This is a genomic window from Sphingobacterium spiritivorum ATCC 33861, assembly GCF_000143765.1.
GTDB classification, from domain to species: Bacteria; Bacteroidota; Bacteroidia; order Sphingobacteriales; family Sphingobacteriaceae; genus Sphingobacterium; species Sphingobacterium spiritivorum.
Window position 1 is genome coordinate 115,344 of the sequence record NZ_GL379773.1, and the last position, 57,671, is coordinate 173,014.

The 57,671-nt window shown below is 39.3% G+C and carries 39 protein-coding genes and 1 riboswitch (2 of these 40 cut by a window edge); of the genes, 12 read left to right on the forward strand and 27 right to left on the reverse strand.

The annotated features are described in order from the left end of the window. Positions 1-1,402 carry the 5' portion of a helicase HerA-like domain-containing protein gene (locus HMPREF0766_RS16775; protein ID WP_002999780.1) on the reverse strand. Its footprint begins 140 nt before the window's first position, so the window shows 1,402 of its 1,542 coding nt (coding positions 1-1,402); the start codon lies at positions 1,400-1,402; the stop codon falls past the left edge of the window. A 218-nt stretch (positions 1,403-1,620) separates the two neighbouring features. On the opposite strand from HMPREF0766_RS16775, the gene HMPREF0766_RS16780 reads away from it, so the two are divergent. From HMPREF0766_RS16780 to HMPREF0766_RS16790, 3 genes are all read left to right on the forward strand, one after another. Beyond that, on the forward strand, positions 1,621-1,959 hold the full coding sequence (locus HMPREF0766_RS16780; RefSeq protein WP_236590599.1) for a hypothetical protein: 339 nt from the start codon (positions 1,621-1,623) through the stop codon (positions 1,957-1,959). Between the two features lie 88 nt (positions 1,960-2,047). Next, positions 2,048-3,583 carry a SulP family inorganic anion transporter gene (locus tag HMPREF0766_RS16785; RefSeq protein ID WP_002999784.1) on the forward strand — a complete coding sequence of 512 codons (1,536 nt, stop codon included), beginning with the start codon at positions 2,048-2,050 and terminating at the stop codon, positions 3,581-3,583. A gap of 70 nt (positions 3,584-3,653) precedes the next feature. After that, positions 3,654-4,301, forward strand: coding sequence for a carbonic anhydrase (locus HMPREF0766_RS16790; RefSeq protein ID WP_002999786.1), 648 nt, complete (start codon positions 3,654-3,656; stop codon positions 4,299-4,301). Between the two features lie 39 nt (positions 4,302-4,340). Here HMPREF0766_RS16790 and HMPREF0766_RS16795 read toward each other — a convergent pair whose 3' ends face one another. Further along, positions 4,341-5,609, reverse strand: a complete 1,269-nt coding sequence (locus tag HMPREF0766_RS16795; protein WP_002999789.1) for a hypothetical protein — start codon at positions 5,607-5,609, stop codon at positions 4,341-4,343. 111 nt (positions 5,610-5,720) lie between these two features. Here HMPREF0766_RS16795 and HMPREF0766_RS16800 point away from each other — a divergent pair, with 111 nt between their 5' ends. Continuing rightward, positions 5,721-7,391: a glutamine--tRNA ligase/YqeY domain fusion protein gene (locus HMPREF0766_RS16800; RefSeq protein WP_002999792.1), complete on the forward strand. Its 1,671-nt coding sequence runs from the start codon at positions 5,721-5,723 to the stop codon at positions 7,389-7,391. A gap of 200 nt (positions 7,392-7,591) precedes the next feature. Then, positions 7,592-8,179 (forward strand): outer membrane beta-barrel protein, encoded by a 588-nt coding sequence (locus HMPREF0766_RS16805; RefSeq protein ID WP_236590600.1) that lies wholly within the window; start codon positions 7,592-7,594, stop codon positions 8,177-8,179. A gap of 77 nt (positions 8,180-8,256) precedes the next feature. Here the strand turns inward: HMPREF0766_RS16805 and HMPREF0766_RS16810 are convergent, their stop codons facing one another. The 4 genes from HMPREF0766_RS16810 to HMPREF0766_RS16825 form a co-directional block, all read right to left on the reverse strand. Next, the gene (locus HMPREF0766_RS16810) at positions 8,257-9,213 is read right to left on the reverse strand and encodes a methylenetetrahydrofolate reductase (protein WP_002999798.1); all 957 of its coding nucleotides are present in this window, start codon (positions 9,211-9,213) and stop codon (positions 8,257-8,259) included. A gap of 110 nt (positions 9,214-9,323) precedes the next feature. Continuing rightward, positions 9,324-9,429: riboswitch (SAM riboswitch) on the reverse strand. 67 nt (positions 9,430-9,496) lie between these two features. Then, a complete protein-coding gene (locus tag HMPREF0766_RS16815) occupies positions 9,497-10,339 on the reverse strand; it encodes a hypothetical protein (RefSeq protein ID WP_002999802.1) in 843 nt (280 codons plus the stop codon). Positions 10,340-10,417: 78 nt separating this feature from the next. Beyond that, positions 10,418-10,942, reverse strand: coding sequence for a ribosome maturation factor RimM (gene rimM / locus HMPREF0766_RS16820; RefSeq protein ID WP_002999806.1), 525 nt, complete (start codon positions 10,940-10,942; stop codon positions 10,418-10,420). A gap of 114 nt (positions 10,943-11,056) precedes the next feature. Beyond that, on the reverse strand, positions 11,057-11,596 hold the full coding sequence (locus HMPREF0766_RS16825) for a 30S ribosomal protein S16 (RefSeq protein WP_002999808.1): 540 nt from the start codon (positions 11,594-11,596) through the stop codon (positions 11,057-11,059). A gap of 235 nt (positions 11,597-11,831) precedes the next feature. Between HMPREF0766_RS16825 and HMPREF0766_RS16830 the strand changes: the two genes are divergently transcribed. Both HMPREF0766_RS16830 and HMPREF0766_RS16835 read left to right on the forward strand, forming a co-directional pair. Then, positions 11,832-15,059: a UvrD-helicase domain-containing protein gene (locus tag HMPREF0766_RS16830; protein ID WP_002999811.1), complete on the forward strand. Its 3,228-nt coding sequence runs from the start codon at positions 11,832-11,834 to the stop codon at positions 15,057-15,059. A gap of 9 nt (positions 15,060-15,068) precedes the next feature. Continuing rightward, positions 15,069-18,008, forward strand: a complete 2,940-nt coding sequence (locus HMPREF0766_RS16835) for a PD-(D/E)XK nuclease family protein (RefSeq protein ID WP_002999815.1) — start codon at positions 15,069-15,071, stop codon at positions 18,006-18,008. Between the two features lie 219 nt (positions 18,009-18,227). On the opposite strand, the gene HMPREF0766_RS16840 is transcribed toward HMPREF0766_RS16835, so the two are convergent. From HMPREF0766_RS16840 to HMPREF0766_RS16870, 7 genes are all read right to left on the reverse strand, one after another. Continuing rightward, positions 18,228-19,094 (reverse strand): cupin-like domain-containing protein, encoded by an 867-nt coding sequence (locus tag HMPREF0766_RS16840; protein ID WP_002999818.1) that lies wholly within the window; start codon positions 19,092-19,094, stop codon positions 18,228-18,230. A 165-nt stretch (positions 19,095-19,259) separates the two neighbouring features. Beyond that, on the reverse strand, positions 19,260-20,282 hold the full coding sequence (locus tag HMPREF0766_RS16845; RefSeq protein ID WP_002999821.1) for a hypothetical protein: 1,023 nt from the start codon (positions 20,280-20,282) through the stop codon (positions 19,260-19,262). Between the two features lie 92 nt (positions 20,283-20,374). Then, positions 20,375-21,898: a type IX secretion system motor protein PorM/GldM gene (gene porM, locus HMPREF0766_RS16850; protein ID WP_002999824.1), complete on the reverse strand. Its 1,524-nt coding sequence runs from the start codon at positions 21,896-21,898 to the stop codon at positions 20,375-20,377. A 44-nt stretch (positions 21,899-21,942) separates the two neighbouring features. Continuing rightward, positions 21,943-22,587 carry a type IX secretion system motor protein PorL/GldL gene (porL, locus tag HMPREF0766_RS16855; RefSeq protein WP_002999827.1) on the reverse strand — a complete coding sequence of 215 codons (645 nt, stop codon included), beginning with the start codon at positions 22,585-22,587 and terminating at the stop codon, positions 21,943-21,945. Between the two features lie 46 nt (positions 22,588-22,633). Continuing rightward, positions 22,634-23,935 carry a T9SS ring complex lipoprotein PorK/GldK gene (porK, locus tag HMPREF0766_RS16860; RefSeq protein WP_002999830.1) on the reverse strand — a complete coding sequence of 434 codons (1,302 nt, stop codon included), beginning with the start codon at positions 23,933-23,935 and terminating at the stop codon, positions 22,634-22,636. A 243-nt stretch (positions 23,936-24,178) separates the two neighbouring features. Then, on the reverse strand, positions 24,179-24,958 hold the full coding sequence (locus HMPREF0766_RS16865) for a uroporphyrinogen-III synthase (protein ID WP_002999835.1): 780 nt from the start codon (positions 24,956-24,958) through the stop codon (positions 24,179-24,181). Next, complete coding sequence (locus tag HMPREF0766_RS16870) at positions 24,959-25,894, reverse strand: DUF4271 domain-containing protein (RefSeq protein ID WP_002999838.1); 936 nt, start codon at positions 25,892-25,894, stop codon at positions 24,959-24,961. A 69-nt stretch (positions 25,895-25,963) separates the two neighbouring features. Between HMPREF0766_RS16870 and HMPREF0766_RS16875 the strand changes: the two genes are divergently transcribed. Next, the gene (locus tag HMPREF0766_RS16875) at positions 25,964-26,533 is read left to right on the forward strand and encodes a DNA-3-methyladenine glycosylase I (RefSeq protein WP_002999841.1); all 570 of its coding nucleotides are present in this window, start codon (positions 25,964-25,966) and stop codon (positions 26,531-26,533) included. Here HMPREF0766_RS16875 and HMPREF0766_RS16880 read toward each other — a convergent pair. Both HMPREF0766_RS16880 and HMPREF0766_RS16885 read right to left on the reverse strand, forming a co-directional pair. Then, the gene (locus HMPREF0766_RS16880; protein ID WP_002999843.1) at positions 26,530-27,075 is read right to left on the reverse strand and encodes a phosphoribosyltransferase; all 546 of its coding nucleotides are present in this window, start codon (positions 27,073-27,075) and stop codon (positions 26,530-26,532) included. The genes HMPREF0766_RS16875 and HMPREF0766_RS16880 overlap by 4 nt on opposite strands. A 1-nt stretch (position 27,076) precedes the next feature. Next, complete coding sequence (locus tag HMPREF0766_RS16885; RefSeq protein WP_002999848.1) at positions 27,077-29,161, reverse strand: transglycosylase domain-containing protein; 2,085 nt, start codon at positions 29,159-29,161, stop codon at positions 27,077-27,079. A 264-nt stretch (positions 29,162-29,425) separates the two neighbouring features. Here HMPREF0766_RS16885 and HMPREF0766_RS16895 point away from each other — a divergent pair, with 264 nt between their 5' ends. Continuing rightward, complete coding sequence (locus HMPREF0766_RS16895; RefSeq protein ID WP_002999852.1) at positions 29,426-30,487, forward strand: Mrp/NBP35 family ATP-binding protein; 1,062 nt, start codon at positions 29,426-29,428, stop codon at positions 30,485-30,487. Positions 30,488-30,636: 149 nt separating this feature from the next. Next, positions 30,637-31,032, forward strand: coding sequence for a hypothetical protein (locus HMPREF0766_RS16900; RefSeq protein ID WP_002999855.1), 396 nt, complete (start codon positions 30,637-30,639; stop codon positions 31,030-31,032). Between the two features lie 22 nt (positions 31,033-31,054). On the opposite strand, the gene HMPREF0766_RS16905 is transcribed toward HMPREF0766_RS16900, so the two are convergent. The 3 genes from HMPREF0766_RS16905 to HMPREF0766_RS16915 all read right to left on the reverse strand — a co-directional run bounded on the left by HMPREF0766_RS16905 (position 31,055) and on the right by HMPREF0766_RS16915 (position 36,888). After that, complete coding sequence (locus HMPREF0766_RS16905; protein ID WP_002999860.1) at positions 31,055-31,900, reverse strand: hypothetical protein; 846 nt, start codon at positions 31,898-31,900, stop codon at positions 31,055-31,057. 201 nt (positions 31,901-32,101) lie between these two features. Beyond that, complete coding sequence (locus HMPREF0766_RS16910; protein ID WP_002999862.1) at positions 32,102-33,631, reverse strand: RagB/SusD family nutrient uptake outer membrane protein; 1,530 nt, start codon at positions 33,629-33,631, stop codon at positions 32,102-32,104. An 11-nt stretch (positions 33,632-33,642) separates the two neighbouring features. After that, on the reverse strand, positions 33,643-36,888 hold the full coding sequence (locus HMPREF0766_RS16915; RefSeq protein ID WP_002999866.1) for a SusC/RagA family TonB-linked outer membrane protein: 3,246 nt from the start codon (positions 36,886-36,888) through the stop codon (positions 33,643-33,645). A gap of 594 nt (positions 36,889-37,482) precedes the next feature. On the opposite strand from HMPREF0766_RS16915, the gene HMPREF0766_RS16920 reads away from it, so the two are divergent. Beyond that, complete coding sequence (locus tag HMPREF0766_RS16920; protein WP_002999870.1) at positions 37,483-37,761, forward strand: hypothetical protein; 279 nt, start codon at positions 37,483-37,485, stop codon at positions 37,759-37,761. Between the two features lie 2 nt (positions 37,762-37,763). Then, positions 37,764-38,831, forward strand: a complete 1,068-nt coding sequence (locus tag HMPREF0766_RS16925; RefSeq protein WP_002999873.1) for a hypothetical protein — start codon at positions 37,764-37,766, stop codon at positions 38,829-38,831. A 145-nt stretch (positions 38,832-38,976) separates the two neighbouring features. Here HMPREF0766_RS16925 and HMPREF0766_RS16930 read toward each other — a convergent pair whose 3' ends face one another. The 9 genes from HMPREF0766_RS16930 to HMPREF0766_RS16970 form a co-directional block, all read right to left on the reverse strand. Then, complete coding sequence (locus tag HMPREF0766_RS16930; RefSeq protein WP_002999876.1) at positions 38,977-40,383, reverse strand: RagB/SusD family nutrient uptake outer membrane protein; 1,407 nt, start codon at positions 40,381-40,383, stop codon at positions 38,977-38,979. A gap of 15 nt (positions 40,384-40,398) precedes the next feature. Then, positions 40,399-43,575 (reverse strand): SusC/RagA family TonB-linked outer membrane protein, encoded by a 3,177-nt coding sequence (locus tag HMPREF0766_RS16935; protein ID WP_002999879.1) that lies wholly within the window; start codon positions 43,573-43,575, stop codon positions 40,399-40,401. 370 nt (positions 43,576-43,945) lie between these two features. Then, positions 43,946-45,403, reverse strand: coding sequence for a SusD/RagB family nutrient-binding outer membrane lipoprotein (locus HMPREF0766_RS16940; protein ID WP_236590602.1), 1,458 nt, complete (start codon positions 45,401-45,403; stop codon positions 43,946-43,948). 13 nt (positions 45,404-45,416) lie between these two features. Further along, complete coding sequence (locus tag HMPREF0766_RS16945; protein WP_002999887.1) at positions 45,417-48,656, reverse strand: SusC/RagA family TonB-linked outer membrane protein; 3,240 nt, start codon at positions 48,654-48,656, stop codon at positions 45,417-45,419. 528 nt (positions 48,657-49,184) lie between these two features. Next, positions 49,185-51,137: an OmpA family protein gene (locus HMPREF0766_RS16950; RefSeq protein ID WP_002999889.1), complete on the reverse strand. Its 1,953-nt coding sequence runs from the start codon at positions 51,135-51,137 to the stop codon at positions 49,185-49,187. A gap of 88 nt (positions 51,138-51,225) precedes the next feature. Beyond that, positions 51,226-52,236 carry a PorP/SprF family type IX secretion system membrane protein gene (locus HMPREF0766_RS16955; protein ID WP_002999892.1) on the reverse strand — a complete coding sequence of 337 codons (1,011 nt, stop codon included), beginning with the start codon at positions 52,234-52,236 and terminating at the stop codon, positions 51,226-51,228. Positions 52,237-52,276: 40 nt separating this feature from the next. Then, positions 52,277-53,866 carry a T9SS type B sorting domain-containing protein gene (locus tag HMPREF0766_RS16960; RefSeq protein WP_002999895.1) on the reverse strand — a complete coding sequence of 530 codons (1,590 nt, stop codon included), beginning with the start codon at positions 53,864-53,866 and terminating at the stop codon, positions 52,277-52,279. 31 nt (positions 53,867-53,897) lie between these two features. After that, positions 53,898-55,325, reverse strand: a complete 1,428-nt coding sequence (locus HMPREF0766_RS16965) for a CshA/CshB family fibrillar adhesin-related protein (RefSeq protein ID WP_002999898.1) — start codon at positions 55,323-55,325, stop codon at positions 53,898-53,900. A gap of 4 nt (positions 55,326-55,329) precedes the next feature. Then, positions 55,330-57,671, reverse strand: the 3' portion of a protein-coding gene (locus HMPREF0766_RS16970) for an Ig-like domain-containing protein (protein ID WP_002999901.1). 118 nt of this gene lie beyond the right edge of the window; the window shows 2,342 of its 2,460 coding nt (coding positions 119-2,460); its start codon lies beyond the right edge, outside the window — the gene reads right to left on this strand; the stop codon is at positions 55,330-55,332.

Consider the following 57,671-nt stretch of genomic DNA (forward strand, 5'->3'; position numbering starts at 1 on the left):
ATGCTGACTGCGCTTTGGCAGCCTCCTGCTGAGCCTTAGCCCGTTGTGCTTCTTCCATTTTTTCTTCAATGATTTCTTCAGCACTCCGGTTATTGACAGACTCTTTATATTTTTGCAGTAAAGGCGAATTATTGATAATGTCCGTGTAGGTCTGTGGATCTACAGGTCCCATTACAGAGCGCGGACCTATCATATGTGTAGCGACTACTTCCGTAGGAATACCCTTATCATTCAATACAGTGATCATGGCTTGTCCTGTACCTAAAGAAGTAAGAATTTTATCTATCTCATAAAATTCAGAATGCGGATATGTCTTTACAGTCTTCCGCAGTGCTTCGGCATCATTAGGCGTAAATGCCCGCAGAGCATGTTGTACGCGATTTCCCAATTGACCAAGAACTGTTTCCGGTACATCAGTTGCAGCCTGCGTACAGAAGAATACACCTACCCCCTTTGACCGTATTAACCTTATAATCTGCTCTACCTGAGAAAGGAATGCTTTAGAAGCACCGTTAAACAATAAATGAGCTTCATCAAAGAAAAATACAAGTTTTGGTCTGTCCAGATCACCTACTTCCGGAAGATTTTTAAAAAGTTGTGCAAGGAGACTTAATAAAAATGTGGAAAATAACAAAGGCTGATCCTGTACATCAGAAATATTCAAAAGACTGATAACGCCCTTACCGTCTATTTTCTGGAACAAATCCTGAATTTCAAATTCCTTCTCTCCGAAAATATGGGCCAATCCTTGCTGCTCGATGGCAACTATTTTTCTCAATATCGTACCTGAGGTAGCTGAACTGATACGGCCATAATCATTACTGATTTCTGCTGCTCCTGGTCCATCTGAAAGATAAGTAAGTAATTTTTTCAAATCAACAAGGTCTACTAACGGCATTTGCTTATCGCCGGCATATTTGAATATGGCCGCTAATACACCCGACTGTGTTTCATTCAGATCCAGAATACGGGACAAAAGTACCGGCCCGAAGTCTTCTATAGTGATCCGCATCGGAATCCCTTTATTGCCACTGAGAGAATAGAGTTCTACGGGGAAATTTTGCGGTTGAAAAGGGTAAGCAATAGCCTGCCCTCTTTCCTCCAGTGCAGGATTAGATTTTCCTTCCTGAGCAAAGCCTGATAAATCTCCTTTCACATCCAGCATAAATACCGGAACCTGTTCATTGGAAAGTTGCTCTGCAATGAGTTGTAAGGTCCTTGTCTTACCGGTACCTGTAGCACCTGCAATCAGACCATGTCTGTTCATCATCTTCAGCGCTAGGTTTACTTTTGCTTCAGCGACGATCTCTCCATTGAAAATTCCTGCCCCCAGGAAAATAAAAGCTCCCTTTGGTTGATAAGAGGCTGTAATCTTTTCAATAAATTGTTCCTTTGTTGCCATAAAAATTCTATTCTTCTATCTCCGGTTATTATGTGAAGATAAGATAGTTTACGGACTATATCAAAGATCGTGCAAAAAGCTTCCAATAGAATTTTGTATCTGAAAAGTCATCTTTTGCAAAATTTATGTTATAAAAAGTGATTTATTTAGTCTTTAATTTTGTTTTTTATTTTTTTCGCCTATTTTTGTGTTGTTAGTATAAAGTAACACGAACCATAATGTTTAGCAGAAAGCACAGAAAAGTATCAGCATTAATTTGCTTTTTCATCTTCTTCACGAAGATGGTGATTTCTGCTACACCTATCTTTTCTTCTTCTGTTGACAAAGATCACATCCTGCAAGTCGTACTACAGATTGAGATTGAGAATAACGCAAAAGCGCCTTCTCAGGCAGAAGATCATCAGGATAGTGGTTCTAAATATTTCAGTGGAACTGCTGACATTACAACATTCTCCTGCCCGGAGACTGTTGTTAAAAACAATGAATTCCACTTTTGGGATGAAAAACACATTTGTGCCTTTCATCCTTCTGTACCCACCCCTCCGCCTAACTGTTAATCAACTATCGCATTAGTTGAGCTGAGCACCTGTATCCGGGTCTCAGGCTATTATCATTAGATTTTTTTAACAGTAAAACACCATTTTTATGTTTGGTACACGTATGTCTGCTTTTCTAAAACTATCGAAAAGAGACTTAAAATATGATTTCCCTTCAAGTATTGTCGTATTTTTAGTGGCTTTGCCATTATGTCTTGGTATCGCCATGGCATCGGGAGCACCTCTTTTTGCAGGCATCTTGACGGGAATAATCGGAGGTATTGTAGTAGCCTCCATCAGTAAATCACCTCTTAGTGTCAGTGGTCCGGCCGCAGGTCTGACTGTGATTGTACTTGGTGCAATCCAGCAACTGGGCGCTTATGAGACATTCTTATTAGCTGTAGTAATTGCCGGAATTATACAATTGATTCTGGGTATCGTGAAAGCAGGTATGATCGGAAATTATTTTCCTTCCTCTGTTATCATTGGTATGCTTGCAGCAATTGGTATCACTATTATCCTCAAACAAATTCCATTAGCGATGGGACTAACGGAAAAACATGCCTTTGAAATGGATAACGGTGGAGGTGTTGCTGCGTTTGCAGATACATTACTGGATTCTATTAATTATGGCGCATTGATCATCTGTCTGCTTTCATTGGCGATTCTGATCTATTGGCCTAAACTTCCGAAGGTAAACAAAATTCCGGCACCTCTGTTAGTTGTAGCTGTGGGACTTGGTTTAGCGATGGCATTTCAGGGCACTTCCTTTCAGTTAAGTCAGGCACAACTTGTGACTGTACCTGTTGTAGGGTCGTTTTCAGAATTTACAGGCCTATTTACGCTACCGGATTTCTCTCAGATCGTAAATAAAGAGGTTTGGATCGTAGCTTTTACAATTGCTATCATTGCCAGTCTGGAGACCCTCCTTAGCATAGAGGCTGTAGATAAAATAGATCCGTTCAAACGCAATACACCAACTAACAGGGAGCTGATTGCACAAGGTGTAGGTAATATGGCCAGTGGTATGCTGGGTGGTCTTCCTATGACTTCGGTAATCGTACGTTCTTCTGCCAATGTAAATGCAGGTGGACGCACACGTCAGTCTGCGATGTTACACGGTTTATGGTTATTTATAGCCTTATTAGCCATACCTACTGTATTGAACATGATTCCACTGTCTTGTCTTGCCGCTATTCTATTGCATACTGGTTACAAGTTAGCAAAGCCGGCTCTTTTCAAAGAGATGTATGTCAAAGGTTGGGATCAGTTTATTCCTTTCTTCATGACAATCGCTGTAGTGGTATTTACAGATTTGTTGACCGGAGTTGGTGTAGGTATCGTAGTAGCAACGTTTTATATCCTGAAAGCAAATATGAAAAATGCATTCAAATTTGATATTATCAAACAGGATGACAACGAGAAGGCTGTAATTACACTTGCCGAAGAAGTTACGTTTCTCAATAAAGTGCCGATTCAGCAAAAATTATACAGTTTACCCAAGAACATTGATAAAATCGAAATTAATGGGTCACAAAGTAAATTCATTGATAAAGACGTCATTGAGGTCATTAAAGACTTCCAGCAAAATGCGATTAGTAAAGGGCGGGATATTCAATTAACAGATATAGTTTATAAAAAATAAAACATTTAATTACCGAGATTTGTATATATCAAAGCGGTAAATTTTCACGAAGTAATTTCAAATATCAACAATGGAAAATAAAGATTTAAAGTTAGGATTCGACAAAATTTTAGATGGCAACAAGGAGTGGATGGACTTTGTTAAAAACGACACCTCCGGCCGATTTCAACAACTGGCAAAAGGACAAAATCCGGAAATTCTCTGGATAGGCTGTGCAGATAGCCGTGTTCCAGCTAATGAGCTTACCGGTACAAAACCGGGAGAAGTATTCGTGCACCGTAACATTGCCAACGTATGTGTACACTCTGATATGAATATGTTGAGCGTATTAGACTATGCCGTCAATGTTCTTAAAGTAAAACATGTAATCGTGGCAGGTCACTATGGATGTGGTGGTGTGGCAGCATCTCTGAGCCGTAAACAATTTGGTGTCATAGATAACTGGTTATGCCATATCAAGGATGTATACCGTTTACATGCTGCTGAAATCGATTCAATCCAGGATCCTGAACAAAAAACAAATCGTCTGGTTGAACTCAATGTTGTAGAACAGGTATTCAATCTTTGTACGACATCTATTGTACAGAATGCATGGAAAGAACGTGATGACTTAGCCGTACACGGTATGGTCATCAATATTGGCTCCGGAGAGCTGATCGATCTTGACACCACATTCACAAACAATGAATCTTTAGGAAAAGTGTTTGCCTACTCTTAACTAAATCAAAAGGAGATCCGAATCGGATCTCCTTTTTTATTACCTGATTATTTTACCTGACTGATCTGTCCGTACCACAAAAGGTTTACAGTATTTATCTACAATAACAGCAAACTGATATTTGCTTACAGTTTTATTACCGTCATACTCTCCTTCAAATTTTAATTTTTTATGCCAGTCCTGTATGATCTGTTTATCCAGTTCATCCCCCCTCTGACTGACATACTTAATCAGACTCAAAAGGTCTTTCCATTTTAGAATATCTCCACCATTATCCAAAAACCAGATCTGACTTCGGGAATACAACTGATTAAATACAGGTTTGATTTCTTCAAACCGTACGCTATCTTCTCCGTTTAACAGATATCTTCCTTCTTTGAATTCGCCTTTTAATATCCCTGCAAGACCAAATTTTTGTAAACCCGAAGCATGCACATCGTCCACCGGAATATCCTCATAAGGAATGATCTTGGCTCCATACTGTAGTAATTCATCCTGCAACTTCCGGATATCTATTTGACCTGCATCCGTTTTGAAAAATGCACAATATGCTGCCATAGCACCCAGCGTCTGCCCAACGGCACTTCTAAACGGGATATCATCTGCAGAAGCGGACTTAAGTTTGCTGATTAACGGATTTTGAAAGTAATTATCCTTCTGGCTTTGCAAAAATACTTTCATAGGAACAGACAAAGTCTCTTCAGACAGACGTCCGCTGGCGAGAATCGTCCGTTGATCCTGAAGAGTATATGCATCCAGAGACAACCATTCTGTAGTATTAGCAACAGACAGTCCGGCTAATGCTGACAACTCATTTCCTGCAGAAAGATCCACTACAGACAACACTTCATATTTAGCTTTATCAGTTAATACAATATCCCACCGTTTACCAGCTCGTTTTAAGGATATAATCTTTTGATTTTTAATCACCCGGAGATTAGGTTCGCCGCTGATCATTCGTTCAATACCATTCTTAAAAAGCTGAGGATTGGTATCAGTCTGTAATAACCGGGCTGATGAATCATTTTTGGGAAGAGCGGGGTTGGTAGCAAACAGCAGAGATCTCCATAATCCGGCATCCAGATTATGCTGACCGGCCAGCGTAATACTTTTTTCGGTGAGAGAAGGAACTAATGTCTGCTGATCAACAACCCACAAAGTAGCAACTCCCGACTTTGCGCTTTGTATGGCCGAAAAAAATGCTTCAATGTCATTTCCATAAACTAACAATGTCGGTTTCTTGGTTTTTTGAGCAAAAGATAACACGGGAAGAAGCAATGCGAGCAAAATGCCTGAAAATCTGATCATAATCAATACTTGTCAATTAAGGAATTAAAGATAGGAAAACCTTTGAAATACGGGTCTTATGTGCTGTGATTAGCATATAAAAATATCATGCTTAATAGCTAACTTTGTAACATGGAAAATGAAGTAAAATCATTAAATTTTATTGAAGAGATCGTTGAGGAGGATCTTCGTACAGGCAAGCACGATGGTCGTGTATTGACCCGATTCCCTCCTGAGCCGAATGGTTACCTTCATATCGGACATGCTAAATCCATCTGTCTGAATTTCGGATTAGCAAAGAAGTATAATGGAAAAACAAACCTTCGCTTTGACGACACTAACCCTGTGACTGAAGACACAGAGTATGTAGAAAGTATTAAAAAAGATATCCAATGGCTTGGTTTTCAATGGAACCAGGAACTATATACATCCGATTACTTCCAGCAACTTTATGATTTTGCACTCGAGCTGATCAGAAAAGGATTGGCTTATGTAGATGACAGCACTGCTGAAGAAATTGCAGCAGCAAAAGGCACACCTACCGAGCCCGGAGTACCTACACCTTACCGGGATCGTACAGTAGAGGAAAACATCACACTTTTTGAAGAGATGAGAGCCGGAAAATACAAAGAAGGTGAAAAAGTATTACGTGCAAAGATTGATCTTGCTAATCCGAATATGCATCTGCGTGATCCGCTTTTGTATCGGATCAAATTTGCTGATCATCACCGTACAGGCAATACATGGCCGATCTATCCAATGTATGACTTTGCACACGGACAAAGTGATGCGATTGAAAAGATCACCCACTCCTTGTGTACACTGGAGTTTATTCCTCACCGTCCGCTGTATGACTGGTGTATAGACAAATTGGAGATTTACCCTTCAAAACAGTATGAATTTGCGCGACTGAACCTGAATTATACAGTTATGAGCAAGCGTAAATTGCTGCAACTGGTAAATGAAAAACATGTTGAAGGATGGGACGATCCACGTATGCCTACCATCAGCGGTCTGCGTCGTCGCGGCTATACACCTGCCAGTATCGTAGACTTCTGTGAGCGTATTGGTATTGCTAAACGCGAAAATATTATCGATGTAAGTCTGCTGGAATTCTGTATCCGTGAAGATCTGAATAAGACAGCATGGCGCAGAATGGCAGTGTTAGATCCTGTCAAAATGATCATCACCAACTATCCGGATGGACAGATAGAAGAACTTGAAGGAGAGAATAATCCGGAAGTAGAGGGCGGGGAAGGTTCACGTAAAATTCCGTTCAGCAAAGAACTATGGATAGAACGTGAAGACTTTATGGAGAATGCTCCAAAAAAATTCTTCCGTTTAGGACCGGGATTATCTGTACGCCTTAAACATGCTTATATCGTGGAATGCCATGATTTTGTGAAGGATGAAAATGGTCATATAACAGAAATTCACTGTAACTATATTCCAAACTCAAAATCCGGAGAAGATACGAGTGGCCTTAAAGTAAAAGGAACGATTCATTGGGTGTCAGTACCACATGCGCAAGAAGCTGAGGTAAGACTCTATGACCGTCTGTTTAACGTAGAAAATCCTGCTGCAGAAGAGGACTTCAAATCTACCATCAATGCAGACAGTCTTAAAATTATTCCTAAAGCTTACTTAGAACCTGATATGGCAAATGCGCAATTAGGCAGAGGCTATCAGTTTATCCGATTAGGATATTATACATTAGATACCCGTTCCACTAAGGATCAGCTGGTATTTAACCGCACTGTTACCCTCAAAGACTCCTGGGCAAAAGAAGTAAAAAAAGGATAACCATATCTATACATTTTTAAAAAAAAGTCCTGTTCTGCGAAAGAAGAACAGGACTTTTTCATGCTACCTATCTGCATTATTCTCTTTCCTTTTCCAAAACACAAAATTGTCTCTGCACTTATTTTAATTCCTGATTCCGATCATATTTTTAAGCTCCTGTGCTACTTAGATTTGAAGTAGTTAAACAAATATTATATGCTATGAAAAAGTTATTATTCTCAATTATTGCAATGTTACTTATCGGCGCCACAGTTGCTCAGGCTCAGGGATTCAAAGGAAAATGGTTTATCATGGGTGAGGCTGGTTATTCCACTCAATCGGATGGTAATATCCAGCATTACAGTGTACTTCCGGTTGTAGGTACATTCGTTGCACCTACGACTGCAATTGGTCTGGGGGTAGGATATTTAGGGCAGAAAGATAAAACTGTCCCTGATGTTGTCGGCAAAGAAGAGGCATTCATCGTACAACCATTGGCCCGGAAATATTGGGGTATCACGGACAACTTTTTGATTTTTGGTCAGGCAGCAGTTCCTCTGACCTTCGGCAAAAATAGCATTGACGCAAATGGAGTCAAAACAGACAGCAAATTCACCGGATATGGTGTACAGTTATCTCCCGGGATAGATTATTTTATGAGCAGTCACTTTTCAATAGAAGCATCGTTCGGATTGGTTGGCTGGTCAGCGGTAAAACCTAAGGATGGAGAAACAGCAAATGACTTTAACATCGGTGTGAATTCAGGATTTCAAAACGGAGTCAAATTCGGGCTCAAATATATCTTTTAACCCCCAGCAACCTATTTAACAAGTAAGGCCTGTATATGTAATATGCAGGCCTTCTCTTTTGTTGATTTAAAACACATTTAAAACAATTGTTCTACAATCTTTTTGGTAGGTCCCGGATTACTCATCGTATAGAAGTGAAGCACCGGAGCTCCGAATTCGATCAGTTCCTTACATTGTTGTACCAGCCATTCCTGTCCTACCTGCCTTACATCGGCATTAGTATGACAATCTGCTATGGCATCACTAAGCTCTTCAGGAATATCCAGGTGAAAGACACGCGGTAAAGTCACCAGCTGTTTCTTGGAAGTAATTGGCTTCAATCCCGGAATAATAGGCACATTAATATCATGCTCCCGGCATTTGGTTACAAAATCTTTGTATTTCTGAACGTTAAAAAACATTTGGGTTACAATAAACTCGGCACCCATCTCTATCTTTTTCTTTAGAAATTTGAAATCCGTATTAAAGTTCGGGCTTTCAAAATGTTTCTCCGGATACCCGGCAACACCTATACAGAAATTGGTCTTCTCTGAAGTTTCGATATCCTCATGCAGATATCTGCCTTGATTCATATTAGCCACCTGCTCCAGCAGATCTGTCGCAAAAGAGTGTCCTCCTTCTGTCGGGATAAAATCTGCATCTCCCCGCCGTGCATCTCCGCGTAGCACCAGCACATTATCAATGCCCAGAAAATTGAGATCGATCAATGCATTTTCAGTTTCCTCTTTCGTAAATCCGCCACAAATAAGGTGAGGAACAGCATCTACCTTATATTTATTCATAATAGCAGCACAGATCGCTACTGTTCCCGGCCGCTTACGGTAAGATACTCTTTCCAGCAGTCCGTTTGCATGTTCTTTATACAGGTAATCTTCGCGATGGTAGGTGACATCTATAAACGGAGGTTTGAATTCCATCAACTCGTCCATGGTTTTATATATACTCTGTATGCTCTGTCCTTTCGCAGGAGGCAATAACTCAAAGGAAAACAAGGTTTTACCTTTAGCGTTTTGAATATGGTCAATAATTTTCATTTAGCCGGCCAAACTTCAACATGTTCATTCATGTTGACACTTTTTTTAATTTCAATAATAAAATAATGTATGAAGGCTCGTAGAGAAAGACACCAGGTATTCAGTGTTTCCGCTTATCTTTCCCTTTTTTAGGTGGGGTAGAATGTAGCACCTTGTCTCCAAGACAGGTTGCCAAGGCTTCATTGGGTCTAGTCCCTCTGCCTTTCTCTATAAGCGAAGCTAATATCGATATTCAAAGTGAAAAGTCAAAATTAAAAAAGTAAAACCTGTCACTTATCTTTATTTATTGTTTGTCACTTAGGGCATTCCGGAGATCTTTCAGGTAATAGAAAACCACCAGAAGACCCGATCTTTTATATCGGTTGGCCTCCGTATTCTTAAATGTTTCATACATCATCTCATAAGCTCTGTATGCATCAGATTCATCATAAAAGATATCTTTCCAGCTCTGCGGTACATCATCCCATTCACGGAGTACAATACCATTTTCGAGATAACGCAACGGAGTGGGGATTCCGTCCATTTTGTATCCGTGATAAACGCCTGAATGAAGTACATGCTGAACATATGCACAGACGTAATCCAGATTATTCAATAATCTTGTCTTGATTTCAGCATCCGATTCGCTGTCCATCGGAGCTATTCTCCATGTATTGACTTCGTATGAAAATTTACTATCCGTCTCAACGGATTTGGTACTATCTAAAGTAAAATTAAAATACAGACGCTCATTTGCTGATATTGCACGGCTGCTAATCTCATCAAAAACACCCAAAAGCTGAATACAATCCGGTCGCTGCTCCTTGATCTCCAAAATTAATTCTGATCCATCCCTGTCTTTCAGCTTAACTTTATTCTTTACCAATTCATAATTTCCGTGCATAAGTACATCCTCGATGGCCAATACGAAAGTTTTATCCTTATTGAGCGCAATAAAAGAACGATGATAAATTTCATGATCACAGGCAACTTTACAGCCTACACTCCCCCTATCTGTCTTTTTCATAGCCTTATAGACAGACTCTTTATATCCGCATGTCATTTGATAATTCCCCGGCTGGAGCTGGATTGTTTCGGTACACGATCCGATAAATAAAGGCAAAAGGAATAAAAGGATATACTTCATAATACAGGATTGCAGCTAATTCAGTTTTGGCTCCCGAATATAAGTAGAAAAAGCTACTCTGGAAAGAGCAGCTTTTTCTTATTCGCTGTATAGTTCTACCAATCCTTCCGGCAAATCTACTTCAATAATCTCTTCTTCAGGATCAATCCCCAGTATCAGATCATCATTTAACGGAAACATCAGCTCTTTTCCGTTAAAATCAACCCTTGCGATAAATTGCTGAGGCAGTTCCTGAACCTCTACTATCTCACCCAGTTCACCATGTACTTCGTCTATAACCAGAAAACCTTTGAGATCAGTCAGCCTGAAATCATCAGGATCACGCTCTGGCATCTTATCATTAGGAAGGTACAGTTTCTTGTGAACCAAAGGCTGTGCTTTATCAATATGATCTACATCTTCAAGATTGAGATAGGCTGTACTATTCGATTGTAACTTGATATTTTCTACAAAGTAGGGTACAAGTTTCTTATTGATCTCCACAAAAAGTACATCAATATCCAGATCCTGATAATCTTCAAATTCAAAAAACAGCTGCAGTTCTCCCTTCAGTCCTCTTGTCTTGCTGATGTATCCGATATAAAAACTCTGATCTATGGTCATGATGTAAGGTAAAATATAAAAATAAAGATTCAGACGGATTATCCAATTCCATCTTTTACAAAAAAGCCGTCCCGGTTTTCGGGGCGGCTTAATTTTTTACTTCGTGATATGTGATTATCCTTCAGTTTCTTCAGTGTTTTCAGCGCCTTCAGTAGCTTCTGGTGCTTCTACTTCTTCAGCAGATTCTTCTACTGCAGGAGTGTTTTTTGCAGCGATAGCAGCTGCTTTGTCAGCTTTTTTCTTAGCTTCAGCAGCTAATGCAGCTTTCTTAGCTTCTTCTTTAGAAGAAGTCAGGCTATCTTTTTTACCATCGATTTTAGCAGTTTTTTCTTTAGACCATTCTGCGAATAGTTCTTCAGCTTTTGCTGCATCGAAAGCACCTTTTTTCACACCACCTTCTAAGTGTTTTTTGTACAATACACCTTTGTAAGAAAGGATAGCGCGAGCAGTATCAGTAGGTTGAGCACCTTTGTTCATCCAATCTAACGCTTTTTCGAAATCCAAAACGATTGTAGCAGGATTTGTGTTAGGGTTGTAAGAACCAAGACGTTCGATGAATTTACCATCACGTGGTGCACGTGAATCTGCTACTACTACGTGGTAAAAAGGTTTTCCTTTTTTACCATGTCTTTGCAATCTGATTTTAGTTGCCATGTTTTAATTTTGTTTTATGTATTCAACATATCCCCCGTACTGTATGTAAGAGGGGACGCAAAGATAAAAAGATTATTCCGGATTGTCAACTCTTATCTAATCAAGGAATTAAATTCATCTGTCTTCAGACTATAGAATCTTCATAAACGAATTGCTGTCTTACTTTTTGATTAGGAGAAGGGCTCTTGCCAAATAATATGTAACTTCATCCTTTGTAAAACATATGCATTCATTTATGTCAGGGATCTTACCTCTAAAAATACTTAAAGCTTCAGCAGGATCAGGTAAAACATTCAGCCTTGCCGTGCACTATCTGACGCTGTTATTTCATCACGAATATAAATATCGGGAAATATTAGCTGTAACCTTTACCAACAAAGCAACTGAGGAGATGAAAACCCGGATTCTGGATGTATTAAAAGGACTGGCAAACAATGACCCTTCTCCCGGCACGGACAACTACAGACAGCTGCTTTTAAAAGCCTATCCACAGTATTCCCATATCGAACTACAGGAACGGGCACAGAAAATATACCGTCGTATCCTGCATGATTACAGCCATTTTTCCGTCAGCACTATTGATGGTTTCGTGCAAAAGGTAATTCGAGGATTTGCGTTTGAGCTGGGACTTGATGCCGCTTATAGCCTTGAAATGAATCTGGACAAAGTACAGGATCAGTTGGTCGACAGACTGGATGTGGAATTAGACGATAAACCGGAGCTGGTAGAATGGATTGTCGATCTTGCGAAAGAACGTATTGATAATGACAAAAGCTGGAATTATAAGGGAGAACTCCTTAGCCTTACACGCGAGATATTCAAAGAGCGCTTTGCTGATTTTGAGACAGGGCTTAATGAAATTGGCTATTCAAATATAGAAAAGGAATTTTCGAAATATGTACAATTGACCAAACAGCATATCAGATCTGTCGAAGAGGCATTGGTATCAAAAGCGCAGTCGGTTTTGCAGGCATTCCGGGACAGTAATCTCTCAACGGATGACCTCAAGGGTAAATCCCGCAACCCCCTGTTGAAATTAACAAAGATCACAGAGAAGGACTTTGGTCAGATTTCCTCCCTTCATAGACTGATTGACACACCGGAAGAATGGTTCCAGAAAAATACCGACAGCAGTCCTTTCTATTCCATCAATCCATTATTAAAAGATCTGTGTACTTATTTTCAACATCAAGAAGGATCCTATATTCTGGCCACTCAATTCCAGAACAATGTGTACTACCTCCGTCTCATGCAGGAACTTGCACTCTTACTGCGGGCATATCGGGAGGAAAGTGGCAACTTGTTAATCAGCGATGCGCAGCATTTATTAACCGGAATTACGGAAGATGCCGGAGATAATCCTTCTTTTATATGGGAAAAAATAGGCAACCGCTACCGCAATTTTCTGTTTGATGAGTTTCAGGACACTTCCGTTTCCCAATGGAAGAGTTTCAGATCCTTAGTGCAGAATGCAATCTCTGCACCCAGCGAAGAATTTATAGATCATCTTATTGTAGGTGATACCAAGCAGTCTATTTATCGCTGGCGCAATGGCGACTGGAGCATACTCGAAAGCGGAGCCAAAGCAGATTTGGGAAGTCATCATATTGTAGATGACAATCTGGAGGATAACCATAGAAGCAGTACGGCTATTATTGAATTTAATAACTTCCTTTACGCTTCCTTTCCCCGTCTTCTGCAGGATAAACTCAATTTATTAGTTTCAGAAACCGAAAAGACAGAGCTACTGGACTGGTGGGTAGCTAAAGGATATCACGATATTATCAACTCGATATTTGAAAATGTAAGGCAGAATACGACCCCGAGAACTCCGGATGGGGGAATTATCAAAATCAGCAAATTCAGTAAACAGGAAGATGAGGAGCGCATGTTCAGTGATTCCGTATTCAGAGAATATGCACTGAAGGACACCATTGAAGAGATCCGGCGTATACAGCAGGATTTCCATTATACCTACAGTGAAATGTGTGTACTGGTGAGAACTAATGGAGAGGCAGAATCCGTTGTCAACGAACTGATGGCTGCAGGTATTCCCGTTGTATCGGGAGATGCGCTGATGATAGCAAACAGCACAGCTATAAAACTGATCATCAACACCCTGTATATTCTGGTAGGATATGATGAAAATACATCTTTGTATAAGGCTAATTGTATTTCGCTTTATCATAAGATCCGGGACATTGCAATTGACCCTGATATATTCCTGACGATCAAAGGAAAGAGCTTATCACAGCTTTCAGGAATACTCCCTCCTGCCTTATGCGAAGAAGCTAATAACTGGATGCAACTGCCTCTGCCGGAACTTGTGGAACGTATCATCCATGCATATGGTCTGGACCAGAAACAGGAATATCTGGCCTATCTCCTTTCATTCCGGGATATTACCGCAAATGCAACAAAGCAGGGAGAAAAAGGGATATTAAGTTTTCTGAACTGGTGGGAAGAAGATGGCGTACGAAAAACATTGCCATCTCCTGATGCGGCGAATGCTGTACAGGTCATGACTATCCATAAGTCCAAAGGGCTCGCTTTCCGCGCCGTATTTATCCCGTTCTGTAATCTGGATCTGGGCGGAAAGACAAATGGAATATTCTGGGTTCCCGCAATTAACACACCATATGAGGCACTGAAAAGTATACCACTGAAGTACAAGGATGAATTAGCAAAGTCCAGTGTGGCAAACTATTACTTTGAAGAGAACTTGTACAGCCATATCGATGCGCTTAACATGATCTATGTGGCCACCACACGGGCAAAAGATTATCTGTATATCGGCATCAAGGAAAAGAAAGATTTGAAAAAGCTAAGCAATACCGGCGATCTTTTCCAGCTTGTTTTAGCAGAGCATTTTGAATCTGAAGACGTGTATAATGTTGAAAAACCTGTCCGTGCAGATAGAAAACAGGATTCTCCTCAAACGATAGGCATGCATGCCTATCCTACTTCTGACAGATTATCTGATATCTATATTCCCCGGGAGGAAAAAAATGCTGCTCACGTCCTTCATGTAGGACAGGCCGGAAGACAAGGAAGTATACTTCACACCATACTCGCTGATATAAAATCTTTAGCCGAGCTTCCATCCTATCTGGACAGCCTCCTGTTGGAAGGAGCAATTATGGAGGATGAAAAAACCTTCTTTCTGCAGGAAGCAACACGTGTATTACAACATGAACAGTTAAATGAGTTATTGAGTAAAGCAGAGCAGCATTTTTCGGAAAGATCTATTGTCAGTGCAGAAGGACATGTGTATCGTCCCGACAAAATACTGATTCAGGATAATTTTGTAGCTGTTATCGATTATAAATTTACATTTCAGGAGCATCCGGAACACCTGGACCAAGTCCGTATCTATATGGATCTTCTAGGTAAAATGGGCTATAAAGATGTGGAAGGATATTTATTCTATGCGACCACAAATACACTTAAACCTGTTATTTAATTTCGGAGTATGAAACCATTTTTAAAAGAAGTAGCCGAAGATTTAGTAGCCAAATTTGGAGATCACCTTCAGGATTGTGCCATTATTTTTAATAACAAAAGACCGGCGACCTATCTCAATCAATATTTATCAGAAATATATCAAAAGCCTTTCTGGAGCCCTTCCGTATTCACTATACAGGAATTCTTTGCACAATCCACCAATCTGAACATTGCTGATTTCTACACCCAGTTCTTCACGCTTTTCAATCTGTATAATGAATTGTTAATCAAAGAATCAGGGAAACAGATAGAGATGGACAAGTTCTTTCCGGTGGCCAAAACAATTCTTAGTGACTTTGGACAGATCGATATGGACAATGTGGAGGCCGATCGTCTATTTAAGGAGTTGGAGGATATTGCTGTTATTAATCAACAATTTGATTTCCTGACCGAAGAGCAGCATCAGTTTCTGTCCAGATTCTGGACTTCTTATACAGAAGGTAAGCATAAAAGACAACAGGAGAATTTTATTCGCATGTGGCGCAGAATGCCTCTTTTATACCGGTTATTTCATGATGCACTAAAAGCGAAAGGTCTGACCACTATGGGGCAGATCTACAGACAACTTGCTCATCAAACCTGCTCCAATCCACAGTTTGTCAATAACTTTGATAAAGGCAGGATTATTTTGGTCGGATTTAATGCCTTAAGCCAGACGGAGGCTATTATTTTCAAAAGATGGCAGGATCAGGGCAAAACACTCTTTTATTTTGATACAGACAGCTACTATCTCAACGATCCGCTCCACGAAGCAGGTTTATTTTTGAGAAAGAACATCGATCTTTACGGTTTAAAAAATGAGTTGAACAATCAACGCAGTTTGATCAATGAGCTGACTACACCGACTACTGTATATAAAGTACAGGGGCAGACGACACAGGCTAAAATTCTCAACCAGGTTCTGTCTGAAGATTATGAGCAATTAAAACAAGATCCTTCTTATGGTCAGACTGTGATTGTATTGGCCGATGAGAGTTTATTATTACCTACCCTACAGACTATCCCTTCGGATGAACAAAGTATACAGGTCAATCTGAATGTAACCATGGGCCTGGGCTATACCTCTTCCTCCTTATTCGGACTGGCGGATTTGTGGTTGTCTCATCAGGTAGATATGATGAATACCCGCTCTGCGGAAGAACTGAATGTTCCTTACAGAACTGTAGAAAAGTTTTTGACACATCCCCTCATTGCTGTCGATGAGAAAAAACGCACACAGGTACTGGCTGCCTTTGTAAAAGAGCAATTGGTGGTCATTCCATTAGAACGGTTAGTTCAGCAAAAAGGCATATTCCAATTCTTTTTCCAAAAAGTAACAGATCCATTAAGCCTGACCAGGGAACTAAAATCTTTGCTGGAATATCTTGCAAAACGCCATTTGGAACAACAAAATTTACGGCAACTGGATGCAGAACTATTTGTTAAAACGATCCAGGAGTTAAACAGAATGCACGACACTCTGGCGCAACACATACAGACCTCCGGCAACAACTTTGCACCCAGATTTGCGGCAGCACTGATCCGGAAAGCACTGGAAGCCATATCCGTACCGCTAAGTGGTGACCCGCTGAGCGGCCTGCAGGTGATGGGGCTTCTGGAAACACGTAACCTTAATTTTGATCATGTAGTGATCTTAGGTCTTAACGATGGTATCATCCCGCAGAATAGTGTCGGAAACAGCTTTATACCGGATAGCTTAAGGCGGGCCTATGGCTTGCCGGTACTCGAAAATCAGGATGCTATATCGGCCTATATCTTTTACAGACTGGTACAACGTGCGAAAAAATTAAGCTTTGTATACAACAGCCTGACAGACGAAAGTAATACCGGAGAACCCAGCAGATTTTTGAAACAATTAGAGTTTGAAAGCAATTTTGAATTTCGTTATCAGGATCAACATCTGCAAATCAAAGTAGAAGATCAGCAGGAATTGGTAATACCAAAGACAACAGCAATAATGGATAAATTAGGGTTATACTTATCCGGCGAACGGACATTATCTGCTTCTGCACTTACTACTTATATTGCCAACCCTATTGATTTCTTTTACAAGTATGTTGCAGAGATCAGTGAACCTGAAGAAGTCAATGAAGTCGTAGAGGCCAATAATCTCGGAACCATATTACATGGAACAATGGAAGATTTTTATAATCAACTGAAAGCCGAGAGTAATTTTATCAGTCCGGAACGTATAGCGCAAAAGCGAAAAGAGCTTAGTAAACTGATTGAGCATAATTTTATTAAAGAATTTTATCCTGAAAACACCAAAAAAATACATTTTACAGGTATACAACGGGTCATAATGGCCATTGTTAAAGAATATATTCATATTATTCTGGATCATGATGAGCGCGCTGCACCTTTTACTATTCTTCAAATGGAAGAAGAGATGACTGTTCCTTTTGAATTTAACGATAGCAATGGCCGGAAACAGGTCATTCACATGAAGGGCATTATCGATCGTGTCGATATCGGTCAGGACGGTGTAACACGGATAGTAGATTATAAAACCGGAAGTGACGAACTGGATTATAAAAGTCTGGAAGAGGCATTTAATACTGATGGCAAAAAGCTGAATAAAGCTTTGGTACAAACATTATTCTACACGTATGTATTTGAAAAAGCGAAAAACATCAAAAATGTAGAACCAAATCTCTATGTAGTAAGGAAGATGAAGAATGGTGGAACGCTATTTCAGACGAAAGTGGAATTTACAGACGATAAGAATAAGGTAAAAAAGGCAGATCAGGATCTCTCCGGAGATTTTCTGGCTGAAGAAAAAGAACGGTTCGCTCATTTGCTGGCCAGTAAGCTTCAGGAATTGTTTGATCCACAGGTGCCATTCAGAGTAAGTCAGCACAGCGAAAATTACATATTCTCGCCATACAAATCGTTAATGACGACATAAAGCGCCTGTTAATTAACTGTGTTTTGTATAACAGTTGGCGAGGATAACAACTGACGCAATAGTATAACTTTTTCACAACCCGGGCGCTTTTCATTTTGCCCGCCAGCAGGAAATTGCATAAGTAAGCAAGTAGTCTGGGGAAAAGATATAAAGTACAAAGGCCTGATCATATAGAGAACATGATCAAGCCTTTTACTATAATAAGCATGTGGATACTTATTATTTATATTTTTTCATTGCACGGTTTGCACGGACTTTAGCAGTCTGGATTTTGTAATCAAACCACTTGTCTTTAAATATTTTACGCATAGTATCATCAAAATAGCGCGTAATAAACAGATTTCTGGCTCCCTTTAGCTTCTCACTAAATGAAGAAGGCAATGCTCTTACTGAGATAGAATAACCTTCTGTAGCATACTGAATATAATGCCACCAACCTGCCGGCATATATAATGTATCTCCGGGATGGATCTCAGCTTCGTAACCGTTCAATAACCTAAGCGCCGGATATTCTTCCAGACTGCTGAATTTCGGATTAGCGATACTATGAAAATTATAAGGCAACTTATACATCAGATCCGACTGGTTATTCGGGAACAACCATATTTTCTTTACACCCTGAAACTGAGAAATAAAGACATGCGACATATCTATATCAAAGTGATTACGTGTAGATGATCCCTCACCTCCGAAGAACATATACGGCAGCCACTGTAATACCTTTCCTCCGGTTACGTCATTATAGATGACATCTTTTTTCAGTTCCGGTCTGAGTTTTAACAAATCAAACAGGAATAAACGTAGTTCTGTGGGTTCTTTAGTAATCAGATTTAAATACTCCGCAAACGTCATTTTTCCTACCGGTGCGCTTGCAGCACGATCCCGTGACTCTTCTTCCTTCCCATATACAGAAATCATTTCGTCTCCGGCTATTTCCTTGAAATAGTCATAGCTCCATTTCTTCCAACATGCACTTTCAGGACTTATAAAGTCCTTTATAATGACAGGTTGACCCTTTTTCAAGTAATCTCTGATAAAATCACTTGGAGCTATTCCTGAGATACTATTGACTGGTTTTAATTTCACAAGATTGACTGTATAATTTATCTTCTAAATACAAACTTAAAAAAAAATATTCCTATTAAGTGCTCTGAGTAGTGATATAATATTTCCTTTTATAAGACCACTAACTGAGGAGACAAGTTAATAAGAATATTTCTAAATAAGGGTGACAGAGGTCACATTTTTATCTTAATATGACCACAGATCCTGCTCGTAGTCCATTAATGTTTTCTTAATTCGTTCAGACTCATATAGTCTGTCTACACCTTCCGCCATATAATCTTTTATCCGCAGATCTTCCGGATTAGATTGCTTAACAATATAGCTGGAGAACATTCTCTTGATAAATACATCATCATAGCTAAGTCCCGTGGCATCATTATGTCTGTTTACCACTTCCTTGTTTACAAATACATGTCTTGCTTCCGGGAAATAGATCCAGAAAGCAGGAGTCGCATCTACCTGAGGTGTGAACGTATTCTCCTGTGCAGGCAATGCTGTTGATGCAGGTGTCTCTGCGGCCGGTGTTTCTGGTTGTACTGCAAACGGGTCAAAAGGATTACCGCCTGATGCTGCAGTAGAGTTGCCCGGAAGAACTGGTGTAGTCGCCAGACCTTCTATATTCGGAGTGATCAGTGGTGCGATACCAACAATACGAGGTTCAAATACAGAACGTTGTTTATCGAAGATCCAGTCTTCTTTTATTCGGAATTTGACAACATTCTCGCCACTGAATTTCCTTGCTTCATAATGTGATTTGACAACCTCATTATTTTCATTATACTCTTCTACCAAAGTACTGTCTCCTCCAAAACGGGACATTACCTGATCCACAGGAAGTACATTCTTGAAGCTGTCACCGTTTGGATCATTTTCTGTAGGAGTAGGATCATATGCCGTTAACTCGCCTTTCATCACAGCATCCACGATAATATCAATCAATCTGGATTTAGGCGATGCAAATGCTTTATTCATCTTCTCGCGCAGATCGATTTCTCTCCATACCCGTTTGCTATATGCAATATCAGTCTGTCTGACATTTGCATATGGGATTACTTTTCTTTCTGCAATATCGGATTTTACAGCATATCCGTCCACAGGAGGTTCCTCCACCTGAATAGGCTTTGTACTATTCGAGAGGTTCTCCTGTTGCGCAAACACAAATGGCGTATAAGCAGAAGCCAACAGCAATAAAACACCTAACTTTTTCATCCGTATATATTTTTTTTAAACGGCTATGTCACTCTCCGATTTCCGATCCTCTTGTGGATTTTGAAAAATCGCAATAGCTTCATAACCCTGTATTAATTTGTAACCTGGAATGAAATAGGATCCAGATTTTGTGCCACTCCGTCAGGACCAACACCCACAATATTATAAATCGCAACTAACGTACCAGGAGTAATTGCCCCTAGCCCTGTTTTCATCTGTGCCGAGAAGCTCGAACCAGAAGATTGATAAGGGCCAATAGGATCAACTCTTGGTTTCAGGATATACATATTAAATTTAGTAATGCTGAACTTAGCATCAAACTCAAAATTATCCAATGCTGCTGAAACTACATTCTGACCTCTAAGTTGTGCTGCCGAAATAGCACCTCCTGTTTTTCCTGCCACTCTTGCCGCAGGTTTCGGTATGCGTTTTACACGAAACTCAGTTGTTCCCAGTTGCTGTACTTTACCGTCAATCTTAGCAGACACACTTACTGTTGCTTTTCCGGGAGTAGTCACTTTAGCAGAGTATTTACCTCCTGATCCGGAGATCGTTACTCCGTTTCCTGCCACCTGGATACTACTCATCGGAATACCCGGAGCAGATACTGAAATTGGATTTGAAACTCCAATGTACAATACGTTCATAGCATCCGGAGATACTACTGCAGATGGTTTGGCTACCTGATAAGTCATTGGCTCTGTCAGATATTCCTTCATTGTTCCGTCGGTCTGTTTTACAAGGATTTTACCTTGCCATTTAAATTCGCCTACAGAAGAGGTATTGACCGAATAAAGTCCCTGACCATCTTTTACATTCAGTGCACCACCGTTTACTGAAATACTTGGATTGGATTTGGAATCATAAGCAGTCAAAAATACTTTAGCGGTATAAGGTTGTCCCTGTATCAGATATGAAGTAGGAGCAACTGCAACAGCAGAGAATCTATCCAGATTGACAACTGCCTGATCCATTTTACCGAAAATATGTTTTACAACAGCTGATTCTGTATTCTTAGCATCAGCTTTGATTTTTTCTAATGCTGTGATCGCTGCAGTCAATGGAATACCATCGCCAAAGTTAGAATCTTCCCAGGTCTTTTTGATTCCTGCACGTGGCGCCGGATCCTGAGCAAACAGACTGAAACTTACTTCCTTATTGGTCAATTTCTCTAATTCATCTTTTGTTGAATTGATCATATCCCGCAATTGCTTTCCACGCTTCTCAGTGATCATCAGGCGGTAAGCGATATCGGTATTATTCCTTTTGATCAGATCTCCCGTTTCACTATCTTCTCCGCCACCTTCCTGTGCCAAAAGTGTCTTCAGCTCATCAACATAAGCTGTCAATTTTGCTGTTAACTGTTGTGCCTTCTCTGCTTTTTCTAAAATAGGTCTGGCACGCTCCGGGTTTTCTTTCATTTTTGTCTCCCGAAATGACAAAAACATATTATCAATCCCAGCTTGTGTATTCTGGGTTGATGTACTTAAGCTGTTTGCTAAATTTTTGAATGCATCTAAAATGGAATCACTTACATTCAGCGCTACTAATCCTAGTAGAACCAAATATAGGATCCCAATCATCTTCTGTCTGGGTGTTTCTCTATGACCTGCCATAATGTAATTTTTTAATTAATAAACTTTGATTATTAAAAGATTACTTATGATTTGTTTGGATTCATAGCAGAAAGCATATTTCCATAGATCGCATTTAGAGAAGCTAGGTTTTTGTTGAACGTACTCACTTGCTCCTTGAATTGTTGCATATCAGTAGAGGATTCATTAAATGTTTTCAAATCCGCAGCTGCGCGGTCAAATGCTGAGCTTAGATTTGCAGCACCTGCTGATGCCGCATTCAGTTTATCTGCAAACAGATTGGTAGCAGTAGCGGTATCTGCTACTTTAGAGATTGAAGCTACCTTGTCGCTGAATGTACGTAGTCCGTCTCCTAAATTACCAATAAGGTTTTCATCTATTTTAGCATCCTGCAATAATTTGTCTAATGCCGCAGTATTGCCTGTTGCTGCAGGAGCTGCTGCTATAGCCGGGCGTGCACCCGCCTTTGGCAACTCTCCGTTATAATCTTCGTCCAACTCAGGATATACCCTTGTCCAGTCTACTTCTGATTCGCTTGCCAAAAAACCCATTATGAAGAACAAAAGTGCTTCAACAGCCAATCCAATACCTATCATCCACTCACCACCTTTAAAATGGAGAATTTTAAACATTAATCCAATGATTACGACAGTAGCACCCCAGTTGATCAAGGTGTTAATACCAAATTTAAACTTACGTTTTGTTGCCATTTTCTTAAAAATAATTTATGTCTTTCTTAAAATTAGTAGTTCACTTTTATTTGGTCACACCTGTATATCGTGTCACAGATCTGAATCCGATATAGGATTTTGCGGTGTCCTGATATTCATATTGACGGGTAGAGTTTTGCAGGAAATAACCGATATCTTTCCATGATCCGCCACGTACGACTTTACGTTTCATTGCATTCTGATCACTCGCCTTCGCGCTGTGAGCATAAGTCGGGTTCATATCATGAACGAAAGAATATGCTGATTCATCATAGCTCGATTGTGTCCATTCGGCCACGTTACCTGCCATATTATATAATCCGAAATCATTTGGCCAGTAGGAATATACCGGAGCAGTATAAGCTGCACCATCATCAATATAGTTACCTCTCCCCGGTTTGAAATTGGCCATCAGACAACCTCTTGCATTTCTCGCCGAAGGTCCTCCCCACGGATATTGCATACCGTTTTTTCCGGCTCTCGCAGCATATTCCCATTCCGCTTCCGAAGGAAGCTGATAAGGCATGCGTTCTACTTCTCTGTTTTTAGCCGCAGCATTATTAAACAGACGGGTTCTCCAGGTATTGAATGCCTGTGCCTGTTTCCAGGTTACACCTACTACAGGGTATTCATCAAACGAAGGATGAGAAAAGTATCCTTCCACCATAGGCTCGTTTTGTGCATAACTAAAATCGCTTACCCAAACTGTTGTATCCGGATATACCAGGATAGTATCTCTCATTATAAATTCTGATCTGCTGCGGGAAGGATCATTCTTAGCTGCGATTGCTCTGCGGAGATCATACCATTCATAATGGTATTTAAGCAATCTTACATCGATTTCATTTTTTCCGAAGATACGGTCCTCACCCTGATAATACATGCTGTTCACACGTTCGCGTTGGGTCTGATCTTTTGTTTTCCACGGAGATTTACTCTGAACTTTATTCCAGTCAATATGACGTTCTCCGGAAGTAGGAGTTGTACCCTGATTCTGAATAAAATAGGAATCATCACCAAGAAAATTGGTGATAAGAATGGAGTCACGCACCCAGTTCACAAATTGGCGGTACTCACTATTAGATATCTCTGTATCATCCATATAGAAAGGTGCAATAGTCACCTGTCTGTTTTGAGACACCTGCGAAAAGGTAATATCTTCATCGGACTGTCCCATAATAAACGTACCTCCGGGAATAAGTACCATTCCATAAGGCGTTTTATTGGCTTTCAGTTTATCTAATCTCACCCCCAGTAACTCTCCGTTATTACCGGGACCTTTGCAGCTACTGATAAGCAGAGAGCCCATAACAGCAAGAGTAAGAACTTTAAATAAATTATAATTCATTGTTAATTATGCAATTGAACAAATAAGCAGATCAAAATTCAGTGCCCTCAATAACAATATTTTATTGACGGTCAATGTGTAAAAATACAACGTTTAATCAATATTCAGCGTTTTCCTCTTTAATTTTTTTTTTATTGTCAGTATAGCCCTACATAATTAACATAGAATCCGGCTTTCTGTTCTTCCTAGAAAACAAAAAAGGTGTCATCACAGACACCCTTTCCTATTAAGATTTTTTTTATTCTATTTATTTACCAACTTGATGTATTGCTCAACAGCCATTGTCATACTTGGAGCAGCAGGAGTGGGTGCCGGAATATCCAGAATCAATCCATGATCCAGCAATGCTTGTTGTGTAGTTGCTCCGAAAGCAGCGATACGGGTGTTGTTCTGCTTAAAGTCCGGAAAGTTTTCATAAAGAGACTGCACACTGGAAGGACTGAAGAAAACAATGATATCGTAAAATACATCTTTCAGATCCGAAAGATCACTGATTACCGTACGGAACAAAACTGCAGGAGTAAAATTATATCCGTTGACCTGCAACCAGTTTTGTGTTTCTTCATTTGCCACATCCGAACATGGGAACAGGAATTTTTCTTTGCTGTGTTTTTTCAACACATCTTCCAGATCCTTTGCGGTCTGTTTGCCGAAGAAAATCTTACGCTTACGATATTGAATGTATTTTTGAAGGTAAAGAGCAATGGCTTCTGTAATACAGAAATACTTCATCTCTGCCGAAACTTCGAATCTCATTTCTTCACAAACACGGAAAAAATGATCAACAGCGTTTTTACTGGTAAAGATTACTGCAGTATGCTCGGAAAGATTTATTTTGTCTCTTCTTACATCTTTTGCAGGCACCCCTTCCACGTGAATAAAGCCTCTGAAATCTAACTTTAAGTTATATTTTTCAGCTAAATTAAAATAAGGAGACTTATCATTATCTGGTTTTGGAATAGTAACTAGAATACTCTTTACTTTCTTGGCTCTTTCTACATCAGAAGTTTGCATATTGTTCATTTATTTGCTCAACGTTCTCACTAATATCAATATCGGTGCGATTTCTAGGCAGCAAAGGTACAAAATTAAATAAAAAAGAGAAAACCTAAGATTGCCGAACAGGTGGAAAGCAGTGCGTAAATACCTGTATATAAACAAAATAAAAACTAAAATTATTGAGAAGGATATGACGAATGTAAAATAAGCAGACGGCAATAAACTCAAAACCAAGACTGTCGGCATCAGAATTAACATACTGTTAAAATAAACTAAATATAGAACGGCAATGTATTCCCTGACCAGTTTATCCAATTCAAACACAAAAGAAATGAATCTTATAAACAGAATTTTGAGAATAAACAGTACCCCTACGATCAGCGAAATTTTGAGAAAATTATTTAACGTCAACGAATAGCCGTTGCCTGACATATAAGCATCATACATCAGTAAAAAAAGTCCCAGGGTGAAACTGAAGATGATATATAAAAAGATATAAGACCAGGAAGTAGCCATATTGTCTTCTTTACTGACCTGTTGTAACAACCGGTCTTTAAAATAAGCTTCAATAATGACATTGAAATCCAATGGAAAAAACAAGCGTACCAAGGCTACGGCAAATACGAGTATCATAATAATACTGATAATCCATACCGGACGATTTTCTCTGGCATCTCCGGATCTGACAGCATCCGGACGATCTTTCTTTAACGTTTCAGCAAACTTCAACCATTTGATAAAGTCTCCGTTTGTAACAATCACTTTATCCTTTATCTCTTGGGGAATGGTAATTCCGCGATCAGGATCCGGCACAATAAGCGGATACATCTTTTGAAGAGAAGAGACCGTATCTACATACAAGGAGTCAGTTTGTATACTTATATTTGCTACCGAACGATGCGGCAACAAAAGCCCCATTACGATTATCAAACATAAAATAACGAATTGCTTCGCGGACATAGACATAGTTCTTTTTTCGAGATGTAAAGTTAAAATAAAAAATCAGAAGACCACTTAAACATAATCAATATGCCAAAATCAATTGTCAGATGTTCCTGGTGCGGAACAGACGAACTATACAGCCAGTACCATGACAAAGAATGGGGTAAACAGGTAAAGGATGAAAAGACACTGTTTGAGTTTTTGGTACTGGAATCTGCACAGGCGGGTTTGAGCTGGATCACAATTTTGAGAAAACGGGAGAATTACCGTCGTCTCTTTGCCAACTTTGAATATAAGAAAGTGGCCGAGTTTACAGAAAAGAATGTAGAGGAATTAATGCAGGATGCGGGCATTATCCGCAACAGACTGAAAATAAAGAGTACGATCGAGAATGCAAAGATCTTTATGAAAGTACAGCAGGAATTCGGCAGCTTTTACAATTACCTGTATTCCTTCATGCCAGACAATGCCCCGATCATCAATGAAGTAAAATCTATGAGCGATGTACCCGTCAGTACTCCGGAGTCAGATGCAATAGCAAAAGATTTAAAGAAAAGAGGGGTAAAATTCTTTGGCACAACGATCTGCTATGCATATATGCAGGCCGTAGGTATGGTAAATGATCATATCGTCACATGTTCCTTCAGAGATCGTTAAGATTTCGAAGGAATATGTTGGTAAATATCTGGAAGATTGCGGCATTGCCCGTTATAATCCAACCCGTATCCAATGACAAACTCTTTCTCTATCTCAAACCCTATATACATAATGTTATCAAACTGTACCTGCAGATTGGCCGGTTTCATTAACAATGCACAAACTGAAATACTGGCCACGCCCAGTTTTTCTAAAGCTTCCATTGTATGCTTCAACGAGTGACCGGAATCAATAATATCTTCCACTATAATGACATCTCTGCCTGTGAGATCCATTCCTACTCCTATCAGTTCCGCAATGTCTTGCTGCTCCACACCTTTGTAGGAAGCCAGTTTAACAAAGGAAAGCTCGGAGGGAATGACAACCTGTTTCATCAGATCTGACATAAACATAAAACACCCGTTTAATACCCCAATAAATACAGGGTGCTTATTTTCAAAGCGCATATTCAGATCGATACCTATCAGACGTATACGTTTTTGTATCTGATCATGATCAATCATAATCTCAAATTCCAGATTATCTACTGTAAGGTATTTCATACTATTTATTCTCCTCTTCGTCTGTTTTTTTTCTTCCTAATATCTTATCAAAGAGGCTTCTTTTTTCCTTCTCTTCGCTTTCCAGTTCCTTGATCATTTCTTCTTGCTCATCGTCCATATTCATATTCTGCAAGGAATCTACAGGCATTCCGGCAGGTCTTGATGGTCTGAGGTGTGGCTGGAGTACCACGGTATAAAATCCGTAGTTAGCCACAGTAGTATCTCTAGACAGTTGCCCTGTCTTGACCATGATATTGCCATATGTATTAAAGTAGCGCGACATCTGCGGTTTCAGATGCCCTGTATAATCAAAGGCGTACAATCCTTTTTTGGGACGCGGAACAATACTTGACAAAAACAAACTTTCACCCAGTGTGATTTCAGAAGGTTTTTTACCAAAATAATAGTTTGCAGCCTCTGTGATGCCGTACACATTATTCCCCCATTCGATTACATTCAGATAGACCTCATACAATCGTTCTTTGCTCACCTGATGAGAAGATTCCATGAGCCAGACGAGTACAATCTCTTCCAGTTTACGAACCAGTGTCTTATTTCTGTTCAGAAAAACATTTTTCACTAACTGCATGGAGATGGTACTTGCTCCCCGTTTAAATTTTCTTTCTTTTATATTTGTAACAATAGAGAGCTTGAAAGCCTCTTCCTGAAATCCGTTATGTTTGAAAAAGAAAGGATCTTCAGTATTCAGTAATGTGGTACGCATGTACCTGGAAATACTTTCATACGATGCAAATTTGGGGTTTTGAGGACCCACCACGATTTCCCGCATGACTTTTTCATCTTCATAAGCAGTATATACAAACGGAGAATTGAGTTTACTGATATCCGCTTTTCCCCACTTGACGATCTTAAGGTCTTTATCATCAATTCGGGAAGAAAACTTAAGCTGATCCGGTTTTTTGAGATTAACCTCGAAGTCCAGATCATACTGGATCTGTCCTGAAACCTGTATTCCTTCTACAGATTCAAAAAGTCCGTTTGGAATAGCATCAAAGAACTTTTGTGCTTCAAATTTGCCTGTATGCACAGCAAGCGCAACGATCTGTTGAGGTTTATGAATATACTTTGCTTTCGGACTAAATTCAAAATCTCTGACTTTGACTTTGCTCCCTTCTATCAACTCTATAGACTGGGCACCAATATTGACCCCTCCTTCCAGAGTGGCTTCCGGTAGATTAATATCCTGATCGGACAATCTCCAGTGATGTACCTTTAAATTTTTAAAATGCCAGTCTCCGCGCAGGGTCAACATCTCTTTACCCTTTCGGTCAACTTTATTCAAATCAAATTCGATTTCATCAAAACTTAGTCGCACACCAAATTTGCTCTTTAAAAAAGGGAATTCCGTATCCTTCTGTTCGGATGACAGTTTGAGGTTCAATTCCTGCCGGTCAGGGTTTACATATCCTGCCACATTCCATTGTGCATCGTTATCATTTAAGAACAGAGCGGCATCAATATCACCTCCACTGATCTCTGCACGCGGTATTCGTAAGCGCTGATAGGTACTGTCATCTCTGAAAGACACTTCAAAATCCTGAACATCCATATTTCTGGGGATTTTAAAGAAAACCTGCTTCAGAATTCCGTCTGCTAAGGACGCCAGATTCTTTTCTGCTTTAGGAGTATCTGTAGAGTCTTTATTTTTCTTTTTAAACAGGAAATCATAATTGCTTATACTATCCTTCTTTATCAGGGTAAAGTTGGCTTTATTCATTTCGATCTGTCCGATCTTTACATCTCCGAATAGCAAAGGCCATATACGAACAGATACCGCAAAATCATCTATATGTGCAAGCTGATCTTTTCCTTTAGGGGTAACGTATACATTTTTGAAAACAACTGTTGCTAATCCCTTGAAGCCGTAGTATTGGATTTTGAGATCAACCCCGTATTTTTTATCCATTTTCTCTTTGGCAGAAGCGATTGCCTTTTGTAAAATGGCATCCCGTTTACTCAGCCCATAGGAAACACCGACAACCAGCAACAATATAATGCCGGATAGTATCCCGATGATCCATCGCTTCTGTGTAGGAGTAATTTTATTAAAAAACTTTTTGAGCATAATAAATGAACGAAAAAAAGCCTGTTTTCTTATCTGTTATACAGTACAAGTATAGGCAAATTAAGGCATTCTTTGAGCAGGAAAATAAACTAGTTTCTTTGATTTTTAATCCATTTCAGAACTGCGCCATATCCTTCTGTTTACTTTTCATCTGTATCGACACGCCCCAAAAGAATGAGGTAAGATCAAATTTGCACTTTAAAAACATCCAAATGACAGGATTATGTTTTGCAATAGTTAGTTTTGTAGTTTGATACCATAGATATGATCACAAAAGAACAGATATTAAATGCCCTGAGTCATGTAGAAGAGCCGGATTTAAAAAAGGATCTCGTAACACTTCATATGATTCAGCATATCGAGATATTTCCGGATAAGATAAAATTTGATGTTGTATTGACTACACCTGCCTGTCCGCTTAAAGGGCATATCGAACATGCCTGCCGCAATGCGATAGCCTTGTTTGTGGATAAAAATATAGCTGTAGACATCAATATGACCTCCAATGTGGCGAGTCGTGAAGGCAATCAGCTTTCAGGTATCAAAAATATTATTCTGGTTGCATCCGGAAAGGGTGGCGTAGGAAAATCTACTGTTGCTGCAAACCTGGCTCTTGCCTTAGCTGAAAAAGGAGCAAAAACAGGACTTCTGGATGCGGATATTTATGGTCCTTCGGTGCCTATAATGTTTGGCCTGGAAGGAGCCAAGCCTCAATCTGTACAAACAGCAGATGGTAAAACAAAAATTTTACCGATTGAGAAGTTTGATCTTAAATTATTATCCATCGGTTTTTTCACAGATCCAAATCAACCTATTCCCTGGAGAGGTCCTATGGCCACATCAGCTATTAAACAATTATTCAATGACGCTGACTGGGGTGAACTGGATTACCTGATTGTAGATATGCCTCCCGGAACAGGCGATATTCATATTACCGTTGCACAGACGTATCCTATATCCGGAGCGGTCATCGTGACTACTCCTCAACAGGTTGCGCTGGCAGATACGATAAAAGGTATAGGCATGTTTATGATGGAAGGCATTAATATTCCAATATTGGGAATAGTCGAAAATATGGCTTATTTCACACCTGCCGAATTACCGGATAATAAGTACTACATCTTCGGAAAAGATGGAGGAAAGAGATTAGCACAGGAGAATAATGTTCCTTTTCTCGGAGAAATACCTCTGGTAAAGGGAATCTCGGATGCCGGTGATAATGGATTTCCTATATTACTGGATAAAGATGATCCCGTAAGCGCAGCTTTCCTGGATATTGCAGGACGGACTGCACAGCAGCTATCGATTGAACTGGCACGACATTAATAAGCCCGGCTTAATGTTTAACGGTCTTCACCTACTCTATTATCACCAGACACAGGCACTTTTATCAGGCCGGTAAGTTTGGTGATAATAAAATATTTTGTTAACTTTAGTATACATCTGACTTCCCTATTTTAGTTGCTGAAAATTCTATGGAAAGAATCAATATCATATATGATGTATATCAAAGAGCTATTGGCAATTATACGGTTTCCATCCGGTCATTCTATTCTGCTGAAACGAAGTTAGGTATCGGCTTATTTGTAAATGAAATAGAAACGCCTCTTTTTTATTATAAAACGGACAAAAGTAATAGTATCCCCTATCTGGGCTTCAATCACAGTCAGATAAAGGTGTTTATGGAATCCGACAATTACGAGAATAAAAATGTAGAATCCCGTTTTATTAATTTCACCTCTCTGATCAAAATGTTTGAATTCTATGCTTATGCACACTTTGACGCCAAGCCACAGGAATTTATTACTGAAAATCAGGTATACATTGCCTACATAACCGCATTCGAAAAGAAAATGAGTCTATTGAAATAGATCTGTGATTTTCGTAAGCAAACTATTCAAATGATGAAGTTACAGCTGTTGTTGGCTGTTTATCATTAGCCAGGCTTCCTCCCAGAACGGATTGGTTTCCTCCGCTTTTATCGCCACTTGTCGCCACATCATTACGTCGCGTAAATATTTCGGGAATATTCAGCTGACTTACTCCTTTAATTGTCATTAATCTGGAAACATAGAATTTTTGAGTTGTAGTCTTTGTTTCTACCTTATTATTGACCTTATCCACGATTGCAAATGTGAGGTAACTCTCCATGTTCATGGGCGTAGCATCTACGGAAAAGGAATCAAAACGTGCAGGCATCAGGTTTCCGTCTATAGTCGTAATATTCACTTTTTGAGATAAGGGTTTGTTATAAAGTGACCCAAACTGACGTCTTAAAGACAGGAAGTTATTTTCAATGTAGGAATGGGGCGGAACGAAGAGCATACTTTTAGGTAATGTTGCACTTCCATTGACATTTCCGCTTACTGAAGAATAATCTACGCTGTGGCCGTTACCAAGATCATAACCACTTGTCCAGGAACTTGCGTTAAGCCGTGCATTCAATTTAACATCATTTCCTAAATAGCTGATGGCCTGACCGTTTACCACTAATGCAGAACTTCCAAGATCCACAGCAATAGGCACGCCCAACTTATTAGTAATACGGGTATGTACACTGGTATTTTGTCCATTAAATCCATACTCTATTTTAATCGTATCATTCTCAAACACAAATTTCCCTGATTTTTCATCTTTGGAAAGAGATTGACTATCAATGGTTGTTAAATAGGTAGTAGAGCAACTGTTTAATATAAACAAAGTGCACAGCGCAGCTGAAAAATACTTTAATGCCTTCATATCCAAACTTTACTTAATTTCAAGGTAAGTTAAACAAAAAAAATAATACTTATTATATGGCGACTCTTCTTTTAATATTAAGTTTTTGTAAACTATTTTTCAGTTAACATTGGACGGTATTACCAAGACTTATTAAAGACTCAAAAAAAAGGCCTTCCGGAGTTTTCCGAAAGGCCTTAAAAAATCCTATCAGTCAATAGATTACTCTAAAGCACCGTTATAATCTGACTCACGAAGAGGAATTCTCCATGTCCATTTGTTATTTTTTTCCGGTGTGATAACTTTTGCCAGGTCGGTTATAAAGTTTCCACCGTTTGCGTATATTTTGCGGTCAATAGAATCTCCCCATCTCTTCATATCAAACCAGTCGAAACCTTCACCCCATAATTCGATTGCTCTATACTTTTTAATCTCTTTCAGCAGATCTTCTCCTGTGGCAGTTGCATTGTACTGTGCATCTCTTCCGGACTTAGCAGTCAGGTTATTCAACACGGTCTGCACTTCTGAAGCGGGTTTATTCTGGAAGTATTTAGCTTCTGCTTCGATCAGATACATCTCAGATGAACGGAAATGATTCAAATTACCTACACCCGGCATATCCGTTGCTTTAAGTTTAAACTGCATATAAGCATATGTTGTAGCATTTGATTGCAAAGCCGGAAACAGTTGAAAAGCTCTTGCTTTCAGAGCAGCTCCTGCAACACCTGTACTCGTCGTATAGGCGTCTGTTTTAGGATCTAAAAATAATCCTTTTCTGATATCCGTAGCAGGGATTTTATTGAACAACTCTCTACTGATACATTTTGGGGTATTCCTTACTGCACCTGCACTCGAATTATAGCCGATGTAAGAGAAAAATGAATAAAAGTGTAAATTCTCATCCAACGCTCCATAGCTGCTCCAGATCCACTCTGCATTCGGTGTGCTGAATCCTGCTTTGTAGTCATTTACAGACATCAACGGATAATCCTGAACGGCTAATTTTGCATATTTCTCAGCGTTAATATAATCCTGTCTGTTTAAGGCTGCACGTGCATAGATAGCATATGCAACATCCTTGTTGACTTCAAAGTTTTTGGTTCTTTTCAATCCGGACTGTTCATATAATGCTAATGCAGTATTAAGATCATCATATATTTGCGCATAGGATTCTCCTAAAGTAGATAATGCTTTATCTCCAGTTGACATATCAGTACGTAAGATCAATCCCGAAGTACTTCCGTTATTAGAATCACTCCATCTGTATCCGTAGATCTGAGCAAGCATCATAAAGCTGTAGGCTCTGTAAGTCAGGGCCTGTGCTTTAAGAAATTGTTTTTCACTTTCAGGACCTGTAGCAGCATCCACAGAGTGAATAATGATGTTGGCATTACCAATTATTTTGTAGTAGTAATACCATGGATAATACAAATAAATGCTTGTTACATTCTCATTATATCCGGCATTGATAATAGCGGCCCAACCACCTAAGTTGACAAAGAAATGGTTTCCCGGATAATTACCATAATACATCTTTATAGTTCCTTCACCATTAAAACCTTGTGATTCCAGATATTGTGAAGTCATCATTTTTGCCAGACCGTTTACGGCAAGCTTTACATTGGCCGTTGTCTCAAATACGGTCGGTGTACCTATTTTTTCTGTAGGTACGGTATCTAAATAATCCTTATTACAAGAAGCCAGGAACAACGCTCCTAAAGCTAATATTTTTATAAAACCTGTGTTTTTCATGTTCGTTTGTATTATAATCCTACTTTCACTCCTACTGATACTGTTCTTGGAGTCACCCAGGCATTGGTACTAACTCCGTTCCATTGTTGTTGCGGATTCATTCCTTTTAACTTTGTAAAAGTGGCCAGATTCTCGATTCCGGCATTTACCGAAACTGAAGATAAATCAAATCTGTTAACAAGTGTCTTTGGAAGTGAATAGCTAATTGCTATATTTTTGATAACCAGATAAGAAGCATCCTTCAGGAATCGAGTGGACGTGAAATTATTAAAATTACTCTGAGAGAAGTTAATACCCGGAATTCCGTTAGGGTCAATTCTGTTTTCAGATGTTAAAGTCATTCCTTCCGGAGTACCATTCCATGAGTTTAACAGATCGGCATGCAGCGAGCTTGGTGTACCTGACATACTCATCAATGTTCTGTATGATTCATCAAAAGTTTTACCACCGATGGCGTAGGTAAATAATCCGGATAAACTAAAATTCTTGTAGGTAAACAGCGTATTAAAACTACCATTCATTTTAGGAATAACACTTCCTGACCAGTCTCTTTTACCATAAGAAGATGGGTTAGTAACATAGTACTTACCATTGATCTCAATCAGATCAGCAGCAGGAATAGGATCTTTTCCCGGAGCAGAACCATTCACATTGAAACGTTCGGTATCTGCAAGATACAGGGACTGACCAGTCATCTGATCAACACCCGCAAACTGCCATAACCAGTAATCGTACCGGCCATGTCCTTCCATCCACTTGAAGTTTCCGGTTACGATACCATTCTTTCTGTTTTCCTCAGGTAAGGCCAATACTTTATTTTTCAACCAGGTCGCATTCGCTCCGATATTCCATCTGAAATCCTGATTTTTGATTACATCCACATCGAAGGTCACTTCAATTCCGCGATTAGACATCGAACCAATATTCTTGGTAATAGTAGACACTGCATTTGTATTGGACGTTGCTCCTGCAGAAAGCGGAAGATTAAGATCAAAAATCAAATTTTGTGATTGCTTATCAAAATACTCCACCATGAAGTTCAATCTATTGAAAAGTCTACCTTCTAAAGCCGCTGAGAATGAACTCGACGTTTCCCAGATCAAATCTTTGGCTGCATTCTGAGAAAGGTATAAAGCCGCTACATTTGCATTTTGTGCAATGCTATACAATGCAAGGTGTGCATAATAATCAGCACTCTCATCATTTCCAACTTCACCATAAGAAGCTCTTAATTTCAAATTGTTTACCGTGTTAAGAGCATCTTTGAAGAAGTCTTCCTTAGAGATAGACCAGCTTCCTCCTAATGACCAGAAGCTACCCCAACGGTTTTCAGGAGAAAAGCGGGAAGATCCGTCTCTTCTGAATGATGCTTCCGCAAAGTACTTGTTATCGTAGTTATAACGCGCTCTTGAAAGGAAACTCTCCGTTCTGTATTCTTGCTGATAATCGTATAAGTTGGTAATATTTGTGAAATTATTAAGGTCCGGCTTACCTGCAAATGTTTCTGTAGTCTTAAATCCATACAGATAAGTACGGTTGTACCAATAATTTTCATGACCAGCCAACACATCTATATGATGCTTTCCGTAATCCTTATCCCAGGACAATAACTGTTGAGTAGTATAATTTTTATATCGATAGATTCTTCTTACTCCTCTGCCTTTATTCCCCATACCATCACCGATAATGGCATTATAATAATTACGGTCTTCCGAGTTTCTTAAGTTTAAGTCCCCGTTTACGGAGAATTTAAAATCTTTTAGAAAATAGAAGTCTAAGTATACGCGACCATTCAAGGTGCTGCGTATAGTATTATAGCTGTTCAGTTCATTCTCCCAAATGTTATGACGCCCCATATATTGCATACGGGTATCAGAACCTTCATCATATTGTTTGTTACCGGCCGCATCCAGTGCATATGAACCATCGGCTTTATGCAAATGAATAGGATAAATCGGAGCTATACTTCTGGCATAATTAAATGGATTTGAATAGGAACTTTCATCATCATTTGTCGCAGGGATCAGATTTGAATTTTGATGAGAACCGGAGAGGTTCATTCCATATTTAAACCATTCCTTAGCTTTCAGATCGGCATTGACACGTCCTGTAAAACGGGAGAAATCTGACCCTTTTATATAGCCTTTCTCTTTCAGATATCCGGTAGAAAAATAAATATTGCTTTTTTCTGTAGCATTGCTTCCGTCAATGTTGTAATTCTGACGGTGACCTAAACGATCTACAGCATCCATCCAATCTAAATCTTCCTGATAGCCTGGTAATATCTGTGCATCACTTACCATTTTACCATTGCTGTCAAATAACTGATCACTCGGCTTATTGTAAATATTCAATTTCAAATAATCGCTGATCAGAGCCTTAGTAGCCTGTGCTCCGGCTAATTCCTTTGTCGGATAATCTTTTGGATTACTTGTCAAAAGGTTATTTCTGAAACCCTGCCACATGGCTTCCATAAACTGATTTGGATTCAATCTGTCATACTCAGCTATACCTCTGGAATAAAATCCCTGATCTGTACCCACATTTATCTGAGAGCGTCCAAGTTTTCCTTTCTTGGTAGTGATAATAATCACACCATTTGAGGCACGGCTACCATACAAAGCAGATGAAGAAGCATCTTTCAATACGGATACACTTTCTATATCATTTGGGTTAATATCGGATACATTTCCACCAAAAGGCACACCATCAACAACATATAGAGGATCATTAGATCCGTTCAGAGATGAAAATCCACGGATTCTGATCGTTGGTTCGGAACCAGGCTGACCTGAGGTATTATTGATCTGTATACCTGCAGCAGATCCTTCCAAAGCACCCAAAGCATTTGTAATAGGTCTTTTTTCAAGATCTTTAGAAGTAATGGAAGAAATAGAACCAGTCAAAGATTCCTTCTTAGCTGAACCATAGGCTACCACTACAACTTCTTCAAGCGCATGCTCATCGTTATTCAAGACGACGTTTAGTTGCATCTGACGCGTGACTTTGATGGTCTGACTTGCAAATCCGACAAATCTGAAAACCAGAGATGCATTGGCAGTTGCAGAAATACTGTAGTTACCATCAGCATCAGTCTGTGTAGCCTTATTAGTCCCTTGTACTATTACGGATACTCCACTGATAGCCGAGCCATCGGAGGAAGAGGTGACCTTCCCTTTTACTGTAAAATCCTGTGCGTGTGAAACTCCGATAAAAAGAGTAAACACAAGAATAAAACTGAGTAATTTTTGTTTCATATGTTTATGTTTATTAAAAAAATGTCCACGAGGGGACGGTAGTTAAGCAACGAAAGTTGGCTCCCTTTGAGAATTTATATTCAAAAAAAATCGAAAAGAGTAGTTAATGAGGTCGTCGTCAGCAACTGTTAAAAAAAGTTAAGCGCAAAAATATAGCTAAAATCGAAAAAAACAAATAATTGCATAAAAAACTATTACTGTCTACACTACATCTATTTATAAGCTATTGATTATAAATAGATAATAAAAAAACAATTTAGCAAAATATATAAAAATTAATTGTTTGTGTTACTACCGTTGTGACATGTAAATATAGAAACTGTATATATACAATTAAAATGATGTAAATCAGAATGATATTCTCCTTAAAGATTATCTCCACAATCCCTCTCATAGAAGCCCTTCAATTATTAGAACTTTCCTAAAGACCAATAATCATAACGCACATATAAATAGATATACTGTTTTTCAAATCGATTAAATATTTTTTTAAATACAACCTATGGTTGTATAAAATGTTGTTTATATTAAATAAATTTAACACATTATATAGAAGAGCTATATAAGCTAATCAATAACAAAAAATAAAGATTTATGAAACAGAAATTAATGTACTTCATTCTAATCACAGGATTAGGATTTACAGCATGTAAAAAAGAGGATAGCTCTATTAAAAGCAAGGATTACAAGATTATTTTCGAAGGAAAAGAATATCTGGAAAGCGAAGTAAGACGAAAGATGGCTCTGGTACTCGGCTTTAACAAAGACAGCCTTGTCTACATACCAGATAGTGTAGGCTATATGCACAAAGCTTATTGTTGCAGCCCGTATAAACTCGAAGTTTTTATGCCAACCCTTAATCAAATTCAATAATTATGAAAAAGCTTCTTATTTTAATTATCCTGGCTATCGGGCTTGTTATAGAATCAGTCAGTGCCCAGGATGATAACGGTAATCTGATTTATCCTACAAATTTTAACGTTAACAATGATCAGCTCGTTAACGGACGAATTAAATTCGATTCTGCTTTCGGCGCAAATTCTGTAGGAATATCCGGAACATGTGGAATGATTGTCTCCGGTGTATATAAAAATTATGTTACCAAAATAATAGCTCAGGTAGTCTTTATAGATAAAGATGGAGTCGTTAAGCATTCTGCCCCATCAATGGAATTCTATAAGTCAAACTTTATGGTAAATGGAGTCATGACGCAGATCTCTATTGCCAAACCGTTTGAATTTAATGTCGGGAGAGGAAGTATGAGTGGAGGTCATTTAGAATTGAGATACAAATATGAATTCGATGCGGCTGCAAATATTCCAAATCTGACACAAAGCGGATGGGCTCCGGCCGTGACACACAATAAAGAATGGTTTATACATAATAAAAAGTATGAAACAATTGATTTAGCCCGCACGGTATTTACCGGCCCAAACTTTATTTGTACAGAAGGAGTTTATAATATAGTTAATCCAGGTAATTTAACATTAGAGAACTCTGCAAATATTGCTACACTTAATAAAATTGCTGATAACTCTTATAAAATAAACAGAATTGGTAATTCTGCTGGATCTGTTACTTTAAAAGCGGTTTTTCAGGGAAAAACTTATACTAAAGATATTTTAGTTGGAATTCCATCGTCCTTAAATATTCTATCTAATGCAGGCGGTAATATGCAGGGAGGAGCAACTTATGGCTTTCATTTAGAAGAAAATTATCCATTAACATCTATTAGCTGGAATATAACCGGAGGAATTATTCTTTCCGGACAAGGTACCAATAATATTTCTGTAAAAGTAGATCCAAATCCATTTCAAACATATAATAATTTAGGTATAAGCCTGCAGTATACAAGCGATTGTGGAAATGGCTCAGGAAACAAAACTTTTTATATAGCACCTTCGGGAGGAACAAGTCCTATTGATCCGGGAGAACCTTTGTAAATAAAATTTGGACACCATATGATAGTCCTAAAGGTTAGATTTAAGCTACAAATCAAATATTATATACAGATCTTCCAATTCCAAATGTAATAAAAAATGCCTCCAAAAATTTTGGAGGCATTTCTGTTGAAATTCAGATTACTTACTAGTAATCCTGATTTTGAACTAAATTTGGATTTTGCTGAGTTTCCGCAAAAGGAAATGGGAAAACCACACGCGGTGATCCCCAGGCTTGCAAAGGAACTGTTCCGTGAGCAGGAATATCTCTTCCGGTACGTAAGAACTCGAAAATTCCGTGACCTTCAAATGCCAACTCTATTCTTCTTTCAGTCAATATAGCACTAATTAATGCCGCTTTATTTGCTGCTACTATTGTAGTAGAAGGATCTGAACGATGTCTGATTTGATTTACCAATGCAAGAGCCTCTGCATCGACAGTGGTTCCTGTAGCAATATTTGCTAATGCCTCAGCCTTTGTTAACAGAACTTCGCTGTAACGTAAAATTGGTGCCCAATCTCCAATATTGGTGTATTTGGCATTCCAAAATGAACCCTGAGCAATAGTAATCAGATCTTTTCTTCTCAAATCCTCTGGCTTCATTAAATTTACCAACTCAGAAGAAGCCTGAATATCAGCTCTCAAATTAGGTGCATAGTGCTGCGCCAATGCATTATTCGTATTTGGATTATCACTACCATTATGCGCTACAGAAAAAATACTCTCCTTAGTTGTGAATTCTGTAAACGTTGTTTTAGGTGAAGCATTTAAAGTATAGTTATTTGTAGTTATTACTTTATTTGCGAATTCTAAAGCTTTAGGATAATCTTGCTGATACAGATAAATTCTGGCAAGCAAAGCATTAACAGCATTTTTATTTGCACGAGCGACACTACCAAAGTCTCTAGTAGTTGGATTTACATCTGGAAGACTTGGTAAAGCCTCAGTTAAATCAAGTATAATTTGATCATATACTTGTTTTACTGTACTTCTTGATACTCTGTTCGCTGGATCAAATGGAAGATCAGTTGCTGTAAGAACCAAAGGAACTCCCAAATGAGATCCATCAGCAGTAAATTTATAAGGCTGTGCCCACAGATTCACCACATAAAAATATGTTAATGCACGAATAAATTTAGCTTCTGCTTTATATTTAGCTTCGTTCTGAGGAGTAGCAACACCTGCGTATTTTTCTATATTCTTAAGAAAAAGGTTAGCTTCATAGATAGTTCTATATGCCCCAACAAAAGCCCTCTCTACAGTTAAATCATTGGAATTAAGGTTTCCAAAATTCGGAACATTTGTAAAGAAGGTAGGAACTCCTCCATCAATACCTCTAATATCAGCATAAATTAAAACACGTCCTCCCAGAAATTCTCTGTTTTGCAGAGCGTCGTACATCCCAGTAGCTGTTTTCTCAATTCTCTCTGGAGTCGAAAAAGCACTTTCCGGAGGTAAATATGCATATGGATCTTCAAAAACCTGCTTTTCACACGATGAAAACAAAGATCCAATGATCAATGCACCGAATAGTATATAATTAACTTTTTTCATTTCTATCAAAATATTTTATAGTGAAACATTCAATCCAAATGTATAAGTTCTAGGCTGAGGCACTGCTCTGTTATCCACTCCTATAGCAATATTTGAATTATTTCTATTTGTATTAACCTCGGGATCCTGACCAGAATAACCTGTAATTATGAAAGGGTTATAGACTTGGGCAAATACACGTAAATTATTTATTCCGATTCTTGAAAGTGTTTCACCACCAAAGTTATATCCTAAACTAATTGTTCTAAATCTTAAGAAATCACCTTTTTCCAAGAATCTGGTTGATGCCTGGTTTGCAGCATTGTCACTTAAGAATACTCTAGGTACATCTGTTTGTTGACCTATTGTAGTCCAACGATCCAAAATCTCCGTACTGTTGTTAAGGAATGAGTTGGTTAATAAACCTGATCTTGTTGTATTATAGATGTAGAATCCACCAGTGTATACAATTGATATTCCCAGATCAAACTTCTTATATGTGAAGTTATTATCTAAACCACCATAGTATTTTGGCAAACCACTCTTATCTGTATAAACCGCATCACTTCCTGAGATTGCAGATGTAGCAGTTCCGTCTTCCAGTCTCCATGTTCTTGTTTCAGGAACATAAATCTTCTTTGTTCCATCCGCACTTAAGAACATCGGGTTACCAGTATTAGGATCTACACCAGCCCAACGAGTCAATTTGTATGTTCCTAATGAACGGCCAACACTTGCAACAGAGTTTCCTTCAATAATATCAACATTTCCTGTAACTAACTCTTTAACTTCGTTTTTGATTGTTGTAAAATTCAAAGAAGTATTCCAGGTGAAATCTCCTCTTTTCATTGTCTCAACATTTACAGTAAATTCTAATCCTTTGTTGGACATCGATCCAATGTTTGTAAAGATAGCACCCGCTTCACTTGGGAGTGCAGCAGGAACACCTACTGTATAAAGTGGTTTCGCTTGCAATACTAACCCAGAAATATTATTATAGAAGTAATCGATAACAAAGTTGAATCTATTATTCAAAATATTGAAATCTACCCCAACGTTATATTTGTTTGAAGTTTCCCATTGCAGATCAGGATTTCCTAACTGATATGCAGAAAAACCATTCTGAGTAGCATATGAACCTCCTGTATAAAGAGTTCTGGAAGCATAAGAAGCTATACCTCTTGAGTTTCCGACTTTACCATAACTCATACGTAATTTCAAATATGAAAGCCATTCTGTATCTTTCAGGAATTCCTCTTCAGATGCCACCCAGCCCAAAGAAGCAGACGGGAAATATCCCCATTTTGAATTCACTCCAAATGCTGAAAACGCATCTGCTCTAAAAGCAAGATCTACTAAATACTTATTGTCATACACATACCCCAATCTTGAGAAGTAAGACTGAAGACCATTTGAAAAAACTGTACCACCAGTTAAGCCCAATACATCTTCTGATCCGGGAGCAGTACTTGTAAACGTACCATCAATAATATCAGTAAAAAATGGATCACTTATATTACTAGCACCTGCATAGACTTGTTTTTCTTTTGTAAACTGATATTCTGTACCAACTGTGGCTGAGAAGCGGTGAACACCAGCAAAAGTCTTATCATAGTTTATATAGTTTTGCCATACCCATTGATTTCTGTTTCTGAAATTATCTTGAATAAGACCACCATAAGCCGTTCCTAATCCACCAATTTTTGGGTGACTATATTGATGTTCATAATTATTTAAATAATCAATTCCAAACTTACTCGTTGCTCTTAAACCTGGTAATGGCTGAATTTCAATATAACCATTAGCTAATAATTGCTCCGGAGTGTTTTGATTCTTTTGAAGATTAAGAGTTGCAAGTGGATTGGCAATATTTCCGGAAAGATTAGTCGACTGTAAACTAGTTATATTATTTCCAGCTCCCAAATATCCATTGCTACCTAGATTATAACCATTAGCCTGATTCTTGTTATACACAGCAACAGTTGGAAATGCGTTTAATGCAGCAACAGTTGCACCTGCAATATATCTGTCAGTTAAGATTCCATCATTTGCAGTTTTAGAATATGAAACTGAGATACCTGTTTTCATCCATTTTGTAGGATTAATATCTCCGTTCATACGCACTTGTCCCATCTTCAACTGATTCTGTAAGATAATTCCTTTTTGATCTAAATATCTTGCTGAAGCAAAGAAATTTCCTTTTTCACTTCCTGAAGAAATAGAAAGAGAATTATCGTAACCATAACCTGTTCTGTAAACTTCATCTAACCAGTTAGTCCTGTCATTTACACCATCTCCATCGATATCACTTTCTTTTGCAATCTGCGTCACTACACCTCCAAAACGAGGAGCAGCATTTTTTGCTTTTTCATTACTGATCTCAATAAATTGATCACCATTTAATAAATCAACAAGCTTAGATGCTTTACTTGAAGTGAATTTTGATTCAAAACTGACATTAGATACTCCTTTTTTACCTCTCTTAGTTGTAATGATTATTACACCATTAGCAGCACGGGATCCATAAAGCACAGCAGCACCAGCATCTTTCAATACTTCAATAGATTCAATGTCGTTACTATTTATCATAGCTAACGGGTTAAAACGAGTTCCGTCACCACTATTAAATGTATTAACATTTTCAACAGTGTTCATTGGAACTCCATCAATCACATAAAGAGGTAAAGAACTAGCTGATATAGAGTTTACACCACGAATACGTACAGAAACCCCATCTCCAAGTGTACCACCTGTTGAACCAATCTGTACACCCGCTAATTTTCCAGACATAGCCTGTTCAAAACTCAATATCGGCTCTGCCGCAAGTTTTTCTCCTTTAACAGTACCTTGAGAGCCCGTTAAATCCTTAATCTGTCTCACACCATAACCAGTCACAACAACTTCTTCCAACGAAGTTTCATCGCTTGTTAGTTGCACGTTGATGGTGGAGCGGTTGCCAACTGCAACTGTTTGACGTTGGTATCCAACGTACGTGAATACTAATGTAGCATTTCCGGCTACATTAATGGAATAATTTCCTGATCCATCTGTCTGGGTTGCAGTTGAGGTTCCTTGCGCTGCAACAGACACACCTTGTACAGGAGAGCCGTCTAAAGCTGAAGTAACTTTACCACTCACCTGACGATTCTGTGCATAAACAACTCCTACCAGAAGTGTACACACAAGAAAAACTTTGAGTAATTTTTGTTTCATATGTTTGTGTTTATTAATAAATATCTCCGAAGAGACGTTAGTTAAGCAGAAAATATTTGTCTTCTAAGATATAGATACATCATAGCTAGAAAACGGGTTAGTAACGTACTTTAAAAACACTTTGTTAAAAAATGTTAAAACAAAAATAATTTTTAAAATCATAAAAACAAACGATTGCATAAAAAACTAATTTAGAACAACTACAAAAACGAACATAACTAATTGATTATAAGTTATTAAAAATACAATGCAGACATAACAATTTATTAATAAACATGTCGAACCAACGATAATTATGTAACAAAAAAAGCGGCCGTAAAATTTACAGCCGCTTTGCTTGCGTTTTTATTATAGGTATCCTGAGATCTTATTAGTTAACGTCCCACCACACTGGATCGGAAACGCTGATGGTACCTGGATATTTGGCATTAGTGGTTGCCTCACTATTAGGATATACCATTCTTATCGGAAATAAACCTGCTTCGATTATAGATTCTTTTGAAACAGTGAAGAATGTAGGATATCCTGTTCTTCTCCATTCATTCCAGGCTTCGAATCCCTGAAAGCCACACATTGCATAATATTTCTGTGTAATAATAGCTTTCTGTTGCGCTTCTTGACCTGTTCCAAGCTGTGCATCAGGAGCTGAAGCTAAATATGCCGTAGCGTCCGAAGAAAGTCCCAAAGCTTCAAAACCTGCGCGTACACCTGATTCATACAGCGCTTGTACCGTTCCGGCTCCCCAGCCCTTTAAAGCAGCCTCTGCCTGCAGAAAGTAGCTCTCTGCTTTAGAAATAAGTTTGACAGGTGCCAGGGCTGAGCCTGGAATATTAGCATTTGCACCTACAACCGCTGCTGGAGGAGATACCAGTTTGCGGTTCATTCCTCTGTAGCCACCCTGAGCAATCCAGGCAATCGTATCCTGACCTTCAATCTTCTCAAAGAGCGCAAATTGTCTCGGATCGTTGTTTGCTTTGAAAGCATTGATTATTGTACCACTGGCAACGACATTCTGCACGCGTCCCAAACCTACCATTTCATTATACATCGGATTTTCATTTCCACCTGTAGTGGTATATGCAATTGAAACATCTTTAGAAACAAAAGAAGGATTGGTCGCATATAATGCTTTGATACCTGCTTCTGCTTTCGCAGGATCAACATTGGATATTCTCAGATATGCACGCAATTTCAACGTATTTGCAAAAGCAATCCATTGCTGCGCATCCCCTTTGAATAACATATCCTGCTCTCCCGGATTATTGGCAATAGATGTATTTAACGACTTTAATTCACTTACACCTTTATCAATATAGTTAAAGATACTATCGTATACTACTTGTTGCTTTTCATAAGCCGGATTCAGATTATCTCCTGCTTTCAGCGCTTCAGATAAAGGAACATCCCCGAATGCATCTGTCGCCAGTTGAAAAGCATATGCTTTCAGAATGTACGCTGTAGCACGATATTGTGCATGTGCAGGTCCCTGCGTATTAATAATGATCTCCGCATTGTTCAACGCTCCGCGATACAGATTAAGCCACGCACGGTCAGAATTTGTACCTCTCATATTGTATTGATCGATAGTCTGATACTGAGAGGATGAAGGATTTTGTGTCCAATACTGCGACCACATATTTCCATAGGTCTGGAATTGATTTCCTACAACCTGACTTAATGCCGCCTCTACCGTAGGTAACAGAAGGCTTGGATCAGATTTTTCAGGATTATTAGGATTTTCATTAATATCCAGATATTTATTACAGCTCACCAATGCCACAGATCCAATTATTCCGGCAAGAAGCAGTGTTTTAATATTTTTTCTCATTATATTCTTTTTATTAGAATGAAACTTTAACATTTATTCCGTAGTTTCTCAGCGACGGTTGAGCTGTGTAATCAAAACCTTGTGCATTACCAGCACCTGCAGAGTTTACTTCAGGATCAGCGTATTTATTTTCACTCGGTGTCCAGATAAACAGGTTATTTCCAAATAATCCTACTGATGCACTGCCAAACGGCGTGTTTTTCAGTTGATTTTTCGTGAATTTATACGAGATAGCCAGACTACGCAATTTGACATAGGAAGCATCTACCACATTTAATCCTGCTTCTCTGTATGGGTAGTAATCCACCTTATCATATTTTACTGAAGTATTCTCGATACTGTTGCCTGCATCATCCAGGTATACGGAGTTAGGGAAAATCTGTCCAAACCGATCGCCACCAGTTTCAGCAGAAGTACCTGTGAAAGCCATTATATCTCTTGTTCTTGAAAAGAATACACCACCATGTTTCATATCAAATAAAGCATTCAATGACCAGTTTTTGTAGTTTACATTGGTTCCCAATGAAGCCTGAAACTTAGGATTGTAACTACCCAAATACTGAGGCTCGTCGGTGATTACCGGTAAACCTGTTTCAGCATCCACAATAGTTCTTCCCTGTGCATCTGTAGCATTTGTTACGGCATAGAATTCACCATAAGGTTTTCCTTTAGCTGCAACGATAGACATCCCGCTGAATCCACCCAGAGAAACCTGATCCACGCCTTCCATCAGCTCGACAACTTTACTGTTATTTTTAGTGAATGTACCCATCAGTTCCCATGAGAAATCTGCTGTTTTAACAGGAGTACCTCTTAAAGACAATTCGATACCTGAGTTCTCCACTTTTCCGGCATTGATAACGCTGAATCCGTATCCTGTAGAGTTAGGAATAGGAATACTTAAGATCTGGTCTTTCGAACTGTTTTTATAATAAGAGAAGTCTACAGATAATCTGTTAGCAAAAAATCCTAACTCTGTACCTACCTCATATGAAGTCGTGATCTCCGGCTTCAATAGCGCATTACCGATTGTAGAGCCCGACATTAAAGCTGATACATTACCAAAAGGGAATGTTGTCGTACCAAATCCGCCATTAATCTCTCCTCTGGAGAATGTTGTGATCAACTGATAAGGATCTGTATCATTACCTACTTTTGCGATATTGGCTCTTAATTTACCATAACTTAAGATTTGTCTTGCTTCAGGTGACATCAGTTCAGAGAAGACAAATGAACCACTTACACTCGGATAGAAGAATGAATTGTTAGCTTTTGGCAGTGTTGAAGACCAGTCATTACGAGCTGTTGCCTGTAAGAATAAATAGTTTTTATAAGATAGATTTAAGTCAGCATATACCCCTACTAATCTTCTTTTACTCCATGAATCTTCGATCAGATCCAATGGTCCGTTACTGTTGGCCAGGTTATACCATCCCGGCATTACTAATCCGGCACTCGCATTTGTCGCTGTACTGTTATTAGTGGTCTGACGTTGACGGATGTTATTACCTAACATCAAAGATGCCTCAAAATCATCATTAAACTTATGATTAGCTGTAACCATGAAGTCATGAATGATTTCCGTAACATTAAACTGGTCTATGCGATACTGACCTACTTCTGTCTGCTTATTAGCTGATTGCGAATAGTTGTCGGTTGTATTATCAGCAGGCGAATACGTAAACTTAGGAGATTCGGATCTGCGTCTGTCAGAGTAATGGTCTACACCAATACGTTCTTTGATGTCCAACCATTCAAATGGTTTGTACCCGACATTTACATTACCCATAATGCGGTTTACATCATTAAAGTTGTTGTAATTATCCAACACCCAGTATGGGTTCATAGAATATGCGCCGTAATAACCGTATAAATCTTCTCTCAGGTTGCCGGCAGCATCTCTTACCTGACCATAGCCGTTGTATGGGTTAGTAAGATCGCTCATATCCGATACAGGAATATCTCTTGGTGTCTGTAACAAATTATTGTAAACAGATCCCCCCCCCTGTCCTCCTCCAATATTGTTACTGTTGATTTTATTGTAGTTAGCTGAGATTCCGGCATAGAATTTATTAGAAAATTCTGCCGTTCCATTGAAACGAACTCCGTATCTGTTGTATGTATCTTTTTTACCCGGATACACACCGTTTGAATTCAGCGAGTTCAGACCTAAGTAAAATGTTGTCTTTTCACCACCACCGGATAAGCTCAGATTGTTATCAGACGCTACTCCCAGATCGAAGAAGTCTCTTACATTATTTTTTACAGCTGAGTATGGTTTCGTTTGACGGACTCCGTTAATGGCCTGCCCCCATTCTTGTGTCTCTCCCGTAAAAGGAGCTCCCCATGACCAGTTTTCTTTCGGATCATTTTCGAATAATACGTTACCAGCATTATCATAGTAAGAATATCCCTGGCCATATTCGTTTTGAAAATCAGGAAGTTTCAGGATAGAAGACAGGGTATTGGTACTGCTGAACGTGATCTCCGTTTTACCGGCTCCTTGTTTTCCGCTTTTCGTTGTGATGATCAATGCACCGTTCGATGCACGTGATCCGTAAAGAGCAGCTGCAGCAGGGCCTTTCAATACTGTCATTGATGCGATGTCATCCGGATTGATATCATTTCCTCTGTTACCAAAATCGACGCTGCTTAAAGAAGAAGCTCCCCCAATTACACTTGAGTTGTCAATTGGTACACCATCAATAACGATCAGTGCCTGATTATTTCCGGCAATAGAAGATCCCCCTCTTAGCACAACTCTTGAAGAGCTTCCCGGCGAATTGGATGTAGACGTGATATTGACACCTGCTACTTTACCGGCTAATGAATTGATTGCACTTGCATTTTTTCCGGAGGTCAGCTCTTCGTTGTTTAATGTCGGAGCTGAGTATCCTAATGTTCTTTTTTCTCTCTTAATTGCATTTGCTGTCACTACGACTTCTGCGAGTGCATTGTCCTGATCTTCTAATGACACATTAAATGAGGTCGCTGTAGGCGATACAACAATAGTTTTTTCGTTAAATCCAATTGAACGAAATACCAGTGTCTTTCCTGCAGGAACATTTAGCGTGTAATTACCATTTGCATCTGTCTGTGTAGCAAGGGTTGTACCTTGTACAACAACAGTAACACCTGGTAAAGCCTGTCCTGTAGCGGAAGTTACTTTACCACTAATTTTCTTCTCCTGGCCAAATGCTACTGAAGTCAGTATCACTGTACCAACGAGAAAACTGAGTAATTTTTGTTTCATCTGTTGTGTTTTAATTAATTATATGATGTATAAAAATGCATCCAACTTATTATAATAATGGTCATCAGATGAGTGAAAACCATACACACCAACGTAAGTCATTTGAAATCGATTCTATCAGATCCGCAAAAGCGAATAAATGGTAGAGAATATAATGAAGACTATTCTGATTGGGGTGAGCAAATATATAAACGCACTGTTGTTATTGCAAGTATTTTAACATTATGCGCCTTCCGTTTCATTATTTTCAGAATATGAAGGCAATAATTATTTTTTTGGAAAAAAAGAATATAGTTTGGAATATATAATTAAAAACAGAACATAAGACATAATTAACACTTGTTAACAAAATTTTTAACACAAATTTAACAAGTCGTATTTTACATTTTGGAATGTAAAAAAATCGTAACAAAAGCAATTATTGTATAAGCAATATATGTTTTCACTTATAAATATCAAAAAAGTTACAAAAACAAAAAAGTCCGCTATGATAAGCGGACTCCTTCAAGGTTAATAAATAGGTAGTTATTAATACTCTAATACTTTTATTTCGGTGCGGCGATTCGCCTGATGTTCGGCTTCTGAACATTGTACGCCATCTGCACATTTATTGACAAGTTTACTCTCCCCATATCCTTTCGCAACAATCCTGTCACGTGCTATGCCTCTGCTTACAATATAATCTACAGCGGCCTGTGCCCGGTTCTGCGAAAGCTTCATATTATATCTTGCTGTAGCACGACTGTCCGTATGACTGGAAAGCTCAATCTTCAAACTTGGATTATCCCGCATAGTTCTTACAAGTTGATTCAATATTGGTTTGGCATCCTCGCGGATATTGTATTTATCCAGATCGTAATAAATATTTTCCAGCACAAAACTTGTTCCTTTTTCTATCACAGGCTGTAAGCGAAGAGTAAGTCTGATCGTAGTATCTTTCTGTGGGTAGAATGCCGGTACAGCAATAGAATCCCCATGAAATTTTACCTTCTCCGCTACTATGCGGTAATTGGTGCGGGCATCCACAGGAAATGTAAATGCTCCCTTTGCATCACTCAATCTTCTTAAAATGACCTGCCCTTTATCATCCAGCAATGTAAGTTGTACATCTTCTATCTGATCTGAAGTCACCTTGTTAAGTGTCTGGCCTTCCAGGCGGATACGTATCTTTGGTTTATCGTACGAAAAGGAGTAAATATCGTCCAGCCCTTTACCTCCGCTACGGTCTGAAGAAACATATCCGTAAAAGGACTCAGGACTGTCACTCACCATTACATAGCAAAAATCATCAGACGCTGAATTGACAGGAAAACGCAGGTTGTGTCTGTTACGGAATGTATGCTGTTGTCCGTCTGCCACAAATATATCCAGTCCGCCCATTCCGGCAAAACCATTACTGGCATAGTAAAGTTTACTACCGAAAACGGAAGGAAACATTTCGTCACCGGCAGAGTTGATCTCTTCACCGGCATTGACCGGAGTGCCCCAGCTTCCATCAGCCTGGCGTATACAATACCAGATATCTACTCCTCCTTTACCTCCCGGCATATCCGAAGCAAAATAAAGTGTTTGCTCATCGTCACTTAAGGCAGCATGACCTACTGAATAGCTCTTTACATTATTATAAGGAAATGTAACTTCGGTCCAGCTATCCCCGGATCGTGTATAGATCAACAGCTCCAGATTGTGTTTCTTGAACCGATAATTACCGGAACGCTGTTTCTCCGCATCTTCTCCCGGGTGAGTACGGGTTACGAATAATATATTTTCTTCTTTATTAGCTGCTACAGGCCCTACGTGATAGGGTGCATTATTAAATACGTCCGGTAAGATGCTTGGATATTTTAACGTAATACCATCATTTTCTTTGCTGGATGAATAAATACGCAGATAGGGGCGTCCTGTCATCCCAGACGTTTTCCCATCCCATCCACTTGGTTCTCCGACGTACAAAACACTGTTGTACAAAGGTGTCGTACCAAACTCTGAATAGCGCGTATTGATTGTTTCTTCATTCTTCAGTTTATGAAGTGTTGGATTTGCCATCCATACTACCGCAGAATCTGCTCCCTGTATGGCTAGAGATACTTCAGCAATCTTACCGGTACGTGTACCATATTGTGTAAACTGCTCTTTTGCCGCTGCATAATTCCCGTTCTTCTTAAGAGTTTCTGCATAGTTCAGCTGAGACTGATCTGAAAACTTACCGCCATCTATCACACGGGCATACCAGTTTTGAGCTAATGTATAATCATTAATCCGGTAATAGCATTCCGCAAGACGTTCCATATCCTGTACACGAGGTTTCTTTGTATCTACCAGTTTCTCATAAATCCTCGAAGCATTATAATATTCGTACTGATAATACAGTTTATCTGCTGTAGAACGCAGGCTAAGCTGTTCCTGACCTTTTACAGAAGTTAGCCCGCCCGTCATCAATATGGCAATAACGAGCAACCGATATATATTCTTTACCTTCATTGTATTTGTATGTTATTCTGTTATATGGTGATACTATACGCTATTAGCCTTATTAACTTTATACTCCTATTAACGCTATAACCCTTTACTAAAAGAAACGCGGGCTCAGATACTGGCTTGCTCCTCTGCGGCCAAACGTAAGTCCAAGTGTAATCTCATGTGATCCGTTCTGCAATCCACTCATTCTGTTGATCATCGCATCATAGGAATACCCGATACGAAGACGCTCTGTTGCGTAGAACTGCGCAATACCTGTAATCGCATTCATAGCACTTAATTTGTCTACAGTACGATCCTGATAGGTGCGGTTGAAGATCTTAGCACGGGTACGATATCCCGCTCCGATCCAGAATTTACTGTTGAATACAAACATAGCGTTTACATCCAGCGAAGTAGGTCCTTTAAAATCTTCTTTGATCAACATACTCGGTCTCAGATGTACTCCCTGACTTAGCTCGAATAAAGCTCCTGCAATCAGGTAACCACTAATTGTACGATACAAACTCTCTGAGGTATTCTGGTTGAACCGGTAATCTGAACCTGAATTTGTTCCATTGAACAGATCCTGAACTGAAACTCCTGCATACCAGCGGGGATTGTAATAATATACACCTAAACGAATATCCGGTGCCCAGTCTGAGATCTTGCCTGTCGGAATTGTCGGGTCACCAGGTTGATTCGGATCAAGTTTATTTCCATCAAGGCTATATTGAGTAACACCTCCTGCAATACCAAGACTTAATCGCTGTGTGTCTTCATCATCCAGTTGCAGACGGAAAGCATAATTACCATATATAGATGTTGCAGCCTGTGCGCCAAGTTTGTCGGCAGTAATATTGAGACCAACACCATGACGTTTGGATACAGGGTCTATCACCCCATCGATAGAAACCGTACCGGTTTTAGGAGCACCTTCCCAACCTGTCCACTGACTGCGAAGACCAACCTGAGCAAACCACTCCTCCTTGTATCCGGCATAAGCAGGATTGACACTCATCGAATTGAAGATATATTGCGTAAACTGGATACTCTGCTGCGCTTCAACAGTACGCAGGCCCAGTATACCCACAACCATCAGTATATATTTTCCGTATTTCATCTCAACTATATTTTGATGTTGATTCTTTTATTTCTTTATTCTAATTCCGTTTGATCAGTACATCGCCTTTGAAGATGCGGCTTTTACCATCTTTCACTGCTTCGATGATATAGAAATAGGTGCCTGAATTAAGGCCACTACCTTCCCATCGGTTGTCATAGCTGTTATTGCGATATACTTCATTCCCCCATCGGTTCACAATAGTAACTCCGATACGATCATAATATTCATAACCGATAATCTCGAAGTAGTCATTGATTCCGTCTCCGTTAGGGGTAAACACATTCGGAATATGCAGATCACGTGCAGTGACATTAATTGTCACCTTAGCCGTATCGGACAATCCGTTTTCATCTGTGATACTGTATTCAAACTCATCCACCCCGACGAATCCCGGATCAGGAATATAAGTTACTGTTCCGTCTACATTCACTGTAATCTTACCATGTGAAGGAGGGATTACTATCGTTACAGAGGATACCACAATCGGACTTGTTCCGGCATCATCATTCTGCAGGATATGGAATATATTTTCATTTTTTGTGTACTCATCCGCATAAGGCAGGTCAAAGGTATCGTCATTCGCGACTGGCCCTTTAAAGCTCAGTTTCGTCATCCATGTTCCGGAAATGGTACGTGCAGCATACGTTTGAAGAGCTTGCCGTGTGTGTACACCTGTAGATTCCAGTTTAGTCACATCTCCAACCCAGTTGCCATTGCCGGTATACTGCATGATTTCAGCTGTTTTGTCAACATACATTTTACCATTAGTGATGGACTGATGGATCAGTGTATAATCTGAAAGCAGGTTTTTATCAGCGAACACATGCCATACTCTGTCCATACCGATTTCTTTATCTTTAAGCTCTATATTTGCACCGGCAGCCTCATAATCTACTACTCCGACATAGAGTCTGGTCTCTCCCTGAGGAGTCAGGATTGCAGGTGTATAACTACTCTCATCAATACCTACCGGGAACAGGAATTTCTCCCCTGCTTTGAAACTTTTTATCAAAAGACTCTTCGTGATATTGCCTGTAACCACATATCCGTTTATATTCTGATTAGGACTGTTAATACTACCTGCGTTCAGCAACTGTGCTTCGGCTCCCAGTACAAGCTCGTAACCATTCAGCAGGATATCACCTCCCTTGACATTGAAATCTATATTGGAAGCAACTTTCAGGGCTGCAATATTATCTGCGCTCTCCTTAAGGTTGTATCCCGGATCGGCTATATCGACCAGTTTAATATTTGAAGGGTTATCGATGATAATATTCACAGCAATAAACTCTCCATTATTTCCGTCAATAAGTGTTGCCTGATTACCCCAACCTGTGTAATATGGATTAGTTCCCGGATCTTTTAGTATCAGTTTACCTGCTCCACGAATTTTGGCAGTAGGTGCTATCCAGATCTGTTTACTATATACATACAGGTCACCGTTGATCTGCCAGTCAGCATTAGGACCGATATACAGACTCTCCGAATACACAACATCTGAAGTTCCTTCAGCTAAAACCATACGTCCGTTGTCTGAAAACAAACTTTTTTTACCATCCTGCGCAAACCCTTTCAGCCCGAACGGCAACATCAGAATTAACAAAAATATTTTTATCTTATTGATCATATCAGTTCTTGTTTGAATGATTCTTTCCTTCTTATTTCTTGCCTTTATTCGGCAACATCGGATTTGTGATTGCACTACCCTGTATAAATATTTTATGATCCTCTACTTCTCCTCCGACAGCACTTCCTGTAGGCAGTTGAAGTTCATTAAGGTTATAGCCATATCGTAATCTAACGTATGTGCTACGTATCACACGATTTGCCGGAACGGTCCATATCAGATTTACGGAGGTACCGGAAGCCGTAGCTGTGGCAACAGCTCTTTCTGAAGCTTCGAATACGCCATTTTGATTAAAATCAATCCATCCGGCAATATAGCCGTCTCTGTAGGCTTTATAAGGAATGGCTACTGTTATAGTTTGATTTGGGTTATAATACAACTTATAAGAGAAGCTCTTGTATTGTGCAGGCCATGCATCTTCTTCATTGACACCGGCTATTCCATCATTATTATCTCCCATAGCATCTTTACTATATAGCGGTTTGTTGTCCGCATCAGGCCCCGTTGTTCCAAGAAAACCTGACACAGGAGCTTCAAGTCCACCTACCTGATAGGAAGTTGTATTTAAATTTACAACTGTATTTACCGGGATATTATCGTATTTCACGTTCAGCGCATCAATCATATGAAGTGGAGTTCCATAGCTTTCTGGTGCATCACCGCCATCTATAGCCGGAGGTAAAAGCCCTAAAGAAATTGCAGTTAGACCACCTCCTTTTAGCGTTACATCAAAAGATACGCTAAGATCAGTTCCCTGAAAAGCCTGCTCATTAAAGGTAAGGAATGCGACTGCGCCGGTATTATTATCATTTCCCCGTAGAAAGGATAATTTCTGTTTATTTCCTGTCAGATTATCTTTTCTTACTTCATAAGCTCCAGTGACAGATGTATTCTTTTTCAAATCCACTATAGACCATGTTCCGGAAGCTGTCGCTGTAAAGTTTTCACCAGCCGCCAGTGACTCTGCATCTCCAAGCACCATTCCGTTAAGTCGCACCGGTACTCCGTCAATAGTAGCTTTGCAGGTCAATGTAAAACTAACACTTGCGGCATCAGTAGTATTCCGAATACCGCTTACCAGTTTGTTATTAGATCCGGTCCCGCCGATATTATACATATCATCCATCGAGTCACCACTATAATTTCCGGGAGCATAACTATTAATCAGTCCAACCAAATTAGAAATAGTGGCCTGAATACATAAATAACGTCCTCCTCCCATATTAATAGAAGCATAAGAAGCGGATCCGTTACTAAGTGTCTGATTATGTTTTCCATATGTATCAGTTGCGGCTTGCGCACCCCAGGTCAACCAAAGTACATTATTTTTATATATACTGCTTCCACCAGTAGCAAAGGCTGCTGTAGCGAATTTTCCTGCAGGAAGGGTACACTGCCCTAAAGCATTATGCTGAGCAAAAAAGCTACAAATCAGAATAAATAATAAAATCTTTCTCATACACTTATTGCCTACGGGCTTTATTGATCAATATCGGATTAGTTATTACTTTACAGTTTTTCACCCGGATAGTTACGAAATTTGTAAATCCGGATTCACAGGTATGTCCAGCAGACAAAGATACTGTGATTCTACGGAACTGCGTGGTTTTATTTAATTTACCAGGTTGTAATGTTGATGAAGTTCCGGCAACATTATTCCATGTGGAGCCTCCGTCTATGGATTGTTCCCAACGATATGTAAGTGTTGTGTTTGCTGATATTGTACCGTTCTGAACGGAAGTAATTAACTGAGGCACCGAATTTTCACAGATAGTCTGATCTGTACCAATACTGCCAGCAGTAGGCACAGGCTGAACAATCACCTGAATAGGTGTCATTGGTCCTTCACAATTCCCGTTTGTCTGTGACACGTAGTATGTAAATGTCCCTGCAGTAGCGGTTGAAGGAGTAGGCGCATTAGCCAAAGGAACACCTGTAGTCTGCGTATACCATCTGAGGGTATTCGATCCGCTGGCTGTTGCTGCCAGAGGTACGGCCGTTTCACCGATACAGTAATATACTGGTGTAGTGGCAACAGGCGCAACCGGAGGAGCAACCATATTTATAACGAGACTATTATTGCCTCTGTTTGCTACTGGTTCCAGTTCTGTTGTACTTGTAGACGTTCCTGAGAGATATTTAACAGAAGTCTGATCCGTATAAGCCGTTACTCCACTATTAGGTTTAAGGTTATACCTGATCGGATTAGCCGCAACGATTCCTGATCCCAGACTTAATGTCGCTGTATAGGTATAAGTAGATCCTGATACCGAGCGAGTCCATCCGCTATAATCAGATGCACTTTGTGTAAATGTCACATTTGCCGGAATCACTTTTGTCACCACAATTCTGTTCGCTGTTGTTGTTGCCTGATTACCTTTATTAACAACTTTGATTTCAAAATTATTTCCTGCTCCGGGATCTATACACGCATCAGGGGCATTACTTAACAGGGTAAGATCCACATTTTCCGCTATTACCGGTGTATTGACGACTGAGGTATTGTTTTCAAGATCCTGATCGGTAATATCTGTAGGCATCACGTTAGTCGTATTCGTAAGGATATTTCCAGCCGGAATTTTATTCAATGTCCCAGTAACCGTTATTCTTCCGGTAGTCTTTTTTGCTAAGTTTAGCGATCCTGTAAATTCATTCGTTGCCGAAGTTGAGGGAAGCGTGGTTCCAGCTAAAAATCCGGAATAAGAAATACTGTTAATTGTAAACATATCAGGAGTAACCAGATTTCCGTCTCCGTCTGTTATCTTATCCTTAAAATCAATTTTTGTCAGGTCAGCATCTGTATCGTTAACAACTTCTATGGTATAAGTTACCTTATTTTCACTTCCGGTTCCTGCGATACTTCTTAACACGTCTTTATCCGCCCTTTTCACTACCCGCAGATTTCCGGGAGTTGTTACTAACAAATTACGCAACTCATGGAAGTTAACAGCCCATCCTGTAGATGCTGCAAAACCTAATTTCAAGATTGCCGGCGGAGCTTCTGTTGTTGTGTATGTTATCAGTTCCTCAAAATCTGTCTGACCTTCGCGTTTCCATCTCAGTGTAATATTATACTTATTTCCTGCAACTGGAATCACCTCTAATTGTACTCTCCTGTAGAATATCCCATCCGTAGGTCTGGATGTAGGGTATGACCCTGCACTTGTACCCGAACTTTTGTTATAATCAATATGATTTTGCCAGCCATTACCAAGTGTTCCTGTATAATTAGCGGGAACGTCCGTTTTTGTTCCGGTACCCGTTCCGGAGATATTCACACTTTTCAGAAACGGATTTGATGTGGCATTATCGGCAGTACCGGTACTCCCTCTTAATGTAATGGAGTTTGGTACAGCCTGATTAGCTCCGGTAAATTTATCAGGAGCATTTTTATTTGTAAAGTTACCAAAAGCATCAAAACCGATACCGATGTAACCGTTCTTTAGTCCGTTATTATTACTTGGAGCTTCTTTGTTACGGGCATAACCTAATGAACCTCCGTATCCGCCAAGAGCAAACTGAGAAGCTGTAGTCGTTCCGTCAAAAAGAAAAATTGAAAATCCGTCACCACCATCATTTAATCCACCGCGACCATCCTTGGTTCTCCAGATTTTATATTCGAAATCTGCAATAATACCTAACGATGAGGGGAAAGTTTTATTTATAAAAGCGTACCCTTTCTTATTCTGATCGTCCGGAGTCAACCTCAACCAGCCTGCCCCTACAGGATCTTCCTGACCGGATGTAAGTTTTGCGTCATCTCCCAGAATAATATCCGGACTTACCGCTCCTTTAAAATTCTCTG

Coding starts and splice junctions, on each gene's coding strand:
- HMPREF0766_RS16780 (WP_236590599.1), top strand. CDS start 1,621: ATGTTTAGCAGAAAGCACAGAAAAGTATCAGCATTAATTTGCTTTTTC.
- HMPREF0766_RS16785 (WP_002999784.1), top strand. CDS start 2,048: ATGTTTGGTACACGTATGTCTGCTTTTCTAAAACTATCGAAAAGAGAC.
- HMPREF0766_RS16790 (WP_002999786.1), top strand. CDS start 3,654: ATGGAAAATAAAGATTTAAAGTTAGGATTCGACAAAATTTTAGATGGC.
- HMPREF0766_RS16795 (WP_002999789.1), bottom strand. CDS start 5,609: ATGATCAGATTTTCAGGCATTTTGCTCGCATTGCTTCTTCCCGTGTTA.
- HMPREF0766_RS16800 (WP_002999792.1), top strand. CDS start 5,721: ATGGAAAATGAAGTAAAATCATTAAATTTTATTGAAGAGATCGTTGAG.
- HMPREF0766_RS16805 (WP_236590600.1), top strand. CDS start 7,592: ATGAAAAAGTTATTATTCTCAATTATTGCAATGTTACTTATCGGCGCC.
- HMPREF0766_RS16810 (WP_002999798.1), bottom strand. CDS start 9,213: ATGAAAATTATTGACCATATTCAAAACGCTAAAGGTAAAACCTTGTTT.
- HMPREF0766_RS16815 (WP_002999802.1), bottom strand. CDS start 10,339: ATGAAGTATATCCTTTTATTCCTTTTGCCTTTATTTATCGGATCGTGT.
- rimM (WP_002999806.1), bottom strand. CDS start 10,942: ATGACCATAGATCAGAGTTTTTATATCGGATACATCAGCAAGACAAGA.
- HMPREF0766_RS16825 (WP_002999808.1), bottom strand. CDS start 11,596: ATGGCAACTAAAATCAGATTGCAAAGACATGGTAAAAAAGGAAAACCT.
- HMPREF0766_RS16830 (WP_002999811.1), top strand. CDS start 11,832: ATGTCAGGGATCTTACCTCTAAAAATACTTAAAGCTTCAGCAGGATCA.
- HMPREF0766_RS16835 (WP_002999815.1), top strand. CDS start 15,069: ATGAAACCATTTTTAAAAGAAGTAGCCGAAGATTTAGTAGCCAAATTT.
- HMPREF0766_RS16845 (WP_002999821.1), bottom strand. CDS start 20,282: ATGAAAAAGTTAGGTGTTTTATTGCTGTTGGCTTCTGCTTATACGCCA.
- porM (WP_002999824.1), bottom strand. CDS start 21,898: ATGGCAGGTCATAGAGAAACACCCAGACAGAAGATGATTGGGATCCTA.
- porL (WP_002999827.1), bottom strand. CDS start 22,587: ATGGCAACAAAACGTAAGTTTAAATTTGGTATTAACACCTTGATCAAC.
- porK (WP_002999830.1), bottom strand. CDS start 23,935: ATGAATTATAATTTATTTAAAGTTCTTACTCTTGCTGTTATGGGCTCT.
- HMPREF0766_RS16865 (WP_002999835.1), bottom strand. CDS start 24,958: ATGAACAATATGCAAACTTCTGATGTAGAAAGAGCCAAGAAAGTAAAG.
- HMPREF0766_RS16870 (WP_002999838.1), bottom strand. CDS start 25,894: ATGTCCGCGAAGCAATTCGTTATTTTATGTTTGATAATCGTAATGGGG.
- HMPREF0766_RS16875 (WP_002999841.1), top strand. CDS start 25,964: ATGCCAAAATCAATTGTCAGATGTTCCTGGTGCGGAACAGACGAACTA.
- HMPREF0766_RS16880 (WP_002999843.1), bottom strand. CDS start 27,075: ATGAAATACCTTACAGTAGATAATCTGGAATTTGAGATTATGATTGAT.
- HMPREF0766_RS16885 (WP_002999848.1), bottom strand. CDS start 29,161: ATGCTCAAAAAGTTTTTTAATAAAATTACTCCTACACAGAAGCGATGG.
- HMPREF0766_RS16895 (WP_002999852.1), top strand. CDS start 29,426: ATGATCACAAAAGAACAGATATTAAATGCCCTGAGTCATGTAGAAGAG.
- HMPREF0766_RS16900 (WP_002999855.1), top strand. CDS start 30,637: ATGGAAAGAATCAATATCATATATGATGTATATCAAAGAGCTATTGGC.
- HMPREF0766_RS16905 (WP_002999860.1), bottom strand. CDS start 31,900: ATGAAGGCATTAAAGTATTTTTCAGCTGCGCTGTGCACTTTGTTTATA.
- HMPREF0766_RS16910 (WP_002999862.1), bottom strand. CDS start 33,631: ATGAAAAACACAGGTTTTATAAAAATATTAGCTTTAGGAGCGTTGTTC.
- HMPREF0766_RS16915 (WP_002999866.1), bottom strand. CDS start 36,888: ATGAAACAAAAATTACTCAGTTTTATTCTTGTGTTTACTCTTTTTATC.
- HMPREF0766_RS16920 (WP_002999870.1), top strand. CDS start 37,483: ATGAAACAGAAATTAATGTACTTCATTCTAATCACAGGATTAGGATTT.
- HMPREF0766_RS16925 (WP_002999873.1), top strand. CDS start 37,764: ATGAAAAAGCTTCTTATTTTAATTATCCTGGCTATCGGGCTTGTTATA.
- HMPREF0766_RS16930 (WP_002999876.1), bottom strand. CDS start 40,383: ATGAAAAAAGTTAATTATATACTATTCGGTGCATTGATCATTGGATCT.
- HMPREF0766_RS16935 (WP_002999879.1), bottom strand. CDS start 43,575: ATGAAACAAAAATTACTCAAAGTTTTTCTTGTGTGTACACTTCTGGTA.
- HMPREF0766_RS16940 (WP_236590602.1), bottom strand. CDS start 45,403: ATGAGAAAAAATATTAAAACACTGCTTCTTGCCGGAATAATTGGATCT.
- HMPREF0766_RS16945 (WP_002999887.1), bottom strand. CDS start 48,656: ATGAAACAAAAATTACTCAGTTTTCTCGTTGGTACAGTGATACTGACT.
- HMPREF0766_RS16950 (WP_002999889.1), bottom strand. CDS start 51,137: ATGAAGGTAAAGAATATATATCGGTTGCTCGTTATTGCCATATTGATG.
- HMPREF0766_RS16955 (WP_002999892.1), bottom strand. CDS start 52,236: ATGAAATACGGAAAATATATACTGATGGTTGTGGGTATACTGGGCCTG.
- HMPREF0766_RS16960 (WP_002999895.1), bottom strand. CDS start 53,866: ATGATCAATAAGATAAAAATATTTTTGTTAATTCTGATGTTGCCGTTC.
- HMPREF0766_RS16965 (WP_002999898.1), bottom strand. CDS start 55,325: ATGAGAAAGATTTTATTATTTATTCTGATTTGTAGCTTTTTTGCTCAG.